This window comes from Acinetobacter sp. CY05, from assembly GCF_059515805.1.
This window is the reverse complement of record NZ_JCAKMW010000020.1, coordinates 1-47123: the sequence shown is the minus strand read 5'-3', so window position 1 is coordinate 47123 and position 47123 is coordinate 1. Positions and strand designations below refer to the sequence as shown.

The following is a 47123-nucleotide window of genomic DNA, read 5'->3' as shown; positions in this document are numbered from 1 at the left end:
AAGAACAACTTGTTGTGGATTCTTACCGGTCGCCAATCTTTCGTTAAGGAGGTGATCCAGCCGCAGGTTCCCCTACGGCTACCTTGTTACGACTTCACCCCAGTCATCGGCCACACCGTGGTAAGCGTCCTCCTTACGGTTAGACTACCTACTTCTGGTGCAACAAACTCCCATGGTGTGACGGGCGGTGTGTACAAGGCCCGGGAACGTATTCACCGCGGCATTCTGATCCGCGATTACTAGCGATTCCGACTTCATGGAGTCGAGTTGCAGACTCCAATCCGGACTACGATCGGCTTTTTGAGATTAGCATCCTCTCGCGAGGTAGCAACCCTTTGTACCGACCATTGTAGCACGTGTGTAGCCCTGGTCGTAAGGGCCATGATGACTTGACGTCGTCCCCGCCTTCCTCCAGTTTGTCACTGGCAGTATCCTTAAAGTTCCCACCCGAAGTGCTGGCAAATAAGGAAAAGGGTTGCGCTCGTTGCGGGACTTAACCCAACATCTCACGACACGAGCTGACGACAGCCATGCAGCACCTGTATCAGAGTTCCCGAAGGCACCAATCCATCTCTGGAAAGTTCTCTGTATGTCAAGACCAGGTAAGGTTCTTCGCGTTGCATCGAATTAAACCACATGCTCCACCGCTTGTGCGGGCCCCCGTCAATTCATTTGAGTTTTAGTCTTGCGACCGTACTCCCCAGGCGGTCTACTTATCGCGTTAGCTGCGCCACTAAAGCCTCAAAGGCCCCAACGGCTAGTAGACATCGTTTACGGCATGGACTACCAGGGTATCTAATCCTGTTTGCTCCCCATGCTTTCGTACCTCAGCGTCAGTATTAGGCCAGATGGCTGCCTTCGCCATCGGTATTCCTCCAGATCTCTACGCATTTCACCGCTACACCTGGAATTCTACCATCCTCTCCCATACTCTAGCTTCCCAGTATCGAATGCAATTCCTAAGTTAAGCTCAGGGATTTCACATCCGACTTAAAAAGCCGCCTACGCACGCTTTACGCCCAGTAAATCCGATTAACGCTCGCACCCTCTGTATTACCGCGGCTGCTGGCACAGAGTTAGCCGGTGCTTATTCTGCGAGTAACGTCCACTATCCTAGAGTATTAATCTAAGTAGCCTCCTCCTCGCTTAAAGTGCTTTACAACCAAAAGGCCTTCTTCACACACGCGGCATGGCTGGATCAGGCTTTCGCCCATTGTCCAATATTCCCCACTGCTGCCTCCCGTAGGAGTCTGGGCCGTGTCTCAGTCCCAGTGTGGCGGATCATCCTCTCAGACCCGCTACAGATCGTCGCCTTGGTAGGCCTTTACCCCACCAACTAGCTAATCCGACTTAGGCTCATCCATTAACGCAAGGTCCGAAGATCCCCTGCTTTCCCCCGTAGGGCGTATGCGGTATTAGCAGTCGTTTCCAACTGTTGTCCCCCATTAATGGGCAGATTCCTAAGCATTACTCACCCGTCCGCCGCTGAATCCAGTAGCAAGCTACCTTCATCCGCTCGACTTGCATGTGTTAAGCCTGCCGCCAGCGTTCAATCTGAGCCATGATCAAACTCTTCAGTTTAAAATCAATAGTGCCTATAGGGCACCAATCTTGGCTCATCAATTACTGACAAAAAATTTGCTCAAATAAACTTCGAGAAATTCTTACCAATTATCAATGAAAATATATTCGATTGATCAACCAGTAAAAATCCACACAAGTTGTTCTTCATAATCTCTTAATGATTTTCTTTATAGCTCGTCGCTAAAAAGTTAAAACACATTAAAAATCAACAACTTAACACTTCGTGCTAAATCTATTGCTCTTTACTGTGTCGGTATGTTGGCCATTATAGGTAGTTTTTTTTGCTTAGCAAGCGCTATTTATAAAATTATATTATGAATGTTTATTTTTTAACCTAAGAAATCAATAAAACCTATTTTAAAGCAGAAAAATCTGTTTTTTAGCTCAATTAACTGTGTTCTTTATTAAATGTCCCATCACTTCTAATAATATTTGTTGTTTACCCGCATAGTCTTCTGCCATAAACAACATCTTTGCGCGTTTAGGTAAACGTTCTTGAACTAAAGCAAATAATAAATAAAAAGCTGGGATATCTAATTGCTGAAAATGCCACATGACATCTTGATATTGATGCTGCTTTAACGCTGGATGTGTATAGTCAAATAAAAATGTAAGTATGCTTTGAATATGTTGGTCATGCCAATCTTGTGTTTGGTAGTACATAGTTGTGTCTTGATTATAATAATCACTTTATTATTCATATTTTTGCCATATATCAAATGACAGTTTTTAAATATTCACTATGTCGCAAATTAATGTATAGCTATAAATGATCATGCCATAAAAAAAGCGCTTTTCTTCACCTTTCGCTGCATAGTACATTTTTTCATCTTTGTTTAGACTCAAACTTATTTACACTATGTTTGACTCATGCCAACTCAACTTTTACCCCGTTTAGGCTTATTGCTAGGTGGCTTAATGCTGCTTGCCTTTGCAGTTGCCCTATCTATTCGTTCTAATCTAGGCACATCGCCAATTTCATCTTTGCCGTATGTATATAGTTTTATATTACCTTTTTCTGTAGGTACGCTGACTATTTTTATGCACGTCTTGATGATTGCGCTTCAAAAACTATTATTGAAGGATGATTTTCGCTGGACACGCTGGCTGCAATTACCTGTAGGCCTTATTTTTGGTCTAGGGATTGATCTTATGTTATGGCTAACACAAAGTTGGTCACCCATCACCTATCTACAACAACTTTTATATTGTTTGATGAGCTGCGCTATCACTGCTATTGGCGTATGTATGATCATCAAAGCCAATTTAATTTTTTTGGCTGGTGAAGGCTTATATCAAGCGTTTTCTTTGCGCTTTCATTGGAACTTTGGCTCATGCAAACTTTATGGAGATATCGTCTTGATTGTTATTGCAGTGATGAGTTCTTTATTGGTGTTGCATCAAGTCTTGGGTGTACGCGAAGGCACCATCATTGCTGCGGTGTTAGTCGGTATTTTAGTAAAGATGATTTTGCCACGTTTGGCCTTTATTGAATTTAAATAAAATTAATAACTAAATAGCACTTCAAACGCTTATTTTAGGCATAAAAAAAGAAAGAGATCTCTCCCAAAATCTCTCTCTCGGAGTTAGATCATCAAATGCGATCCAGTGTGTCTTATTATAATTATTTTCGTTAAATTCTTTACTCAAAATTAAGATATCTTCCTTGAATGATATTCCTAATTTACACCCTCTGGACTGTGTTCTACAGTCATAAGATGAAATCCATCCTAACGAGATTTTTTCTCAAACGCAAGCGATTGGAAAAAATTAAACCTTGTTTTTATAAGGTTTTTTTTGAATTTACTTATTAATAATACAAATATAAAACTTTAGTCACAAAAAAAGCAGACCAAAGTCTGCTTTTTTTCAATCACTTAAAACAATTTAAGCGTGAGTGATTAATCTACAAAAGTCACTTTAGCAATGGCTTTTTTGCTGGCTTGTACAATTAAAGTCGATTTTTCTTTGACCGAATAGCTAGTATCTACTGCTTGCCAATCCACTTTTACTGCACCACGGCCTAAAGCATCTTTGGCTTGTGCTGAATTTTTCACCAAACCTGCTTCACGTAAAATTGAAGTAATAAATAATTCACCACCAAATTCAGACAATGAAATCGTGATTTCTGGCGTACCTTCAGGTAATTCACCCTCAGTAATAATATTACCTGCACCTCTATGCGCATTGGCAGCCGCATCGCTTCCGTGGAAACGTTCAACCAATTCAAGCGCAAGAATCTTTTTCACTTCTTGTGGGTTACGACCTTCAGCCACTTCTTTAAGCAATTGTTGAATTTCTTCAACTGACTTAAAGCTTAAAAGATCAAAGTAACGCTCAATTAAGGCATCTGGCATAGAAAGTACTTTTTGGTACATCGCGCCCGGTGCATCAAACACAGCAATATAGTTGCCTAAAGATTTAGACATCTTATTCACGCCATCTAAACCTTCAAGAATTGGCACGGTAATACATACTTGTGCTTCTTGGTCATAACGACCTTGTAAGGTACGACCCATCAATAAGTTAAAGGTTTGGTCTGTACCACCAAGCTCAACGTCTGCTTCTAAAGCCACTGAGTCATAACCTTGTACCAATGGGTATAAGAATTCATGAATGGCAATTGGCTGATGGCTGTTATAACGCTTGGTAAAGTCATCACGCTCTAACATACGTGCCACAGTTTGCTGTGAAGCCAATTGAATTAAATCAGCTGCAGATTTTTGACCAAACCATTCTGAGTTAAATACAACCTTGGTTTTAGCAGGATCAAGAATCTTAAACACTTGTTCTTGATAGGTTTTGGCGTTTTCTAACACTTTTTCACGCGACAATGGCGGACGTGTAGCACTCTTACCTGTTGGGTCGCCAATCATGGCAGTATAATCACCAATCAAGAAATACACTTCATGACCAAGGTCTTGGAATACTTTTAATTTGTTAATTAAAACCGTGTGACCAAGGTGTAAGTCAGGTGCTGTCGGGTCAAAGCCCGCTTTAATTTTTAATGGACGATTCTGTTTTAATTTCTTTAGAAGATCTTCTTCAGAAATAATTTCGTGGGTGCCTCGTTGGATGAGGGCAAGTTGTTCTTCAGCCGGCAGGAAATTTGACATCACAAAATCCAAATAGATCAGTTATACAATTTGTGCGATATACTAACACTTTTTCAGCATCTTGCAGGCTTTAGAATAATCATGACAGCGATCTATATTGGGGTAATGACCGGCACAAGTATGGATGGTGTCGACATTGTTGCTGCTTCTTTTGATCCTCTGCAACTTCATGCCACCCTTACTTTGCCTTTTGATCCAGACCTTCGTGATGAACTGATGGCATTAACTTTACCAGATGACAACGAAATTGATCGTATGGGGAAAGCCGATGTTGCACTCGCGCAAATGATTGGACATGGTATCAATCAAATCATTGAAAACAATAATTTAGAGCGTAGTCAAATTAAAGCGATTGGTTCACATGGCCAAACCATCCGTCATCGTCCTGAACATGGCTTCACTTTACAAATTGGCGATCCGAATATCATTACCGAAATCACCCAAATTCCAGTGATTTCAGATTTTCGTCGTCGTGATATGGCAGCAGGTGGTCAAGGTGCCCCGCTTGTGCCCGCGTTTCATCAGGATATTTTTCAGCATGAATCCATTCATCGCGTGATTTTAAATTTAGGTGGCATTGCCAATGTGAGCATGTTACCTGCAGGTCAACCTGATCAGGTGTTTGGTTTTGATACAGGCCCTGCCAATATTTTAATGGACGCGTGGTGCCACCGTTATACGGGTCAACCCTACGATGAAAATGGCAATTGGGCTGCCTATGGCAATGCTATTCGCAGTTTGCTGGATCGCTTGCAAGCGCATGAGTTTTTCTCAAAAGAACCACCTAAAAGTACTGGCCGTGAAGACTTTAACCTAGAGTGGCTCGATGAACAAATTGCTGATTGGCGCAGCAGTTTAGAATATGACGAACTCGAAGACACGCCTGAAAATGTGCAAGCCACCTTAATGAAACTCACCACACGTGCCATTAAAAAAGCCATTTACCGTTCAAATATGGATACAGGCGAAGTTTATGTCTGTGGTGGTGGTGCCTATAACTCACATTTACTCGAACAGTTGCGTTGGCGTTTACGTAAACATCAATGGACGGTGCAAACCACAGCAGATTTAGGGCTTAGCCCAACATGGGTCGAAGCCACAGCCTTTGCTTGGTTAGCAATGCGTTTTGTAACTCAGTTGAGTGGAAATTTACCTGCTGTAACGGGTGCCAATGGCTACCGTGTTTTAGGTACGATGACTTACGTATAATTGATACAGACATAAAAAAAGCCCCAACTCTGGGGCTTTTTTATCACAATCTTTAGATTGAGAAAGAAGAACCACAACCACAAGTTGTTGTCGCATTTGGGTTTTGCACCACAAAGCGCGAACCTTCTAAACCTTCAATATAATCGACAACAGAGCCAACTAAATATTGGTAACTTAAAGAGTCAACCAACATTTTTACATCGCCATTTATAAACTCTGCATCATCTTCATTTTGGCTTTCAGCAAAGTTAAAGCCATAAGAGAAACCTGAACAACCACCACCTGTTACATAAACACGTAACATTAAATCTTGGTTGCCTTCGCTCTCACGCAATTGGCGAACTTTGTTCGCAGCACTATCCGTCAGCTCAAGCGCTTGATCAGTCATGGGGAGATTCCTCTAGTTAATCTGGTGGTCTTATGCGGCTAAGACAATTATGCAGTATAGCATAATCAATATATGGGGCACTTTTGAAGCTTTAAAGTGCTTAAAGTTGAGCTATTTTATCAAGTTTATTTTTCGAACAATATCAAAATTGCTTAGGTTTTGGCTTTTTTCTAATTTCCTTTAGAATGAGGCTACTTTTTCTCTGTTCGATAATTTCATGATTCAGTTAGAGCAACTTTCTTTACGTCGCGGTGGACGTGTTCTTTTTCAAAAAGCGTCTATGCAATTGCATCCCGGTTGGAAAATTGGTTTAACAGGGGTCAATGGCGCTGGTAAATCGACTTTATTTTCCGCGCTACTTGGTGGTATGGAATCCGACAGCGGTAGTTTAACTCGTCCATCGGTATGGACGGTTGCGCATATGGCACAGGAAATCAAAGCGCTGGATATGAAAGCGATTGATTTTGTCTTGTCGGGCGACGAAGAATATTGGGATATTCAACACAAACTGGCTCATCCTGAACAATTAAATAATGATGAAATGGCGCATCTATATGGTCGTTTTGATGAAATTAATGGTTATTCTGCGCCATCGAAAGCATCACAACTCATGGCAGGTTTAGGCTTCTTTGAACATCAGTCTGAGCTTGATGTTTCAAGTTTTTCGGGTGGTTGGCGTATGCGTTTGAATTTGGCGCGTACCTTAATGAGCCGTTCAGATCTACTGTTGCTTGATGAACCGACTAACCATTTAGATTTAGATGCGATTTTATGGCTTGAAGATTGGCTCAAAGCCTACGAAGGTACCTTAATCCTAATTTCGCATGACCGTGATTTCTTAGATGCGATTACCGATCATATTCTACATATCGAAAATCAAGAACTCGTACTATATACAGGTAACTATTCAACCTTTGAACGTACCCGTAGTGAACGCTTAGCACAGCAACAACAAGCTTTTGAAAAGCAACAAGAAACGCGTGCACACTTACAAAAGTTTATTGACCGTTTTAAAGCCAAAGCCACCAAAGCCAAACAAGCACAAAGCCGTATCAAGCAATTAGAACGTATGCAGGAACTTTCTGCTGCGCATGTAGATACGCCATTTACCTTTAGTTTCCGTGAACCAACCAAAATGAGTTCGCCGCTATTACAAATGGAAAGTGCAGATATTGGTTATGGCGACAAACTTATTGCCACCAATATTCATCTCCAAATTACCCCAAATAGCCGTATTGGTTTATTGGGTATGAATGGTGCAGGTAAATCTACCTTAATTAAATCCTTAGTAGGTGATCTACCGTTATTACGTGGCGAACGTAAAGCCTCTGAATTACTAAATATTGGCTACTTTGCTCAGCATCAAATGGATGCTTTAGACGGTACAGCCAGCCCAATGCTGCAACTAGCACGGATCGCCGATCCTAAAATTTCTGAAGCTAGCTTACGCTCGTTTTTAGGTAGTTTTGGTTTTAGCGGCGAGCGTATGGATACACCAAGTGAAAGCTTCTCAGGCGGTGAACGTGCACGTTTAGCACTGGCTTTAATTGTATGGCAACGTCCAAACGTATTGGTACTCGATGAACCGACCAACCATTTAGACTTAGATATGCGTCATGCCTTAACTATGGCATTGCAAGATTTTGAAGGTGCGGTGGTCTTGGTATCGCATGAACGTCAACTCATTGCTAGCGTCTGTGACGAATTGATTTTGGTCAATAATGGACGCTGTCGCGAGTTCGATGGTGACTTAGTTGCCTATGCCGAATGGTTACGTCAAGCACGTATTGAGATGATGAAAAACGCGCAGCAACCTGCTGTGCCTGTGACTTCACAGGTCTCGGATAAACCTGTGATATCTAAACTCGATAAAGAAGCACAGCGTAAGTTAGCTGCACAGCGCCGTGAGCAAACGCGCCCAATTCGCAAAAATATCGAGAAAAATGAAGCGCAAATTGCCAAGCTACAACCTCGTTTAGCCGAAATTGAAACATTGCTAGGTGATACTGCCCTGTATGAAGCCAACCGTAAAGATGAGCTACTTAAACTCATGAATGAGCAATCGGAACTTAAAGGCAAAGTCGAACAAGCTGAAGAACAAATGCTTGAGCTGATGATGGAACTTGAAGATCTCGAAGCTTCATTTGAAGATTAATTGAAGATATACACAGCTGCCTAAAAGTTATCCACAGCTTAGGCAAACAAACAGTGACTTATCCTCAGTAAAAGAGCACCTCTAGGGGTGCTTTCTTAGCTCTAAAGACTGAAATCTCTACAGGGGATAACTCAAAAGTTATCCACAGTTTTGGCAAACAATACTAACTTATCCGCACATCAGGTTTATTGTATTTATTTTAAAAAGCGTAGTTCGTTTATCTTCCATGCTTGATCATAAGCCCAAGTTTCTTGAATCTTACGTTGATCTGCTAGTGTAATCAGAACCTTACAGTGTTGATTATCAAAATCAAAATCAAAATCTTCAGCGATGACATCTAATTTTTGTGGTTTCCACACCCCATTTTGCACTGCATGTGCAATTAAATCGTAACGGGTATAATTGCTTTCGACACGACCTTCTTGTTCATATACCACTTTAAATTGCTCAGCTTCATATTGAGCTAACACATCATAATTGCCAGTAAAAAATGCCTCCATCCAAATATCACGGATGCCTTCTAATTGCGTCGTATCCATCTTATTCACCTCAATTGAGTCACGATCATTGACGACTTTTAATTTCAACATAGCATAAAAAAAGCGCCCCGAAAGGCGCTTTTTACAATTTAATACGATGGCTAATTAGGCATCGATATCCGCATTGAGGGCATTTTCTTCAATAAAGGCACGACGTGGTTCTACATCATCACCCATTAAGCAAGAGAACATACGATCAGCTTCAATCGCATCATCGATGGTTACTTGTAACATGTTACGGTTTTCAGGATCCATCGTGGTTTCCCAAAGTTGTTCCGCGTTCATTTCACCCAAACCTTTATAGCGTTGGATCATCATGCCACGACGAGAGTCTTGCAAAATTTGCTGCCAAACTTGGTGGAAAGTAGATACTTGAATTTTGCGCTCGCCTTTTTGTAAATAAGCACCTTCTTCAAGTAAGCTAAACCAGCTCTTCGAGTTCTTTAACAAACGTGCATATTCAGCTGATGCCAATAAAGTCTGATCTAGCAAATAAGCATGTGGCAAATTATGCACATACACAGTAATACGTGGGTAATACGCAATCACTGCATTGCCATCAGCATCTTGCTTTTCAAAACTCTCTAAAGACAATTCAGGACGTAGATTTTCTTGTTGCTTGGCAATTGCTAAACGTAATTGCTCACCCCAAGTTTCTACATAATCACGATCTGTAACTTGATCTAGTTTAAAGGCGTCTAGACCCAATAAACCATCAAGTAAGGTTGCAGGATAACGCTGCGTTAAACGCTGAATACTCTTTTGCGAGGTTTGATAATCTGCAATAACAGCTGCCAATGCTTCACCACGAATTGCCGGTGCTTCAGCGCTGATATGTAATTCTAGATCATCAATTGCGTTTGAAATTAAATACGTTTCTAATGCATCGTTATCTTTAATATATTGCTCTTGCTTGCCTTTTTTCAGTTTATACAACGGTGGCTGAGCAATATAAATATGACCACGTTCAACCAATTCTGGCATTTGACGGAAGAAGAACGTCAGCAACAAGGTACGGATGTGCGAACCATCCACGTCAGCATCGGTCATGATGATGATTTTGTGGTAACGCAATTTGTCTGGGTTATATTCTTCGCGACCAATACCACAGCCCAGTGCGGTAATTAAAGTACCTACTTCAGCTGAAGAAATCATACGGTCGAAGCGCGCACGTTCTACGTTTAAGATTTTACCTTTCAGTGGCAAAATGGCTTGCATCTTACGGTTACGACCTTGCTTTGCCGAACCACCCGCAGAGTCACCCTCGACGAGATAAAGTTCTGATAAAGCTGGATCTTTTTCTTGGCAATCGGCTAATTTACCTGGTAAACCTGCAATATCCAGCGCACTTTTACGACGCGTCATTTCACGCGCTTTACGTGCTGCATCACGCGCACGTGCTGCATCAATAATTTTACCAGCAATTGATTTAGCCGCTTGCGGGTTCTCTAATAGATACTCAGAGAACGACTTATTCATGGCTTGTTCGACCGCTGTTTTCACTTCACTCGACACCAATTTTTCTTTAGTTTGTGAAGAGAATTTTGGATCAGGTACTTTCACTGAAACAATGGCAGTTAAACCTTCACGCGCGTCATCACCAGATACTGCAACTTTCTCTTTTTTGAGTAAGTTTTCGTTTTCCATATAGTTGTTTAAACCACGCGTTAATGCCGCACGGAAACCAGCTAAATGTGTACCACCATCTTTTTGCGGAATGTTGTTGGTAAAACAACGTACGTTTTCTTGATATGAATCATTCCACTGTAAAGCAACTTCTACCCCAATGCCATTTTCAGCTTGTGTAGTGAAATGGAAGATTTCATTGAGATGAGTTTTACCTTGGTTAATATATCTAACAAACTCAGATAAACCACCAGCAAAATCAAATACATGTTCTACGTTAATACGTTCATCACGCAAAACAATACGTACACCGGCATTTAAGAATGAAAGTTCACGTAAACGACGCGCTAAAATATCGACGCTAAAAATGGTTTGGCTAAAGGTTTCAGCACTTGGCCAAAAGCGTACACGAGTACCCGTTTTTTCAGTCTCGCCAACCACTTTCAGTGGATATTGAGAATCACCATGACGATATTCTTGCTCATGAATTTTGCCCGCACGGTGAATGGTGAGTTCAAGTTTTTCTGACAAGGCGTTAACAACGGAAACACCTACACCGTGTAGACCACCAGAAACTTTATAGCTGTTATCATCAAACTTACCGCCTGCATGCAGAATCGTTAAAATCACTTCTGCGGCAGAAACACCTTCTTCAGGGTGAATGTCGGTTGGAATACCACGACCGTTATCAGCAACAGATACTGATTCATCTTCGTGAATAGTCACTAAAATTTCGTCACAGTGACCTGCTAAGGCTTCATCGATTGAGTTATCAACGACCTCAAACACCATGTGGTGTAAGCCTGTACCATCATCAGTATCACCAATATACATGCCGGGACGTTTACGAACCGCGTCGAGGCCACGTAATACCTTGATACTAGAGGAATCATAAGCCTTTTCAATGGTTTGTTCTGTAGTAGAGACAGATTGATCTTCTGAACTCATGGTTTCTCCCTAGTGAAAAAATAGGTCTATCCAAAGATGGGTAAATCATTGTGTGACAAGGCGAACCTCACCGTTTTCAACTTTGAATAATTGATAAGAAATAGACAAATCATGTAAGTGAGTTTGCACTGACTCATGGTCTAAAGTGGTAATAAAAACTTGACTACCAAGTTGGCTCAAGCGCCCAATTAAACGTTGTTGTGCGGTTAAATCTAATTCTGCCGTCAGATCATCTAATAATACCACAGTTTCCTTATTACAAGCATGTAGCATTGCAATCTGTGACAGTTTTAACGCAATGATTAACAGCTTTTTTTGACCGCGCGATAGCACAACGTCAGCATCACCCAGTGGGGTTTTCAAGCGCAAATCAGCACGATGCGGACCATATTCGGTATAACGTCTCTCAAGGTCTTTTTGATGATGAGTAGTCAGATCATGTAGTAAACCTTGTTCATGATGAAAGCCGGCTTGATACTCAAGTCTGATCTCTAAATCAGGTAATAAATGCTGTAGATCTTGAAGCAAATAGTGTTGCCATTGCTCAATAACACTCAAACGTTGCTGATGCAAAATTTCACCATATTGCGCCAATATTTGGTTCCATGGTTCTAAATCATTCAAGCTCAAGTGACGCTGACTTTTTAGTAAGCTGTTGCGCTGTTTTAAAGTACGCGAATAGAACTGCCAAGCTTGATAAAATTCAGGTTCCACGTGAAACATTAACCAATCAAGTAATTGTCGACGTGGCTTGGCGCCATGATCAATAATGTCAGTACTTAATGGGTCAACCCATTGCAAGGGTAATAGGCGTGCTAATTGACCCTGAGTCGCAATATGATCGCCATTGAGCTTAATAGTTTGCTCACCTGAAATCAGCTTTTGCATACCAATTTTATCGCTTGGCGATTGGGCAAATACAATGGCATCAGGTTTACCCTGCTGAATGTAGTTTTTAGGCATATGCGTTCGAAAAGAACGTCCGGTCGCCAGTAAATGAATCGCCTCTAAAACCGAAGTTTTACCCGAACCATTCGCCCCATAAAAGACGTTAAACGGCTGCAACTCTTGGAGTGCAACCGCTTCTAGATTTCGAACACGTTGGATATTTAAACGCGTAATATGCATAAAGCTAAACGCTTAAACACGCATTGGCATGACCACATAGGTCTGATCAGGATGAGCCGTATCTTGTACTAAGACTGAATGATTGGCTTCCGTCATGGTCATTGATACATCTTCGCCATCAAGGACGTTTAGTACTTCAAGTAAGTATTGTGAGTTAAATGACATCTCGAGTTCATCACTATTGTACTGAATAGCGAGTTCTTCGGTGGCTTCATCTTGCTCAGGGTTATTGGCACGTAGTTGCAAGGCATCTTGTTTAAAAATTAAGAATACGCCACGTAATTTTTCATTACTTAAAATCGAAACACGCTGTAAAGATTGCTTAAACACATCATGCCCAATCACTACTGTTTTATTGCCGCCACGTGGAATGACACGACGATAGTCAGGGAACTTACCATCAATCAACTTGGTGGTGAAACGTACGCTAATATCAGGCTGATCTTTATCACGGCTTGGCGTACTAATGGTGATATTAAGCAATTCACGACCAATTAATAAAGATAATGGTTCATCTTCAAGGCTCAATAAGCGTTGTAACTCTGCAACTGCTTTACGCGGCACAATCGCTTGGATTGGCTGAGTGGCATTAGAAGAAGCTAAAGTTTCACATAGCGCCAAACGGTGGCCATCTGTGGTCACAGCACGCAATTGATTCTCTTCGACTTCAAGCAATGTGCCTGTTAAGTAAAAACGTACGTCTTGTACAGCCATCGCAAACGCAGTTTTTTCAAATAGACGCTTAAGCTCACGCTGCGTTACGGTCACTTGTGTGCCGTGTGTACTTTCTGTGGTGAGTAATGGGTAATCTTCAGCAGGTAAAGTACCTAAAACAAAGCGGCTACGACCAGAGGTGAGCACACAACGTTGATCTTCAGAAACTTGCAAATCAACTACAGCACCATTAGGTAAAGATTTGCAAATATCGACTAACTTACGGGCAGGTACAGTGGTCTCACCGGCTTTTAAACATGCACCTTCAGCTAAAGCAGTACTGGCCACTAGCTCTACTTCTAAATCTGAGCCTGTTACGGTCAAAGCCGTATGCGTTACCTGCACTTTAACGTTAGATAAGATATTAAGAGTATGACGACGTTCTACCGCGCCCACGACGTGAGAGAGAACATTAAGTAAGCTTTCTTTCGCGATTTTTAAACGCACAATACATTCCTCTAACAGCTGAAGATGAAATTTTTCGATGAGTAATATGAGGTAGAACTTGCACTATTGCAAGGTCTAGCATTTGAATAAAACTTAATCAGCTTTGTAACAAACGCTGTAGGTTTTTATAGTCTTCGTTAAAGATAGGATCTTGTTCACGTAGGCTTTGCACTTTTTCACAGGCATGCATGACTGTACTATGATCACGCCCACCAAATGCCATACCAATTTCAGGAAAACTATCGCCAGTGAGTTCACGTGCCAATCCCATTGCCAATTGACGTGGTCGAGCGTAAATACGTGTGCGTTTAGGGCCCACCAATTCTTTTAATGGAATGCGGAAGTATTCGCTGACTACACGTTGAATATTTTCTGTACTAATGGTGCGCGCACGAATTGCGAGCACATCTTTTAACGATTCACGCACCACATCAAGATCAATAGATGTACCTTTAAAACGCGAAATTGCGACCACTTTATTCAGTGCACCTTCAAGTTCACGCACGTTTGCCACCACTTGCTGAGCAATAAAAAGCGCGCAATTACGTGGTAAATCTACCCCTGTGCTTTCCGCTTTTTTTAGCAGAATCTCAATACGCGTTTCAATGTCTGGTGGCTCAACTCCTACAGATAAGCCCCAAGAAAAGCGTGAAACTAAACGTGGATCAAGTTCAGTTAATTCTTTTGGATAACGATCTGAAGTTAAAATGATTTGTTTTGATTCATCTAACAGCGCGTTAAAGGTGTAGAAAAACTCCACCAAACTGGCTTCTTTACCCGCAAGTAAATGAATATCATCCACCAATAATAAATCTAAAGAACGACAGTTCTTTTTAAACTCTTCAACCTTACCTTGTTGTAGCGAGGTAACAAAATCTTGTACAAAGCTTTCTGCAGTCATATACATGACTCGAGCATTTGGTTTGGCTTGCAATAAGGCATTACCGACTGCTTGCATCAGATGCGTCTTACCTAAACCAGTAGGTCCATATAAAAATAATGGATTATGTTGCGGTTCACCTAGTTGGGTTAAAACCTTACGACAGGTTTCGGCTGCCATTTGGTTAGAACGACCTTCCACAAAAAGGGAAAACGTAAACAAAGGATTAAGCAGACGTTTGCGATTGGCTTTAGCTGCCTCATCTTTATCTTTTTTAGCTTTAGGCTGAATAGACTGAGGTACTGGGCTCAACGCAGCTGTGGTGGTTGCTGGCTGTTCACTTGGTGACAAAATTGCACCAGGACGTGAGTCTACTAGAATCTCAACCTTTTGGATGCGCCCCTCAGAGAGCTGCTCAGCCAAAATTGAAATCAACTCTAGGTGATGCTCTTGAATATAGCGCGTCCAATAAGGATTGGGCGCATACAAACGCAAACAGTCTTGAGTTTCTTCTGCAACTAACGGTCGAATCCACATTGTGAAGACATTTCCAGATAGCTCTTGTCGCAAGCGATCTAAGCAGTCTGTCCAAAGCATGTGAAACCCCTATATATCCGTTAACAGATTTGAAAATTACCGCGCCAAGCCAAAGCGGGTCGCCATTCTAACTAAGTTATCCACATCTGTCATGAGCAATCGCAGCGATTTAGTAAAAAAAGCGCAAATTTAAATTTAAATCACAATGTGGATAACTTTATCCATAAGCTGTGGATAAAATATAGCACAAAGTTATCCACAAATTATCCAAAAATTAAAAACATATTTATCCACATGTTAAATTAATGATTTTTATATTTAAAAGTGTGTTATCCATAGAAAAAAAGCTCCCTAATAATAATAATATTAAATTTATAAATTTAAATTTATTTATAAGCATCGAGTTTTCTGTGGATAAGTCTTAAAATCAAATAAATTTGGAATTAAAATTAAAGTTATAGACAAACTATGAATAAACTTGTGGATAAGTCTGTTAATATCATTGTTGATATTTATTTTATTTTTCTAAAACAATAGTTTAATGTTTGTAGACTAAGAAATATTTATCTTTTCACTGTTTACACGCTAAAAACTTAAACAGCAAAAATTACAATCTAATTGCGTTACATTTGCCATTTTGCATTGACAGCTCAAGCAATGAGCACTAAAATCGCGGACCTTTATAGAAAGATCATTTTTGGAGTTTCAATATGAAACGTACATTCCAACCATCTGAATTAAAGCGTAAGCGCGTTCATGGTTTCCGTGCTCGTATGGCTACTAAAGCTGGTCGTCAAGTATTAGCTCGCCGTCGTGCAAAAGGTCGTCATAGCTTAACTGTTTAATCAATAGTTAAGACTTGACGGTTTTGGGTGTGATGACAACACTTTGCGGCTATAGCACAGAGGTTCGTTTACGCTGTGCTGCCGATTACAAAGGTGTCTTTGATGGTGCGCTTTTTAAAGTGCATCAGCCCCATTTCTTATTTTTAGCAAAATATTCCGAACTGCCGAATAGCCGTTTGGGTTTAGTTGTTGCTAAGAAGAAAGTGCGCCGCGCACACGAAAGAAATAGAGTAAAACGACTTGCTCGCGAAAGCTTTCGCTTGCACCAACATCAATTAGGTTTATTAGATATTGTCGTGATGCCCAAAATGGGGATTGAAGCAGTGCCTAATGCCGAATTGTATCAGCAACTACAATTTGCTTGGCAGAAGTTACAACGCCTTGCTAAAAAGCATTCAAAAATAGCTCCCTCCCCAGAAAAATAGGGATGGCCAATGGTACGTCTACTGCATTGGTTCATTCGTCTCTATCAGATTGCGATTAGTCCATTACTTGGGCCGCGTTGTCGTTATATTCCAACTTGTTCTCAATATGCTTTGGAAGCAGTCCATACGCATGGTGCTGTCTGTGGTGTGTGGTTATCTACGAAACGTATTTGCCGGTGCCATCCTTGGGGAGGATCGGGTTATGATCCTGTTCCATTAAAAGCAATTCGTTTTATTTCCTTTCAGCAAATAGATTCTGATTCTCAAAAGCGTCTTGTTGCTGTACCCTTTCGTGATCGTTTATTGAACCAAAAACACTCTAACCACTTGGGGTAATAGATATGCAACAATGGGCCAGGATTGCAATTCTCGGTGCCATGTTTGTTGTCGCATATTTGCTCATTTTGGCTTGGCAAAAAGATTACGGTAATGCAGATAGTCAGCCGCAGCAGAAAGCTGCCGTGGTATCGCATGATGTATCTGCAGATTTGCCAAATGGTCAGACGGCAGTTGCCGCATCTGATCTGCCACAAGCAAATGTTACAGCACAACAGGCAACGGACACTACAGCACCTGTAAGTCAACAGCTTATTTCAGTACAAACTGACCTTTATCATCTTTGGATTAGTCCAAAAGGTGGTGATATTGTTCGTGTTGAATTACTCAATCATGACAAAAATAAAGATAGCGATGAACCATTCGTTATGCTTGAAAGCGATGACAAACGTACCTATGTCGCGCAGTCTGGTTTAATTGGTCTTAATGGCCCAGACTCAAGCCGTAATGGTCGTCCAAACTATGAAGTTGAAAAAACTTCATATAGCTTAGCTGACGCTAAAGCTGCCAAAGATAAAGATGGTCAGGCAATTAAAACTGTCACTGTACCAATGGTTTACAAAACCGCTGATGGTGTAGAAATCATTAAAACCTTTACCTTCACTGAAGGTGAATACCCAATTGTGGTTAATCACAAAGTGGTTAACCGCAGTAGCCAACCTTGGCAGGGTCAAATGTTTGGTCAAATCAAACGTGATAACTCTGACGATCCAGGTAAATCAGATCAAGGGATCTTTACCCTTGGTACTTTCCTTGGTGGTGCATGGGGTACACCAGATGAGCATTACAATAAGTTGAAGTTTGATAACTTCAATGAAGAAAAAGTAAGTGTTGACGCAACAGGCGGTTGGGTTGCTATGGTTCAGCATTACTTTGTAAGCGCTTGGGTGCCAGGTGAAATTAAGCTGACCCAAAATGGTGGTCAAGCTTATGCGGCTAAACTTGAATCGCGTAAATCAACCGATGATATGAATATTATTGGTTTTACTTCGCCAGCGATTAATGTACCTGCAGGTACTGTGGCAGAAGTGGATGCGACCTTCTATTCAGGTCCAAAAATTCAATCTGAGCTTAAAGATTTAGCTGTTGGTTTAAACCAAACTGTAGATTACGGTTGGTTATGGCCAATTGCCAAGTTATTGTTCGTGGGTCTGGAATTCTTCCATGGTTTAGTGGGTAACTGGGGCTGGGCAATTATCTTGCTTACCGTGCTTGTTAAACTGATCTTGTGGCCATTATCGTCTAAGAGCTATCGCTCAATGGCGAAAATGCGTGTGATTGCACCTGAAATGCAACGCATGAAAGAAGAGTTCGGTGAAGACCGTATGCGCTTCTCACAAGAAATGATGGCATTGTATAAGCGTGAACAAGTGAATCCACTTGCAGGTTGCTTACCGCTATTACTACAAATGCCTATTTTCTTGGCGTTGTATTGGGTGTTGATGGAATCTGTAGAGCTACGTCATGCGCCGTGGTTACTTTGGATTCAAGATTTATCTGCAATGGATCCATGGTTTATCTTGCCGCTGTTGATGGGCTTAACCATGTATATCCAACAGTCGTTAAATCCACAGCCGACTGATCCAATGCAAGCCAAAGTATTTAAAATTATGCCGGTGATTTTTACAGTATTCTTACTGTTCTTCCCTGCAGGTTTGGTACTTTACTGGATCGTCAACAACTTGATCACCATCTTACAGCAAGGTTTAATTAATAAATCTGTAGCGAAAGAACGTGAACAACGTGAAGGCTCAAGCCAGTAATACAACATTACTGACTAGCTGAATTAATCCGCTTAAGATGGTAATCTTAGGCGGATTTTTATTTGTGTTGTTAACAAAGATTTTTAGGTGAATTTTATGCAAACTCAAACCACTATTGCTGCGATTGCCACACCACCGGGGCGTGGTGGCGTTGGGGTAATTCGCCTATCTGGGCCCAAAGCTTATGCCATTGCACAAAGCCTAACCCAGCAGCCACTTGCTGGTGCACGTTATGCTGCATTTCGTAAATTTTATGATGCAGCGGGTGAGGTGATGGATGAAGGCTTAGCCATTTGCTTTCCTAATCCCCACTCGTTTACTGGTGAAGATGTGGTTGAGCTACAAGGTCATGGTGGGCCTATCATTCAAAATGCCCTACTGGCGCGTTTATTAGAGCTAGGTGCTACGGCAGCTAAAGCGGGTGAGTTTTCCATGCGTGCCTTTGAAAATGGCAAGCTCGATTTAGTCCAAGCAGAAGCGATTGCCGATTTAATTGATGCGACTTCGCAAGCTGCGGCACGTTCTGCAGTACGTTCATTGCAAGGTGCCTTCTCTACTAAAGTAAATGCAGTACTCGAGCAACTGATTCATTTACGCCTACACGTAGAAGCAGCAATTGATTTTCCTGAAGAAGAAATTGACTTTTTAGCGGATGGTAAAATTTTAAGCCTACTGGATGGTGTTGCAGGTGCAGTCACTCAAGTACAGCAATCAGCGCGTCAAGGACAGTTATTGCGTGAAGGCTTACAAGTAGTGATTGCAGGTAAACCAAATGCGGGTAAATCATCGCTATTAAATGCTTTAGCGGGTATTGAGCGTGCCATTGTGACTGATATTGCAGGTACAACCCGTGATGTGCTACATGAAAAAATTACTTTAAATGGTTTACCAATCACCTTAACCGACACCGCAGGTTTACGTGAAACTGGCGATATCGTAGAAAAAGAAGGCATCCGCCGTGCCATTAAAGAAATTGAGCAAGCGGATTTATTGTTACTGGTGTATGACTTAAGCCAAGGTGAAGACCCATTACAATTGGCGCAAGACTATTTTGCTGATCACATTGAACCAAAACGTCTCATGTTGATTGGAAATAAATGTGATTTAACTGATGTAGAAACCGCAATTTCTGATTTAAATGGCTTCCGTCATATTACTGTCTCTGCTAAGCAAGAAACTGGCGTCCAATCGCTCATAGATGCGATTACAGCGCATGCAGGTTTCCAACCAGAAGAAGATACCTTTATTGCACGTACTCGTCATTTAGATGCAATGAAGCGCACACAGTACTATTTAGCCGAAGCGCGTGAGCAACTGGTGGTGTATAACGCAGGTGAGCTGGTGGCTGAATCATTACGTTTAGCACAAAATGCATTAGGTGAAATTACTGGTGATTTCAGCGCTGATGATTTGCTTGGGAAAATCTTCGGTTCGTTCTGTATTGGAAAATAATACAACAGCCCTCTTATGAGGGCTTTTTTAATGGCTAAATCAAGCAATATGCTATAGATATCTGAGTATTTTTAGGCTAAATATGTGGATAACTTTGTACTTATCCACGACTTAAATTAAGTTGTGAGTAAATGATATGGCTTAAAGAGCAATAATATAGTCGAATTGTGGATAACTTGTAGAATCATGTGGATAAGTGAATACCTATGTATAAATTTAAAAAAAATTAAAAATCAATAGGTTATTTTTTATTTTATTTGTAGATTTATAATTTTAAGCTGAGGTTAAAATATTATTTTTTGTTTCACGTGAAACATTTAAGCTGTTGTGATTAAGTAATCAAAACTGTATCACTGTGGTCTATTTTGAGCATAACAGCGTAGAATTAAACAGCATATAAATCTAACACTTGAGTACCTCGGGTATGAAAAAAACCATATTGAGCATGTTACTGCTCAGCCTATCTAGCTTTACCCTCGCTGACCTCACTACTGCACAACAAAATCTTGTTAAAAATTATCCTAATTTGGCAGTAAAAAATATAGCCCATACCGAAATGCGTGGTATTTATAGTGCTGAAATTGATGGACAGGTGGTGTATTTAAATGATGATGCTGAACATTTGATTGCAGGCAATATGCTGCGTTTAAAAGATCAAAAAAGCCTGACTCAAGAATTGATTGTTAAAAATAACACGGTAAGCTGGGACAGTTTACCCCTGAAAAATGCGATTAAATCAGTACGGGGTAATGGTAAGCGCCAGCTTGCGATCTTTTCTGACCCAAATTGCCCATATTGTCAACAGCTTGAAGTAGAACTGAAAAAGCTAAACGATGTGACAATATATACCTTCATTTTGCCATTAAAAACACAATCAGTCGCAGTGTCTAAGCAAGTCTATTGTGAAGCTGATCCTGCTTTTGCATGGCAACAGTTAATTGGACAAGGAATTGCACCAAAATCTAAAAAGAGCTGTAGGAATCCAATTAATGCTAATATTGAACTGGCTAAAAAATTAGGGGTCTCGGGCACACCTGCCATTATTTTCTCAAATGGCTATCGTGTATTGGGCGCTTACCCTGCCACTGAAATTGAAACAATCTGGCGTGAACTAGGCTTATAAAAATAAAGCTTTAACCTAAAAAAGCCCTAAAATTTTAGGGCTTTTTTATAGGTGTTTTTAAGCTTTTTTACTCAGCATGTTGTAAATAAATAAAATCACAATCGCACCAATAATAGAGGCAATAAAACCTGCTGTTGAGTTCTCGCCGTATAAACCTAATAAACGTCCGGCATAAGTTGCCAGCAAGGAACCCGCAATCCCAAGTACAGTAGTCATTAAAAAACCAGCTTTATCTTCACCTGGATGCAGTGCTCTTGCGATTAAGCCGGCAACAAAACCCACGACAATTGCAACGATGAGTGACCACATAAGTTGTCTCCTCTAGAATTTTGATGGTTGTTTTCAGGGTTATTTATCTATTCTATGATTCAGGATTCACGCCGAGCACTAAAGCCAAATTACGCTAAAAAATGTTGCTTTTTTGTGCAGATGTCGATTTTAAAAAATAAAAAAAGTGGCCTACGGCCACTCTCTAAGCGATTTGATCTTAAAGACCAATTTCACCAATAAATGGAACATGTCGATATTTTTGATCGTAGTCTAAGCCATAACCTACGATAAATTTATCTTCAACTTCAAAACCTAAAAATTTTACTTCAAGTTCAATTTCACGGCGTGAAGGCTTACTCACTAAAGTACATAGCTCAATGGAGTTTGGCTCACGCGTTTGTAAAATTTCTAATACTTTACTTAAGGTATTACCTGAATCGATAATATCTTCAACAACCAGTACGTCTTTACCACGAATTTCGCCATCTAAATCTTTTAAGATTTTGACATCACGTGTTGAAACCGTACCGCCGCCATAACTTGATACAGTCATAAAATCGAGTTCATGAGGTTTAGTAATGGTACGGCAAAGGTCAGCCATAAAGATTACTGAACCGCGAAGCAAGCCAATCAGCACCAGTTCTTTGTCGCTATTTGCATAATGTGCATTAATTTTAGCGCCAAGTTCCTGAACTTTCGCTTGAATTTCTTCAGCAGAAATCATCACCTTCATTTCAACAGACATGGGTAGATACCTAAAAAGCAAAATCAAAAATAAAAAAGGTGTTGACCTGCAACACCCCTAAACATGTTTTAATTTTAAAGCATCTTCTCTACTGTTGCATCCGTTTTAGTGTTGAAAATGTAAACCAAGGCAACAGATTAAACGATGAGGCTTTAATTGTTGAAACTCTATGCGATAAATTACTGCTGATAAACACACTGACCAAAGACATAGGTGGCAGCAATATTACGATCATCGCCCATGGTGATCAGCGCAAATACAGCGTCTTCAATATTCTTAACACGGCTTTGACGTAAACGTTGCAGCGCAGTGGCATTTAAATCTAACACCACAAAATCTGCTTCTTTCCCTACATTAAAGTTGCCAAGTTTGTCGTCTAAGCTTAAAGCTTTGGCACTGCCTAAAGTGGCATGATATAGCGCCTCAAAAGCAGAGAGTTTATTGCCTTGCAGCTGCTGCACTTTATAGGCTTCATTTAAAGTTTGCAGCTGGTTAAATGAAGTGCCTGCACCTACATCCGTACCTAAGCCCACTTTGACCTGTTTTTGCCACGCTTTGTGCAGTGGGAATAAACCACTCCCTAAAAACAGGTTTGAGGTTGGACAAAAGGCAATCGCGGAATCAGTCTCATGCATACATTGCCACTCATCTTCTTCTAAATGGACACAATGCGCGAATACAGATTTTGAGCCTGTTAGACCATAGTGATGATAGACATCTAAATAGCCATTTTGAGCAGGAAATAATTCTTTGACCCACGCAATTTCATTTTTATTTTCACTTAAATGAGTATGTACATACACATCAGGATATTCGGCTTTCAGCTGCCCTGCTTTGCTAAGTTGAGCCTCCGTCGAGGTGGGTGCAAAGCGTGGTGTGATTGCATAGAGATTACGACCTTGACCATGCCATTTTTCAATTAAGGCTTTGGAATCTGTATAAGCAGTTTCGGCTGTATCACACAGATCTTCAGGCGCATGACGATCCATCAACACTTTACCGGCAATCACGCGCATATTTTGCGCGCTTGCAGCTTCAAATAAAGCATTGACTGATTCAGGATGCACTGTGGCAAAGACTAAAGCGGTTGTGGTGCCGTTTTTAAGTAATTCTTGAATAAAGAACTCGGCAATTTTTTGGGCGTATTCAGGCTCTTTAAATTGTAATTCGGTGGGGAAGGTATAGCTATTGAGCCACTCTAACAGTTGTTCACCATAAGCCCCAATCATTTCAGTTTGTGGGAAATGAATATGGCTATCAATAAAGCCGGGGACAATCAATTGTTCAGGATAATGCTGCACTTGAGTATTGGCATCGAGCAGATGTTGCCCTTCTTGCCACGAACCAAAATAATCAATATGACCATTTTTGCTAATCAGTAAACCATCTTCTACATATCGCACTTGGTCGTGAATTTCACGCGCTTGGGCAACCGTATTCTGAATATCGAGGAAGCGACCGCGGATCGCCGTCGTTGCAATTACAGAAGACATTTTTAACCTGCGAGTTTTATTTTTTCGATTGATTGTACCCAATATTGAGGGCTTAAACTGTATAACGTTTACTCAGTCCCCATTCTGCCAAAATACGGCGATATGTGGTGGATGAGCGGTCTGCTTCAAAATGTGCTTCCATCATTAAATCCAGCGGTAGTTCTTCTGGTTTTTGTGATTCGACCATTTCCTGATCTTCAGCAAAAATTTGCGCATTAAAAGCATAAACAGATTCTAAGTCGCCCGTTTGGTCGAAATTACGCGTCAGGGGTACAAATAAACGGGTTTTGTTGTGTGAAATAGGACAACAGGCATTTAAGATTTTGAGTACGCCATCATTCGGGAAATCTACAGTCAGAATTGCGCTAAAGGGTGGATAAACATCAAAGGTACGCTTCCATTCAAAACCTTCAGGGGCCAGATGTTGCAAGCCATGCGGATAGTTACTGACATCGCTGATATAGGTGGTTTTTAAACCATAATCTGTGCGTTCAGTTTGGTATTTAGGTACCACAGGATTGTCACGATTGGCAAAGGCCTGATCATGCACCCAAGCAAAATGTGCGACATCAATAAAGCCTTCAAGTTGACGACCACTTGAACCTGCAATATCTACAAATGGCGGTAGGATTGCTTGATGCTCAGGATGATCCCATGTCTCTAAGACAGGGAGATTAGCGCTATCGACATCGCGTGCAAAAATACTGGTCCAAATCAACCCATAGCGCTCGACCACAGGAAATTTAGTTAAACGAAAACGCTCAGAGATTTTTTTTAGATCAGGCTGAGCAGGAATTTTATTGCATTGACCATCAGCACCATAATGCAGCCCATGATAAGGACAGATAATATTTTCATCTTCGACCCAGCCCTTTGTCAGTGGGACACCGCGATGCGGGCAAATGTCCCGAACTAAATGAATTGCGCCACTTTGAGTTTGATACAGTGCCATATTCACGTCTAACAAGGTCACGCGTTGTGGTTGCATTGACACATCTTGCACACGCGCCACCGGATACCAGTGTTGGGCCAAAATTTGCCAATCACTTGCATCAAATTGACTGTTACAGGGTTGATCAAACAGCTGTAGTGTCGGAATAATGGCGTTCATGCTGTGCTCCTAAAATTTGATGGTGACCACAACTACAATGCAAATTCTTTGCCAAGATAAAAGGCGGTTTTTGCCCTTTATCTTTGTGCCTTAAATGCGTAAAGTGTGAAAATTAATCAATTTAGAGCCAAGATTTGTATGTATTTTTGGAATAGCAAAGCCCTTGCCCATGAGTTGTCTGCCAATACTTTAGAAAAAAAACATTATAAAAATTATTACCTAATGACAGCTTTACTGGTTTCTTTGGTGTACTACTATGGCATGTATTCACCTTACTTTAATTTGAATATTATTGCAGTTGAAGGCCTACTGACCTTGGCAATTATGGCGATTGGCATTCAATCTGCTTATCGTGCCAATGGCGGTGATGAGGGCGAGCATTTTATTAGCCGTATTACTGCCTTATCTTTTCCAATTTTGGTGCAAACTACCCTAGCAGGTGTGGTATTTGGGGGCATTTTATTGGGTTTATATTTTGCCTTGAATTTAGAAGGCACAGCCTTTGATGAATGGTACGAATGGACAATCTCTGCCTTTACCCTATTTTTACAAATTTTATTTTTTACTCGTTTAGTATTTTATATGCGCCGTGTAGCAGCGCATAGTATCTAAGTCATCATAGGATCTAAGCAATAAAAAGTGGCGAAAGCCACTTTTTTATTCGACAAAATAATGCGCAGCAAAATGAGCATCGTTACCAATGACCTCAAACACATCTTCACGTAAAGACATGCCATGACATTGATCACCGACCATCCATAAACCTAAGGTCGGCAGCATGCCATCATATAATGGTGTTTTAACCCATTGCTGCATCACATAGCCAGATTGATCATATTCATCAAAATGAAAACTGCCCGAGGCAGCACCATAATCTAAATTGTTTTGAACAATATGGATATTGGCGCCTTCACGTGACAATACTGGTTTACGTGCCCATTTGCCTTGATAGTTGTGCTGTGGGTCATAAATATGCGTTTCAGCCAGTAAAGGATGATGTGGATAGCGTTGCCATAGCTCAACTAAGAGGGCTTTATTGGATAACAGCATTTTCCAACAGGGTTCGATCCAATCTATATTAACTTCAGGTCGAATAAACTGGCTAAATTGTTCTTGCCATAACCATTCCCAAGGGTACAACTTAAAGAGATGCCGAATGGGTTGTTCGGCTAGATCAACAAAGTCGGTTTCATCCCAACCAATATTTTCCATAGACAATTCATGCACGTTTAGTCCTGCTTGGAACGCAGTATCCATGAGATATTCTAAGTTGCCCCAATCTTCACGCCCTGCTTCTTGGCAGGCAGCAAAATGTACATGTTGACCTGCGCTATAGGTGTGTTGCCAACGTGCAATGAGTGCTTCGTGAATACTATTAAATTGATCACGATTGGCAATATCTTGTACTTGCTCTAGCCAATGCCACTGCGCCACGGAGGCTTCTAATAAACCCGTTGGCGTGTCAGCATTGTATTCGAGCATTTTAATATTCTGACCATCATAGGCAAAGTCAAAACGCCCATAAAGCATTGGGCTTTGTTTGCGCCATGAATCTTCAATACAAGCAATTGCTGCATGCGGAAGATGAAAATAATCAGGATAATTGCCCCGCTTTACCATGTCTGCGACAAGGTCTAAGCACATCGCATGTAATTCATTGCTGGCATCTTCAAGCTGTTCAATTTGTTGCAGACTAAACTCATAGGCGACACCCTCTGACCAATACATTGAGCCGTCACGTGAAGCCAAATCAAAATAATCAAAGCCAATATCACGTTGCTGTTGTTGCCAATCTTGACGCGGTGGCAGTAACACTCGTTTCATATTTTAGCCTCCAAAAGATGTCCCACCTGTTGTACGGCCAAAACCACCACGGCGAATCGGTTTGGATTTAGCATCTTTAAAGACATGTTGTGACAGGACGGGTTGATTGATATGACGGGCGCCTTGAGCAGTTAAAGTACGACCTAGGTATTTGACTTTACGATTATTACTATAGTACTGCGGACCAATATAGAAAATTTGATAGTTGCTTGAGGCAGTGTGATAAGAGCTGGTGCTGTTATAAGGCTCACACAGATTTTGGTCCCAATCTTGGCTACAATAATATTGGCTGTTATAAATATCTTGTTGCAAGCGACCAGAATTACTACACGCAGCCAATAATACTGGAACTACGACCAAACTCAGTTTTTTGCTGCGCATGTATCAGACCTTTAAGGCTATTTCTTAATATAAAATGAACTTTAAGCATAGGCAGCTGATGAATTAAAGTACAGCATTTTTGCCACCAAAATATAGTAAATTTCCATAAAAAAAGCCCGACCGAAGTCGGGCTTAAATATGTTGTTTTATAGCATTTCTTGGCGTTTACTATGTCGAATAGATAACCATGCCGTAATACCTAACACCACGACAATAAAGCTCAGTGAAATCCAAATTGGCATATGGAACACATCCAGCATTAGCATCTTAAAGCCAATGAACAATAAGATAATACCTAAGCCATACGGTAAATAATGCATTTTAGATGCAGCGCCTGAAAGTAAAAAGAACATTGCACGCAGACCTAAAATTGCCATTAAGTTAGCGGTTAACACAATGAATGGATCAGAGGTGACTGCGAAGATGGCAGGAATAGAATCCACCGCAAAGATCACGTCAGATGCTTCAACTAAAATTAGCACTAAAAATAATGGCGTTGCCCATAACACGCCATTTTCACGGACAAAGAATTTATTGCCATGCATTTGCGGAGTGATGCGCATATGTTTACGTAAAAATTTTAAGATCGCCATATCTTCGATATTGGTTTCTTCTTCATCCTGACCTTTTAAGAATTTAAAGCCGGTATAGACTAAGAACGCACCGAAAATATACAGCACCCAAGAGAACTCTTGGACAAACCATGCACCAATAAAAATAAAGATGGTACGTAGAATAATCGCGCCTAATACACCGTAGAGTAATAATTGACGCTGTAAGGCAGGTGGGATTGCAAAAGCAGCAAAAATCATTAGCCAAACGAAGACGTTATCCACTGCCAAAGATTTTTCCAGTAAGTAACCGGCAAAGTATTCCATTACTTTGGCATTGGCAATATTCACGCCTACGGTTTGCTGTAAATACAGCCAAAGTCCACCACCAAATAAAGCTGCGACAGTGACCCACGCAATACTCCAATAGGCCGCAGTTTTAATTTTAACGTCTTGACCTTGGTTTTGGCGAAAACCTAAAAAGTCGATGACTAACATGACAGTCACTAGGCCAAAAAATGCCACGTACAGCCAAAGATTGCCAATAGTTTCCATGTGTATGCTCCACATCGAGCAACTGGCCATAAAAAAACCTTGACCAGTTGCTAGACACAATTTGTCTATAACAACATGATCAAGGTCTTGCCTACATAATTACAGTATTCATGTGTAACTATGCTCAGATACCGACTTTTTGCAAAGTGTAATGACGATAGTCTGACACCTAAATAGCAATGCTGATTAGGTTTGGAGGAGGCTACTCCCCTTGTTCAAAATAAATTTTGTTTTGAGCGAAGCTCAAATATGGCCTAAGCATGGCACAATTTAAGGCAAAGGGCAATTTTTACACTGTGTTAATTGGGTAAAAAATCACGGCGTTGTACTAAATAAAGCGCAATGAGCGCGCCAAATATGCCAATCATACCGCCAATAATTCCAATATATGCCAAACCAAGATGTTCAATCACTACACTGCCGAGAAGTGCACCTGCGCCAATTCCCACATTATACAAGCCTGAAAAAATCGCCATTGCCACATCGGTTGCATCGCTGGCTAAATGTAGGGTTTTAGATTGCTGTGCTAAACCAAAGCAAATAATGCCTATACCCCAAAACAAACTTAAAGCTGTGAGTCCAAAAAAACTTTTAGATAGAGGTAAAAGCAACAGTAACGACATGGACAACAATAAGCAGCTCAATGGAATGGCAACACGAGGCAATTTCAAGCCAAATTTTCCAAATAAATAAGAGCCTAGGAAACCTGCACCACCAAATACGAGGAGCAAGGTGGTGGTTTGATTGGAACTAAATTCTGCCACCACCAAAGTAAACGGCTCAATATAACTATAAGCGGTAAATTGCGCCGTGATCATCATGATGGTGACAACAAAAACCAGCAATAAACTTGGACGACGTATAAAAAGCTTTAAGCTTTGTGCTGAGCCAGAATTCACACTTGGCAACAGGGGTAAGGTCTTAGCTAAAATTAAACAAACGATTGTTGCACCTAGCGCAATTAAGGCAAAACTGTTGCGCCAGCCATAGGCCTCACCAATCATACGCCCGAGCGGGATACCCAGTACCATCGCAAGGGCTGTCCCTGTAGCGAGTAAACCAAGTGCTTGAAATGCTTTACCCTCAGGGGCAACGCGTACTGCCAATGATGCAGTAATCGACCAAAACAGTGCATGTGAAATGGCAATACCAATCCGACTGAGCATTAAAATGCCAAAACTCCATGCATAGTAAGAAAGAATATGACTGACAATAAAGATGATAAAGACCAAGATCAGCAGTAAGCGCCGTTCAACATTTTTGGTGGCTAGCATAATCGGTAGCGACAATAGCGCCACCACCCAAGCATAAATGGTCAGCATAATGCCCACGTTGGTCGCTGGCATATGAAAACTCCTGCCAATATCGCTCAGCAAAGCAACAGGAATAAATTCAGTGGTATTAAAAATAAAAGCAGCAAAGGCAAGACCAATGACACAAATCCATTGTCGCGTAGGGCTGGGAGTAGCAAGCTCAGACATAACTTAAATCGTCAGAAAATTTGTGCCGAGTGTAGGCTGATCTTTACGCCATGTTAAGCGACAATTTGCCAAAATAAACACAACATTGTAACTTTGATAATCTGCAATCCTTAAGCGATTAAAAACAAAAAATAGGGAATAAAAATGGATATTGAACACCTCAATAGCTCGACTAAAGGTGCATTTTTTATTTTTGAAAACGAGCAACGTTTAGCTGAGATGGAATATACATGGGCTGGCGATGATAAATTTATCATTGAACATACCATGGTCAGTGATGAGCTAAAAGGTCAAGGTGTAGGACGCAAATTACTGGATCGTGCTGTGGCTTTTGCACGAGACAAAAACATCAAGATTATGCCACTCTGCCCTTTTGCCAAGTCAGTATTTGATAAAGACCCGAGTATTCGCGACGTTTTGTATTAAGATATTTTTAACAAATAACAAGGAACAATGATGAATTTTGAACATCAAGACAATGGATCAAAAGGTGAGTTTTTTCTAAAAGATCAGCAAGGTCAGCGTATTGCTGAAATTAGCTATGTATGGAGCAATGACAGCACTATTATTGCTGACCATACATGGGTCGATGATTCTTTACGTGGTCAAGGCATGGCACGCAAACTCTTAGACCGTTTGGCTGAATTTGCCCGTGAAAAATCGCTCAAGATTATTGCAACCTGTTCTTATGTGGTGGTGATGTTTAAACGTGATCCACACGCATTTGGCGATGTTGCGGCTTAAAGCAAAAAGCCCGCTGTCGCGGGCTTTTTTTAGGCTAAATCAATAATGACTTTCATGGCATTTTCATCTGCAGCGTGTTTAAAAACCTCGTATGCTTTTTCCATGTCATCAAATTTAAAATGATGTGTAGCAAGTTTTTCTAGAGGTAATTTGCCTGAACAGCAACTTTTCAGCAGCATCCCTGTCGTATTGGCATTGACTAAGCCTGTGGTAATGGTGAGATTTTTAATCCATAGCTTGTTGAGCTCAAAATTAACCGATTTTCCATGCACGCCAACGTTAGCAATATGGCCACCCTCTTTGACAATATGCTGGCAAATATTCCATGTCGCCTCAATGCCAACTGCTTCCATGGCGCAATCCACCCCTCGTCCTTGGGTAATTTCTAGCACTTTGGCAATGGCATCTTCTTGACCAGAATTAATGATATGCGTGGCACCAAGTTCTTTGGCCATGGCTAAGCGGTTGTCATCCATATCAATCGCGATAATGGTGCTAGGTGAATAAAACTGTGCTGTCAGTAGACACCCCATACCAATCGGGCCTGTACCTACAATCGCAATACTGTCTCCAGGTTTTACATCGCCATATTGCACACCAATTTCATGTGCGGTGGGCAATACATCGGATAAAAATACCGCGACGTCTTCATTGAGGTTAGCTGGCAATGGGTATAAAGAGGTATCGGCAAATGGTGTACGTACATATTCAGCATGTGTGCCGTCAATCATATAGCCCATAATCCAACCGCCTTCATTACGGCAATGGGCATAGAGTTGTTTTTGACAATTTTCACAGGTACCACAGCGACTGACGCAGGATACGATGACTCGATCACCAGTTTTAAAATTTTTAACCGCACTGCCGACCTCTTCGACAATGCCAATCCCTTCATGACCTAAAATTCGCCCGTTAAAATGCCCCGTTTTGCTGATTGCTGTTTGCTCAATTTCGGGGTTTTTTCCTTTTAAAATACCGAGATCTGTGCCGCAAATGGTAATTTTAGTCAGTTTAATAATTGCATCTGTCGGTTGCAGAATTTTGGGTTTATCACGCTGTTCAAAACGGATATCGTTAGCGCCGTGATAGACCATAGCTCGCATTGTTGTCATTGTTATTGTCCTTTAGCAGATTTTAGCTGTAGTTGAATTTAGCAGAGCATTAAGCTAAAAAAATGACAATATGCAATTTTGCTACACAATCTCACCGATTGACTAAGGTAAAAAAAGCCCGCTGTCGCGGGCTTTTGGATTTTAAGTTTTTAAGCCTTTAAAGCCGCAATTAATTTTTGATGTAAACCACCAAAACCACCATTGGACATAATCACCACAGCATCGCCCTCGCCTGCTTGTTGGTTCACTTGAGTAATAATCTCATCTAAAGTACGGGCAATTTGCGCTGGGTTTGGCGCTGCATCAACCACAGGTTGTAAATCCCAATCTAAACCTTCAGGTTGGTACCAAATCACTTGATCGGCAAGACGTGCTGAATGCGCTAAGCCATCTTTATGGCTACCCATACGCATGGTATTAGAACGCGGTTCGATAATCGCCCATAATTTACGCTCACCTAAGCGCTTACGTGCACCTTCAAGTGTGGTATCAATGGCAGTTGGGTGATGGGCGAAGTCATCATAAACTTCAATACCACGTACTGTGCCTAAAAGTTCCATACGACGTTTTACACCGCCAAAATTGGATAATGCTTCACATGCCTTTGCAATCGAAACACCCACATGTTCAGCTGCGGCAATGGTGGCTAAAGCATTCGCAACGCTATGTTGCCCTGTCATTGTCCAATGCACTTCACCTTTGACTACGCCGTGTTGTAGCACTTTAAAATGTGAACCATCGACAGACAATTGTTCGGCATACAATTCAGATTTCTGATTGGCATCTAATGATGTACGTACTACTGGCGTCCAACAGCCTTGCTCTAACACTTCATCAATATTGCTTTCAGTGATTGGTGCAATAATGCGACCTTCCGATGGAATGGTACGCACTAAATGATGGAACTGTTTTTGGATTGCGGCTAAATCATCAAAAATATCAGCATGGTCAAATTCTAAGTTATTTAAAATGGCAGTTTTAGGATGGTAATGCACAAACTTAGAACGTTTATCAAAGAAAGCTGAATCGTATTCATCGGCTTCGACACAGAAATATTTGCCGCCACCTAAACGCGCGCTCTCAGAAAAGCCAAGCGGTACGCCACCAATTAAAAACCCCGGCTCTAAGCCAGCTTGATCGAGTACCCAAGCCAACATGGTGGTGGTCGTAGTTTTACCATGTGTCCCTGCAACCCCTAATACATGCTTACCTTGTAACACATGGTCGGCTAAAAACTGCGGCCCTGAAATATAGGGCAAACCTTCATTTAGCATATATTCAATCGCATCAATACCACGCTTCATGGCATTACCGACAATGACTAAATCAGGATGCGGTTGTAAATGGCTACGCTCATAGCCTTGCATTAAGGTAATGCCTGCATTTTCAAGTTGGGTTGACATCGGTGGATAGACATTTTGATCCGAACCTGTAACCGTATGTCCAAGATCGCGTGCTAACAATGCCAATGAGCCCATAAAGGTGCCACAAATACCCAAAATATGCAGATGCATACGCTTAACTCCACTGCGTTTTATACACAAGCTTAGTGCTGTGTTGAATAATAGAATGAGTCAAACGATAGCAAGGCTATCTATGAAAAGATAGTTTTTCTTGGTATAGATCAGGCAAAAAACTCATACAGCGATTTCGTATTTTCATCAAAAAAATTACACTATTGCTTCTGCAAAAAATTAAGACATAGTCATGCTATTTCCATTGTTGTTATTGATCGTTGCCAATTGTTTTATGACATTGGCATGGTATGGACATTTAAAATTTTTACCGCATGATGCACCTATGTGGCAGGCGATTTTATTCAGCTGGATCATTGCATTATTTGAATACAGTTTAATGATTCCTGCGACTAAACTATTAGCGCAGCAAGGTTGGGCAGTCGGTCAAATGAAGATCACCCAAGAAGTAGTGACCTTACTGGTTTTTGTGCCCTTTATGATTTTTCTATTTAAACAACCATTTAAATTGGATTACATTTGGGCGGCTTTATGTTTATGTGGTTGCGTGTATTTTGTATTTCGTGGTCAATAATGTGAATAATCAATTAATTCTTAAGATAAAATGTAAGTTTAAAGAAAAAAACAATAAAAATCGTGCCTTGCTTTGACCGTTAAATTTTCGTCGCGGCATTTTTATGTCTATAATGACCACTGATTCATGAGAGCTTGGACGCTCGTCCGAGGTCTATCTTTCCTTACTTCAGTTGGAATATTTGCAATGAATGCGGCTGCTACACAAGATGCTCCTTTAGTTGGAATTATCATGGGTTCTCAATCAGATTGGGCAACTTTAGAACACACTGCCAATATGCTTAAGCAGCTTGGTGTACCTTTCGAAGCCGAAGTCGTTTCTGCACACCGTACCCCAGACCGTTTATTTGAATACGCAGAAACAGCGCGTGACCGTGGTATTCAAGTGATTATTGCTGGCGCAGGTGGCGCAGCACATCTACCAGGTATGTGTGCCGCAAAAACTGATTTACCTGTACTCGGTGTACCTGTGAAATCTTCAATCTTAAATGGTGTAGATTCATTACTTTCTATTGTACAAATGCCAGCAGGTATTGCGGTAGGTACTTTAGCGATTGGCCCTGCAGGTGCAGCCAATGCCGCCATTATGGCAGCACAAATTTTAGGCTTAACACGTCCTGAAATTGCCAAAAATGTAGCAGATTTCCGTGCTCAACAAACTGAAAAAGTGGCAAGTAAAAATATTCCGGGTCAGGCATAAAACGGGACATAGGTTATGAAAAAAACCATCGGTATTTTTGGTGGCGGTCAGCTCGGTCGTATGATGGCGCAAGCGGCATTACCTCTAAATATTCAATGTACCTTCTTTGAAGCAAGTACGGATTGTCCCTCTGCCGCTTTAGGTCAAGTGTTTTCAACTCAAGCCGAAAACGGTTTACAGGACTTTATTCATAGTGCTGACGTGTTTAGTCTAGAATTTGAAAATACACCTTTGACGGATGTTGATGTTTTAACACAGCAAAAAGATTTGCATCCACCGCGTCAAGCTTTAGCCATTGCTCAGCATCGCTTATCTGAAAAAGCTTTGTTTGATGAGCTGGCGATTCCAGTTGCGCCATATAAGGCAGTAACTTCAGTTGAAGGCTTAACTGCTGCCGTAGCTGAACTTGGTTTACCAATTGTACTCAAAACCTCGCGTGGCGGTTATGATGGTAAAGGTCAGTTTGTGTTGCGTCATGCAGATCAAATTGAGCAAGCGTGGGCAGAACTTGGCCCTGCGGGGGAACTCATTGCAGAAAGTTTTGTCACTTTCTCACGTGAAGTATCGATTATTGCAGTACGTGGCAAAAATGGTGAAGTAAAAACTTGGCCATTGGCGGAAAACCATCATCATCATGGAATTTTGTCGCATTCAATTGTACCTGCGCCTAACAGTAGCGATTTGCAACCTGTCGCTGAAGACTACATTACGCGTTTGTTAAATCATCTCAATTATGTAGGTGTATTAACGCTTGAATTGTTTGTGACAGACAAAGGTTTATATGCCAACGAGATGGCACCACGTGTGCATAACTCAGGGCATTGGTCGATTGAAGGCGCAATATGCTCGCAATTTGAAAACCATGTTCGCGCTGTTGCAGGTTTGCCATTGGGTTCAACTGAAATTGTTCGTCCAAGTGTTTTGGTCAATATCATTGGTCAATATCCAAAAACTGAAGATGTTTTGGCTTTAGAAGGTGCACATTTACACCTTTATAATAAGTCAGAGCGTGAAGGTCGTAAGATTGGTCATATCACCTTAGTACCAAATGATTCAGCACAGTTGGTGACTTTATGCCGCCAATTAGCAAAAATTTTACCTAATCCGTTGGCACTCAGCGAAGATATGAACATCTAAGCCTTGAATTGCCCAATAAAAAAGCGATCACCCTGTGGATCGCTTTTTTTATGCATTCAGTTCAGGCAGAATGCGCGTCTTTCGCATTCGCATGCATATTGGTTTTGATCGTGAATCACAATATTCTCCCATATTTGTGATGTTGACCGGTCTCAACCAATACTTAAAACTCTAAAAAATTTGAATTCAAAACAATGTTACATGCTCTGTGCGGTTTCTTATTTGCATATTTTATTCACAATCTCAACTTATCCACTTAATAATCCATAGACTTATCAACAGAAATATCCACTTTGGCGATGCTTTAAATTTAAAAGTTTAGGTTTAAATTTAGAAAAACTGTTGAGATATCAATAATATTTAATTGTAGTGTTATGTTTTGAATTTAAAACTATATCTAGACTAGGTATTTTTAAATTTAAATTGCTTAAATGAATTTAAATTTACCTAATATGGCTTTAATTTTTAGTACAGAATGCTAAGGTAAATAAAATTTAAATTTAAAAAAAGGGACGTTATGCAGCGCATTGCTTTGCTTTTAGGGTCGTTTACGTTGGCAATGACGGCTCAGGCTGAGTTGCTGATTAATGGTAAGCCGGTTTCAGTTACGCCAGCAGCTACTTCGTCAGCCCAATATACGCCAAATAATAATTTTCAAAGTTGCTTAAACAACTTACGCGGTCAGGCAATCGCTAGAGGCGTCTCAGGTATGAGCTACGACCGTTATACGCAAAATTTAGCACCTGATTATTCTGTGATTGAAAGACTCAATTATCAGCCTGAGTTTTCAACTCCTATTTGGGATTATTTATCTGGCTTAGTCGATGAAGAGCGAGTGCAACTCGGCCGACAAAAATTAGCAGAACATCGTTCGGTGTTAAGCCGTGTAGAAACAGCTTATGGCGTACCTGCCAATGTTGTAGTTGCAGTATGGGGTGTAGAAAGTAATTTTGGCGATATTTCAGGAAAATATCCATTGTTACAAGCTTTAGGTACCTTAAGTTGTGAAGGTCGTCGCCAAAGTTATTTCCGAGGCGAATTTTTTGCTGCGATGCGTATTTTACAGCGTGGTGATGTAAGCCAAGATCAACTTAAAGGTTCATGGGCTGGGGCATTTGGTCATACTCAATTTATGCCAAGTACCTATGAAGAGCTAGCAGTTGATTTTGATGGTGATGGGCGTCGTAATTTAGTTTCAAGCACTTCTGATGCTTTAGCGTCGACTGCGAATTTCTTAAAAAAACGTGGTTGGCAAACAGGGCAGCCATGGGGTTTTGAAGTTAAAGTCCCTGCCGGTATGTCACTAGCTAATGAGGGACGTCGTAACAAGAAATCTCTACAGCATTGGATTGATCGTGGTGTGATGCGGGCTGATGGTACACCTTTAGTACAAGGTAACTTAAGCTACGCTTCGCAAGCAGGGCTGATGGCACCCGCGGGTGCTCATGGACCTGTATTCTTAGTCTTTAAAAACTTCGATGCCATTTATGCTTACAATGCGGCTGAGAGCTATGCTTTAGCGATTGCACATTTATCAGATCGTATTCGTGGACAAGGGCCATTTATGCAGTCTTGGCCAACTGATGATGCAGGCACTTCACGCGCTGAACGTCGTGAAATTCAGACAATTTTGTTAGCACGTGGCTATGATATTGGTGCAGCGGATGGTTTAATTGGGGATAAAACCCGTAAAGCCATTATGAGTGAGCAAGCACGTTTAGGTTTAGCACAAACTGGTCGGGCAGGTCAGAAAATTCTGCAAGCTTTACGTCAAGATCGAGCACGTAACGTGATGCGCTAAAATAACACTAAAAAAGGTCTGTATTTACAGACCTTTTTTTATAGTTCATATTAATCACACAGTTTGACGGCGTCTAACAGATCAAAAATAATAGTCGTCACATCTTGGCTTAAATTGCGATTATTAAAAATCTCATACGCGCTAATAGTGACATCGGTATCGCTTGGTAATTGACGTTGTTCTTCTTCAATAAGATCTTTGATAGGCAATAAAGTTTGTTTTACTTGTAAATGCAAAACATCTTCAAAGTGAATATTGTCATCTTCAAGCTCAATGATTTGTTCATTAAAATAGGGCAATAAAATTGAATGTAAGTAGGGACCAATTTCAACAATATCAAAGATTTCAATATCGCGAGTTTCTTCAACAGTGCTGATATGATCATTGGCTTCAATCAGAATATGGTAGTAACTCACATGCCTCTCCAAAGATGTATTATTTTCATTGAAGCTTCACAATAACATGAAAAAATTGAATTTGTTGTAGATTCAAGAAAATACGCCTAGAAAAAGTAAGGGATTCTTACACTGTAACCTAAACGGCCATTATTTTTTCAGCAAAAGTTGTAAGTCAGCAGGGCTTAACTGAAAATTGTGTGCATTTTGCTGTTGTAAAATAGGATGCATTAAACCATAAGGATCATCATGATGCCCAAGCCCTAAAGCATGACCAAATTCATGTGCTAAAGTTAAGCGTAAATCATCTTTCGAACTAAACTCATAAATCATAATTTGTTTGCCATTAAACACACCTTTATCAAATTTTTTGCCAGAAAAACGTGCATTAAAACCTGAAACCTCTTGTGATAACTCTGCATTTAAAGCATTTAACTGTATGACTTCTTGATTTAAAACATGAATCTTTTGATTATGTTGATGAATCTGCTCGCCTAATCTTTGCTGTTGTTGCTGCAAATATAATTTCTGATCTTCTAAAGTAAAACGTTGGGTGGCTGTGGCACCGCCTTGTGCATTGATCTGTTGCACTTGCTGATTATACAAATGTGTCGCTTGATTAAGATCATTACGCTTTTGACTCAGTTGCTGCTGTAAATCTTTTATCTGCTGCTTGAGTTGCTGAGCTTGCACATGGCGTTGTTGCCAAAGCGCCTGTTTCGATTCAATCTCACTCAATTTTTGTTGTCTAAAATGACTTTCTGATTGGCGTTCATCATAAATAAAATGAATACTCAGTTTAGCCTTTGGATCATAGACGAAGTAGTTTTTCCCATCTGCCTGCTGCCAAATTTGTGTCGCTTCGAATGCTAATTGCTTTACTTCGGCTGAACTAATATCAAAGCGTGGATCAATTTCAGCAATTCGGTAACGGATCCGATGATCAAAAGGAGCCAAAATTCGGTCACTAATGGGATGATGCCTTAAATGTGGATATTGCAGATTTTGATAAACCAGCAAAACACTGAATCCAAATAGGAATAAAATTGCTAAGCGCAGCATAAGCCTCATCTTGATATTTTTTGATTAATTTAGCTTAAATGCAGCACAGAACACACGGTTTTATTTGAGTAATATTTTATGTGTACATTTAAAAGAGGGCACATTATTCAAGTTTAGGTGGGTGGAGCATGTAGACAAAAATTACTTTTAAGCTCAATCGGCAGTCTAATTAGGCATAAAAAAACCGCGCTTACGCGCGGTTCTTTTTAAAGAGACAAATTATTTTTTGTCGTCTTTTACTTCTTTGAATTCAGCATCTACAACGCCATCATCCGCTTTTTGTTGTTGACCTGCATCACCACCAAATGCGTTCGGGTCAAAACCTTGTGCGCCACCAGCTTGTTGAGCTGCTTCATACGCACGTTGTGTGATTGGCATAATGATGTTTTGAAGCGCTTCAGTTTTCGCTTTAATTTCTTCAACATCATTTTCTTTAGTCGCAGCTTCTAATTCAGAAACAGCAGTTTCAACCGCAGTTTTTTCGTCAGCTGTTACTTGTTCGCCAAGATCTTTCACTGCTTTTTGAGAAGAAGCAACTAAGGCATCTGCTTCGTTACGTGCTTTTGCAAGCTCTTCAAATTTACGGTCTTCTTCAGCATTCGCTTCAGCATCACGGATCATCGCTTCGATTTCAGCATCAGATAAACCTGAGTTGGCTTTAATCTGAATCGATTGCTCTTTACCTGTGCTCTTGTCTTTCGCAGATACTTTCAAGATACCATCAGCGTTGATGTCGAAAGAGACTTCAATTTGTGGCACACCACGTGGCGCAGGTGGGATATCGCCCAATTGGAAATTACCTAACAATTTGTTTTGCTGCGCCATTTTACGTTCACCTTGGTAAACCGAAATGTCTACAGCAGGCTGGTTGTCAGCAGCAGTTGAGAACACTTGAGATTTCTTCGCAGGAATCGTGGTGTTTTTCTCAATAATTGGCGTTAACACGCCGCCCATGGTTTCAATACCAAGTGTAAGTGGCGTTACGTCAAGAAGAAGTACGTCAGTTTTGTCACCTGAAAGTACAGCACCTTGAATCGCAGCACCCATTGCAACCGCTTCGTCAGGGTTCACGTCTTTACGTGGTTCACGACCGAAGAATTCTTGTACTTTTTGTTGTACAAGTGGCATACGAGACTGACCACCAACTAAGATAACGTCAGAGATATCAGAAGTTGAAAGACCCGCATCTTTAAGCGCAATACGGCAAGGTTCGATAGTACGAGCAACTAAGTCAGCAACTAAACCTTCAAGTTTTGCACGTGTTACGTTGATCACTAAGTGTTTAGGACCAGTCGCATCAGCAGTGATGTATGGAAGGTTGATTTCAGTTGCGTTAGAAGAAGAAAGTTCAATCTTCGCTTTTTCAGCCGCTTCTTTTAAACGTTGAAGAGCAAGTGGATCTTGTTTCAAGTTTACGTTTTGCTCTTTCTTGAATTCTTCAACAAGGAATTCAATTAACGCGTTATCGAAGTCTTCACCACCTAAGAATGTATCACCATTTGTAGAAAGCACTTCAATTTGTTGGTCGCCATCAAGGTCAGCGATTTCAATGATTGATACGTCAAATGTACCACCACCTAAGTCGTAAACAGCAACTTTACGATCGCCTTCTTTTTTGTCCATACCGAACGCTAACGCCGCAGCAGTTGGTTCATTGATGATACGTTTAACTTCTAAACCTGCAATTTTACCTGCATCTTTTGTTGCTTGACGTTGAGCATCGTTGAAGTAAGCAGGAACAGTAATCACTGCTTCAGTTACTGTTTCACCTAAGTAATCTTCAGCTGTTTTTTTCATCTTTTTCAAGATTTCAGCAGAGATTTGTTGTGGCGCAAGTTTTTTGTCGTTTACATCAACCCAAGCATCGCCATTGTCTGCTTTAATGATTTTGTATGGGACAAGACCGATGTCTTTTTGCACTGCTTGGTCTTGGTACTTACGACCGATCAAACGTTTGATCGCGAACAGTGTGTTTTTAGGGTTAGTTACTGCTTGACGTTTCGCAGATTGACCTACAAGGATTTCGCCATCTTTATAGGCAATAATAGATGGAGTTGTACGCGCGCCTTCAGCGTTTTCGATAACTTTAACGTTGTCGCCTTCAAGTACTGCTACGCAAGAGTTTGTAGTACCTAAGTCAATACCAATGATTTTAGCCATTAGATGGATTCCTCAAAAATTCTGTTGTGATGTTTCACTTGTTATTCGATATGAGAGCCGTTGAAGATTTTTCAAGTAAATTTTTTGAAAATATTTTCTAAGCTCTCGAATTTTTTAGCTTTAAGCGCCAACCATAACCATAGCAGGGCGTAATAAACGACCGTTTAGGCTATAGCCTTTTTGCAACACTGTGCCAATTTCGTTGGCTTTCGCATCAGGTGCAATACCTACAGCTTGATGCAAGTCTGCATTAAAGCCATTTTCTGTATCGACCGCGACAATACCAAATTTCTCTAAAGTAGAGAGCAATGATTTCAGGGTAAGTTCTACACCTTCAGACAAAGGCGTTTTTTCTTCGCCTGCAGCAGCAATTGCACGTTCTAAGTTATCAACGGTGTCTAATAACTGCTTCGCGAATTTTTCCAAAACAGCGTCTTTATGTTTGTCTGACTCGCGTTGAATGCGCTCTACACTTTTTTGCGCTTCATAGACTGCATTGGCAGTACGTGCTTTTTCTAGCTTAAGGTCGCCTTCGAGTTGGGCAATTTGCGCTTGTAAAGATTCAACGGTAACTTCAGCCTGCTCAGTTTCGGCTTGAGTTTGCGCTGTTGTTGGTTCCGCTTGCTCTAAGTCTTGAGCTTGCTCATTTTGCTCAGTCGCCATTGCTTTACTCCGTTTGAATGGGTTCTTAAACATGTACAGTCCTTTGGCATCAGCTCTAACTCTGTTAACTCTGAACTGCCATGAGTTTGATAAATTTCATGATTGCTAATAGAAATCGGGGCGGGGATTGGAAATTCAAGCACCACTTGCATTAAATCTATAAATAATCTGCGATTGGCTCATTTGCATAGAAGATCAACCGAATCATCAGGCGCAGCAGAAAAAATTTAAATCACGATAAATTGAACATGATAATAGCGCATATTATTGATCATTAGATTGGTGTTATTTTTTTATAATTTTATTAAATATCAGTTATTTAATATTAAATTTTTATTTTCATATATTTGATTAATATTTAAAAGCGATCAATATTTGACTAAATAAGTATTTCTCAATAGCTTGGTTTTTGCATATTATTTATTCAGATTCTATGGCTGTAGTTTCTTTTCGGTATTTTAGAAATACATTTTTCAAGACTTATCCAACCTCTGGATAGGTCTTTTTTTTTGCTTAAAAAAAGAAGCGCTTTTGGCGCTTCTAGTACAAGATTAACGTTGGCGTTGTTCTTCAAAATATTTAATTGCCTTTTGACGCTTATCTTCATTGATGCGACGCTGTTCTGCAGCACGTCTTTGTTGATCAACTTGACGTTCTCTTTTTAGCTGTTCCTGACGCTGTTTGTTGGCTTGTTGTTCGCGCTGGCGTTGCTGTAACTGCTGTTCACGTTTGCGCTGTTGTTCAACTTGCTCACGACGTTTACGATCTAAATCTTGATTACGATCACGTTGTTGCTGTAATTGTTGTTGACGACGTTTTTGTTCTAACTGTTGACGTTCGCGTTGTTGTTGTAGACGCTGTCGTTCTAACTCAGTTTTTTGTCGATCTAGTTGTAACTGACGGCTACGATTTTGCTCAGCTAAACGACGACGTTCTAGTTCTAAACGTTGCCGTTGTTGCGTGTCATAACGGTTATCATAATTACGGTCATAGTTGCGGTCGTAGCCACGATCATAACGTCCATCGTAATAACCATCGTCTGGAAAAGCCACACAACCCACAGCTAAAAATGTGGTTGCCACCGACAATAATAAAAGTTTTTTAGCCATGTTGTTGATCCTTGTGCCAAAATCTAAACTGTAAATAGCATAACGGATATATGGATTTGGCTGTGTTATAGATTAGATGATTTATATAACAATATAGTGGCAAAGTCGTTTGATCATGTAGAAATTATGAAGATTTTAAGCAAATTTAAGGAATAATCATCAATGATAAAAATAAAAAAAATATTGCAGTATAGCCAAGTTCCAGCTGCACGGCTTATTGATCATTTACCCCCATTTAGTCAAAAGGCTTTGCTGAAGCTGTTGGGCTATCCTTATGATTACCCGCAACTTGATCCATTTACTGCTTGCCTAATGGCTATTAAGTATAAGCAAAGGCAAATAGGATTTTTAGCCCAAGATGTAGAGCGTACACGTCATCGTTATGAACAACAAATGCGATTATTATCTGCTCGCCAAACTAAAGTTGCTCAAATTCAAGATTTACGTTTGCCATTGGCAAGCGCTACTTTAAAAGCTCGTCATTATCATCCAAAGCCCAATAAAAAATTAGCCATGTTGGTTTTTTATCATGGCGGTGGTTTTGTCGCAGGTGGTTTAGAAACTCACGATGAAATCTGTCGTTTACTGGCGCACACGATGCAGGTGCAAGTTTTAAGTGTGCAATATCCTTTAGCACCTGAGGCTGGCCCACAACAGGTTATTGATGCGAGTCAACAGGCTTTGCAATGGGTATATGAGAACCGTCGCCAATTAAATATTTATAAAGCGCGTATTGCCATTGCAGGTGACAGTGCAGGCGGCAATATTTGTGCAGTCGTGGCACAGCGTAGTATTAATTATAGCTATGCACCACAAGCTCAGTTACTCCTTTATCCTGCGATTGACTTTAATTTTAATTATCCTTCGCTACAGATGTTTGGATATGGTTTAGCATTAACTGCAGCTGATGTGAGGCAGGTGAAACAACTATATGCGCATCAACATGCTATCGCGCTTGATGATCCGATTATTTCACCTATATATGCCAAGCCCAATGTCTCTTTAGCTGCGACCTTTATTGTGACAGCAGGCCATGACGTATTACATGATGAAGCGGAGTTGTATGCAGAAAAATTAGCTGCACATGGTTGTAGGGTGCAATATCAAAATTACTTAGAACAGGCGCATGGCTTTATACATTTAACACCTATTTCCAAACAGGCGAAAAAACATTGCTTAGAAATCGCCAAGCAATTTAAAAAATTTTGGTGGGCCCATGTTTAAAGTGTTTCACGTGAAACATGTTTAACCAAATGGACTTTTGCTTCAGGTAAGATTAATTGCACTTCAGGCATATAAAAGCTATCGATATAACGTGCTTGATTAAAATTTGGAAATAACCCATCAGTGTTATGCCATTGCACTGACTTTAATTTACATAACTTACCGCGAAATTGAGGGGTGAAGATATAACGCTGTCCTTGCCAGTGTTGTTGTACATTTAAAATATGGTCTGGTAATTGGTGACTATTAATATAAAAACTAGAATTATTCTTCGCATGATTTAATTGAATCATCATACTTTGCTGCTGAGTCTTAATTTCACAATACATGCCAGTAGTAGTTTTAGTCCAATTAAATTGCGCAAGCTCCTTAGGTAAACCCCAAAAGGTTTGGCCATGCAGGATAGATTCCCGACTAGAAACTAGTATTTTGACAATAGAAGAATAACGTTGTCTTTGTTGCACAGGATGATCGACAATGAACAAAGCATCATAACTGCCAATCGGAGTATGCTGATAACGTAATAAAACCACATGCAACATATGACCGCTACGAGAAGCCCGTAAATTAAATGTTTTAGCATGTTGTAAGAATTGTGGACTGGCCCAATAATTTAAAATATAGGCTTCGCCATGACATTGCCACGGTGGATAGTGTTTTAACTCAGGTAGTATTTGTTGTTGAGTCATATTAATTCCTTTTCGATGCTCAGGACTGTTTTATTTATACTGAACGACTAATATCAAGAAATTAAAGTAGAAACGATTTGGATTGGTAAACAAATGTTAAAAAAAATCTTAGTAGCAAGTGTAATGGCTGGAACGAGTTTAAGTAGCTACGCTTCAAATACAGTAGTTGAAATGAAAACCACGATGGGCAGCATTGAAATTGAACTATTTAATGCACAAGCACCTATAACTATAAAAAACTTTGAAAATTATGTGAAAAAGAAATTTTATAATGGCACCATTTTTCATCGCGTTATTCCAGGGTTTATGATGCAGGGTGGTGGTATGACTATTAATATGCAGGAAAAGCCAACAGCTAAGGCGATCATGAATGAAGCCAGTAATGGTATTAAAAATACTCGTGGTACTGTTGCGATGGCACGTAGCAATGATCCTAATTCGGCTAAAAGCCAGTTCTTTATTAATGTGGCGGATAATTACTTTTTAGACCAAACGCCAGAAAAGCCAGGTTATGCTGTATTCGGACAAGTCATTAAAGGTATGGAAATCGTAGATCAAATAGTTAAATTGCCGACTACACGTTATGGTGTACATGCAAATGTGCCAAGAAATCCAGTCAAAATTTTAAGCATACAAATTAAGACCACAAAACTAAAAAATAAATAATTCTTTATAAAAATATTTAAAATTATAAACTTATGCACTATTTTGGTGATAATGAAGCTGCAATTGCGCACAAAAAACAAACACTCGTTGGTGTTTTGTTTGCAAAATACTTGCTAAGCAAAAAAAACCACCTATAATGGCCAGCATACCAACGCAGTAAAGCGCAATAGATTTAGCACGAAGTGTTAAGTTGTTGAGTTTTAATGTGTTTTAACTTTTTTAGCGACGAGCTATAAAGTTAATCATTAAGAGATTATGAAGAACAACTTGTGTGGATTTTTACTGGTTGATCAATCGAATATATTTTCATTGATAATTGGTAAGAATTTCTCGAAGTTTATTTGAGCAAATTTTTTGTCAGTAATTGATGAGCCAAGATTGGTGCCCTATAGGCACTATTGATTTTAAACTGAAGAGTTTGATCATGGCTCAGATTGAACGCTGGCGGCAGGCTTAACACATGCAAGTCGAGCGGATGAAGGTAGCTTGCTACTGGATTCAGCGGCGGACGGGTGAGTAATGCTTAGGAATCTGCCCATTAATGGGGGACAACAGTTGGAAACGACTGCTAATACCGCATACGCCCTACGGGGGAAAGCAGGGGATCTTCGGACCTTGCGTTAATGGATGAGCCTAAGTCGGATTAGCTAGTTGGTGGGGTAAAGGCCTACCAAGGCGACGATCTGTAGCGGGTCTGAGAGGATGATCCGCCACACTGGGACTGAGACACGGCCCAGACTCCTACGGGAGGCAGCAGTGGGGAATATTGGACAATGGGCGAAAGCCTGATCCAGCCATGCCGCGTGTGTGAAGAAGGCCTTTTGGTTGTAAAGCACTTTAAGCGAGGAGGAGGCTACTTAGATTAATACTCTAGGATAGTGGACGTTACTCGCAGAATAAGCACCGGCTAACTCTGTGCCAGCAGCCGCGGTAATACAGAGGGTGCGAGCGTTAATCGGATTTACTGGGCGTAAAGCGTGCGTAGGCGGCTTTTTAAGTCGGATGTGAAATCCCTGAGCTTAACTTAGGAATTGCATTCGATACTGGGAAGCTAGAGTATGGGAGAGGATGGTAGAATTCCAGGTGTAGCGGTGAAATGCGTAGAGATCTGGAGGAATACCGATGGCGAAGGCAGCCATCTGGCCTAATACTGACGCTGAGGTACGAAAGCATGGGGAGCAAACAGGATTAGATACCCTGGTAGTCCATGCCGTAAACGATGTCTACTAGCCGTTGGGGCCTTTGAGGCTTTAGTGGCGCAGCTAACGCGATAAGTAGACCGCCTGGGGAGTACGGTCGCAAGACTAAAACTCAAATGAATTGACGGGGGCCCGCACAAGCGGTGGAGCATGTGGTTTAATTCGATGCAACGCGAAGAACCTTACCTGGTCTTGACATACAGAGAACTTTCCAGAGATGGATTGGTGCCTTCGGGAACTCTGATACAGGTGCTGCATGGCTGTCGTCAGCTCGTGTCGTGAGATGTTGGGTTAAGTCCCGCAACGAGCGCAACCCTTTTCCTTATTTGCCAGCACTTCGGGTGGGAACTTTAAGGATACTGCCAGTGACAAACTGGAGGAAGGCGGGGACGACGTCAAGTCATCATGGCCCTTACGACCAGGGCTACACACGTGCTACAATGGTCGGTACAAAGGGTTGCTACCTCGCGAGAGGATGCTAATCTCAAAAAGCCGATCGTAGTCCGGATTGGAGTCTGCAACTCGACTCCATGAAGTCGGAATCGCTAGTAATCGCGGATCAGAATGCCGCGGTGAATACGTTCCCGGGCCTTGTACACACCGCCCGTCACACCATGGGAGTTTGTTGCACCAGAAGTAGGTAGTCTAACCGTAAGGAGGACGCTTACCACGGTGTGGCCGATGACTGGGGTGAAGTCGTAACAAGGTAGCCGTAGGGGAACCTGCGGCTGGATCACCTCCTTAACGAAAGATTGGCGACCGGTAAGAATCCACAACAAGTTGTTCTT

At 40.8% G+C, this 47123-nt stretch carries 41 protein-coding genes, 2 rRNA genes and 1 pseudogene; 19 read left to right on the top strand and 25 right to left on the bottom strand.

Features of this window, described 5'->3' with window-relative positions; genetic code table 11:
* Positions 1-44: 44 nt before the first annotated feature.
* Together AC5YCD_RS12885 and AC5YCD_RS12880 are read right to left on the bottom strand one after the other, a co-directional pair.
* Positions 45-1581: ribosomal RNA gene (locus tag AC5YCD_RS12885) — 16S ribosomal RNA — on the bottom strand.
* A 387-nt stretch (positions 1582-1968) separates the two neighbouring features.
* Positions 1969-2247 (bottom strand): hypothetical protein, encoded by a 279-nt coding sequence (locus AC5YCD_RS12880; protein ID WP_496130409.1) that lies wholly within the window; start codon positions 2245-2247, stop codon positions 1969-1971.
* A 207-nt stretch (positions 2248-2454) separates the two neighbouring features.
* Between AC5YCD_RS12880 and AC5YCD_RS12875 the strand changes: the two genes are divergently transcribed.
* Positions 2455-3087, top strand: a complete 633-nt coding sequence (locus AC5YCD_RS12875) for a YczE/YyaS/YitT family protein (RefSeq protein ID WP_496130408.1) — start codon at positions 2455-2457, stop codon at positions 3085-3087.
* 398 nt (positions 3088-3485) lie between these two features.
* Here the strand turns inward: AC5YCD_RS12875 and tyrS are convergent, their stop codons facing one another.
* Entirely contained in the window at positions 3486-4718 is a 1233-nt protein-coding gene (gene tyrS / locus AC5YCD_RS12870; RefSeq protein WP_496130414.1) for a tyrosine--tRNA ligase, read from the bottom strand.
* 63 nt (positions 4719-4781) lie between these two features.
* Between tyrS and AC5YCD_RS12865 the strand changes: the two genes are divergently transcribed.
* Entirely contained in the window at positions 4782-5909 is a 1128-nt protein-coding gene (locus AC5YCD_RS12865; RefSeq protein WP_496130407.1) for an anhydro-N-acetylmuramic acid kinase, read from the top strand.
* 52 nt (positions 5910-5961) lie between these two features.
* Here AC5YCD_RS12865 and erpA read toward each other — a convergent pair whose 3' ends face one another.
* Complete coding sequence (erpA, locus tag AC5YCD_RS12860; RefSeq protein ID WP_496130406.1) at positions 5962-6297, bottom strand: iron-sulfur cluster insertion protein ErpA; 336 nt, start codon at positions 6295-6297, stop codon at positions 5962-5964.
* A gap of 217 nt (positions 6298-6514) precedes the next feature.
* Between erpA and AC5YCD_RS12855 the strand changes: the two genes are divergently transcribed.
* Positions 6515-8452, top strand: a complete 1938-nt coding sequence (locus tag AC5YCD_RS12855; RefSeq protein WP_496130405.1) for an ATP-binding cassette domain-containing protein — start codon at positions 6515-6517, stop codon at positions 8450-8452.
* Positions 8453-8646: 194 nt separating this feature from the next.
* Here the strand turns inward: AC5YCD_RS12855 and AC5YCD_RS12850 are convergent, their stop codons facing one another.
* From AC5YCD_RS12850 to dnaA, 5 genes are all read right to left on the bottom strand, one after another.
* Complete coding sequence (locus AC5YCD_RS12850; protein WP_496130413.1) at positions 8647-8991, bottom strand: hypothetical protein; 345 nt, start codon at positions 8989-8991, stop codon at positions 8647-8649.
* 105 nt (positions 8992-9096) lie between these two features.
* A complete protein-coding gene (gene gyrB, locus AC5YCD_RS12845; protein ID WP_496130404.1) occupies positions 9097-11565 on the bottom strand; it encodes a DNA topoisomerase (ATP-hydrolyzing) subunit B in 2469 nt (822 codons plus the stop codon).
* Between the two features lie 45 nt (positions 11566-11610).
* On the bottom strand, positions 11611-12693 hold the full coding sequence (recF, locus tag AC5YCD_RS12840) for a DNA replication/repair protein RecF (RefSeq protein WP_496130403.1): 1083 nt from the start codon (positions 12691-12693) through the stop codon (positions 11611-11613).
* A 12-nt stretch (positions 12694-12705) separates the two neighbouring features.
* Positions 12706-13854, bottom strand: coding sequence for a DNA polymerase III subunit beta (gene dnaN / locus AC5YCD_RS12835; RefSeq protein ID WP_496130402.1), 1149 nt, complete (start codon positions 13852-13854; stop codon positions 12706-12708).
* Between the two features lie 97 nt (positions 13855-13951).
* On the bottom strand, positions 13952-15331 hold the full coding sequence (gene dnaA / locus AC5YCD_RS12830) for a chromosomal replication initiator protein DnaA (RefSeq protein ID WP_496130401.1): 1380 nt from the start codon (positions 15329-15331) through the stop codon (positions 13952-13954).
* Positions 15332-15981: 650 nt separating this feature from the next.
* Here dnaA and rpmH point away from each other — a divergent pair.
* The 6 genes from rpmH (at position 15982) to AC5YCD_RS12800 (ending at position 21215) form a co-directional block, all read left to right on the top strand.
* Entirely contained in the window at positions 15982-16116 is a 135-nt protein-coding gene (gene rpmH, locus AC5YCD_RS12825) for a 50S ribosomal protein L34 (RefSeq protein WP_000831329.1), read from the top strand.
* 32 nt (positions 16117-16148) lie between these two features.
* Positions 16149-16541, top strand: coding sequence for a ribonuclease P protein component (rnpA, locus tag AC5YCD_RS12820; protein ID WP_496130412.1), 393 nt, complete (start codon positions 16149-16151; stop codon positions 16539-16541).
* A 9-nt stretch (positions 16542-16550) separates the two neighbouring features.
* Complete coding sequence (gene yidD, locus AC5YCD_RS12815) at positions 16551-16877, top strand: membrane protein insertion efficiency factor YidD (protein ID WP_496130400.1); 327 nt, start codon at positions 16551-16553, stop codon at positions 16875-16877.
* A 5-nt stretch (positions 16878-16882) separates the two neighbouring features.
* Positions 16883-18640: a membrane protein insertase YidC gene (gene yidC, locus AC5YCD_RS12810; RefSeq protein WP_496130399.1), complete on the top strand. Its 1758-nt coding sequence runs from the start codon at positions 16883-16885 to the stop codon at positions 18638-18640.
* 96 nt (positions 18641-18736) lie between these two features.
* Positions 18737-20092, top strand: a complete 1356-nt coding sequence (mnmE, locus tag AC5YCD_RS12805) for a tRNA uridine-5-carboxymethylaminomethyl(34) synthesis GTPase MnmE (RefSeq protein WP_496130398.1) — start codon at positions 18737-18739, stop codon at positions 20090-20092.
* A gap of 424 nt (positions 20093-20516) precedes the next feature.
* Positions 20517-21215, top strand: a complete 699-nt coding sequence (locus tag AC5YCD_RS12800) for a DsbC family protein (RefSeq protein WP_496130397.1) — start codon at positions 20517-20519, stop codon at positions 21213-21215.
* A gap of 57 nt (positions 21216-21272) precedes the next feature.
* Here AC5YCD_RS12800 and AC5YCD_RS12795 read toward each other — a convergent pair whose 3' ends face one another.
* The 4 genes from AC5YCD_RS12795 to AC5YCD_RS12780 form a co-directional block, all read right to left on the bottom strand.
* Positions 21273-21524, bottom strand: coding sequence for a GlsB/YeaQ/YmgE family stress response membrane protein (locus AC5YCD_RS12795; RefSeq protein ID WP_496130396.1), 252 nt, complete (start codon positions 21522-21524; stop codon positions 21273-21275).
* Between the two features lie 178 nt (positions 21525-21702).
* Complete coding sequence (gene hpt, locus AC5YCD_RS12790) at positions 21703-22230, bottom strand: hypoxanthine phosphoribosyltransferase (RefSeq protein WP_496130395.1); 528 nt, start codon at positions 22228-22230, stop codon at positions 21703-21705.
* 179 nt (positions 22231-22409) lie between these two features.
* The gene (guaD, locus tag AC5YCD_RS12785) at positions 22410-23723 is read right to left on the bottom strand and encodes a guanine deaminase (protein WP_496130394.1); all 1314 of its coding nucleotides are present in this window, start codon (positions 23721-23723) and stop codon (positions 22410-22412) included.
* A 52-nt stretch (positions 23724-23775) separates the two neighbouring features.
* Entirely contained in the window at positions 23776-24834 is a 1059-nt protein-coding gene (locus AC5YCD_RS12780) for a Rieske 2Fe-2S domain-containing protein (protein WP_496130393.1), read from the bottom strand.
* Positions 24835-24972: 138 nt separating this feature from the next.
* Between AC5YCD_RS12780 and AC5YCD_RS12775 the strand changes: the two genes are divergently transcribed.
* Complete coding sequence (locus tag AC5YCD_RS12775; RefSeq protein WP_496130411.1) at positions 24973-25446, top strand: hypothetical protein; 474 nt, start codon at positions 24973-24975, stop codon at positions 25444-25446.
* A gap of 45 nt (positions 25447-25491) precedes the next feature.
* Here the strand turns inward: AC5YCD_RS12775 and AC5YCD_RS12770 are convergent, their stop codons facing one another.
* From AC5YCD_RS12770 to AC5YCD_RS12755, 4 genes are all read right to left on the bottom strand, one after another.
* On the bottom strand, positions 25492-26658 hold the full coding sequence (locus AC5YCD_RS12770; RefSeq protein ID WP_496130392.1) for a glutathionylspermidine synthase family protein: 1167 nt from the start codon (positions 26656-26658) through the stop codon (positions 25492-25494).
* 3 nt (positions 26659-26661) lie between these two features.
* The gene (locus AC5YCD_RS12765) at positions 26662-27039 is read right to left on the bottom strand and encodes a hypothetical protein (RefSeq protein WP_496130391.1); all 378 of its coding nucleotides are present in this window, start codon (positions 27037-27039) and stop codon (positions 26662-26664) included.
* A gap of 146 nt (positions 27040-27185) precedes the next feature.
* Positions 27186-28145, bottom strand: coding sequence for a TerC family protein (locus tag AC5YCD_RS12760; protein ID WP_496130390.1), 960 nt, complete (start codon positions 28143-28145; stop codon positions 27186-27188).
* Between the two features lie 299 nt (positions 28146-28444).
* Positions 28445-29626: a sugar transporter gene (locus AC5YCD_RS12755; protein ID WP_496130389.1), complete on the bottom strand. Its 1182-nt coding sequence runs from the start codon at positions 29624-29626 to the stop codon at positions 28445-28447.
* Positions 29627-29770: 144 nt separating this feature from the next.
* On the opposite strand from AC5YCD_RS12755, the gene AC5YCD_RS12750 reads away from it, so the two are divergent.
* Together AC5YCD_RS12750 and AC5YCD_RS12745 are read left to right on the top strand one after the other, a co-directional pair.
* Positions 29771-30052 (top strand): GNAT family N-acetyltransferase, encoded by a 282-nt coding sequence (locus AC5YCD_RS12750; RefSeq protein WP_496130388.1) that lies wholly within the window; start codon positions 29771-29773, stop codon positions 30050-30052.
* A gap of 30 nt (positions 30053-30082) precedes the next feature.
* Positions 30083-30370: a GNAT family N-acetyltransferase gene (locus AC5YCD_RS12745; RefSeq protein WP_496130387.1), complete on the top strand. Its 288-nt coding sequence runs from the start codon at positions 30083-30085 to the stop codon at positions 30368-30370.
* Between the two features lie 29 nt (positions 30371-30399).
* On the opposite strand, the gene AC5YCD_RS12740 is transcribed toward AC5YCD_RS12745, so the two are convergent.
* Together AC5YCD_RS12740 and mpl are read right to left on the bottom strand one after the other, a co-directional pair.
* Positions 30400-31482, bottom strand: coding sequence for a zinc-dependent alcohol dehydrogenase family protein (locus AC5YCD_RS12740; protein WP_496130386.1), 1083 nt, complete (start codon positions 31480-31482; stop codon positions 30400-30402).
* Positions 31483-31631: 149 nt separating this feature from the next.
* Positions 31632-32996 carry a UDP-N-acetylmuramate:L-alanyl-gamma-D-glutamyl-meso-diaminopimelate ligase gene (gene mpl, locus AC5YCD_RS12735; protein WP_496130385.1) on the bottom strand — a complete coding sequence of 455 codons (1365 nt, stop codon included), beginning with the start codon at positions 32994-32996 and terminating at the stop codon, positions 31632-31634.
* Positions 32997-33189: 193 nt separating this feature from the next.
* Between mpl and AC5YCD_RS12730 the strand changes: the two genes are divergently transcribed.
* From AC5YCD_RS12730 to AC5YCD_RS12715, 4 genes are all read left to right on the top strand, one after another.
* Positions 33190-33531 (top strand): DMT family protein, encoded by a 342-nt coding sequence (locus AC5YCD_RS12730; RefSeq protein ID WP_496130384.1) that lies wholly within the window; start codon positions 33190-33192, stop codon positions 33529-33531.
* A 186-nt stretch (positions 33532-33717) separates the two neighbouring features.
* The gene (gene purE / locus AC5YCD_RS12725; protein WP_496130383.1) at positions 33718-34230 is read left to right on the top strand and encodes a 5-(carboxyamino)imidazole ribonucleotide mutase; all 513 of its coding nucleotides are present in this window, start codon (positions 33718-33720) and stop codon (positions 34228-34230) included.
* 15 nt (positions 34231-34245) lie between these two features.
* Positions 34246-35367, top strand: a complete 1122-nt coding sequence (locus AC5YCD_RS12720; protein ID WP_496130382.1) for a 5-(carboxyamino)imidazole ribonucleotide synthase — start codon at positions 34246-34248, stop codon at positions 35365-35367.
* Positions 35368-35884: 517 nt separating this feature from the next.
* Positions 35885-37168, top strand: coding sequence for a lytic murein transglycosylase (locus AC5YCD_RS12715; protein ID WP_496130381.1), 1284 nt, complete (start codon positions 35885-35887; stop codon positions 37166-37168).
* A 50-nt stretch (positions 37169-37218) separates the two neighbouring features.
* Here AC5YCD_RS12715 and AC5YCD_RS12710 read toward each other — a convergent pair whose 3' ends face one another.
* The 5 genes and pseudogenes from AC5YCD_RS12710 to AC5YCD_RS12690 all read right to left on the bottom strand — a co-directional run.
* Positions 37219-37596, bottom strand: coding sequence for a hypothetical protein (locus AC5YCD_RS12710; RefSeq protein ID WP_496130380.1), 378 nt, complete (start codon positions 37594-37596; stop codon positions 37219-37221).
* A 117-nt stretch (positions 37597-37713) separates the two neighbouring features.
* On the bottom strand, positions 37714-38625 hold the full coding sequence (locus AC5YCD_RS12705; protein ID WP_496130379.1) for a matrixin family metalloprotease: 912 nt from the start codon (positions 38623-38625) through the stop codon (positions 37714-37716).
* A gap of 219 nt (positions 38626-38844) precedes the next feature.
* Positions 38845-40785 (bottom strand): molecular chaperone DnaK, encoded by a 1941-nt coding sequence (gene dnaK / locus AC5YCD_RS12700; protein ID WP_496130378.1) that lies wholly within the window; start codon positions 40783-40785, stop codon positions 38845-38847.
* Positions 40786-40905: 120 nt separating this feature from the next.
* On the bottom strand, positions 40906-41448 hold the full coding sequence (grpE, locus tag AC5YCD_RS12695; RefSeq protein ID WP_496130410.1) for a nucleotide exchange factor GrpE: 543 nt from the start codon (positions 41446-41448) through the stop codon (positions 40906-40908).
* 755 nt (positions 41449-42203) lie between these two features.
* Positions 42204-42557 (bottom strand): annotated as a pseudogene (locus AC5YCD_RS12690) (hypothetical protein); the annotation flags it as partial.
* A 162-nt stretch (positions 42558-42719) separates the two neighbouring features.
* Here AC5YCD_RS12690 and AC5YCD_RS12685 point away from each other — a divergent pair.
* Positions 42720-43781, top strand: coding sequence for an alpha/beta hydrolase (locus tag AC5YCD_RS12685; RefSeq protein ID WP_496130377.1), 1062 nt, complete (start codon positions 42720-42722; stop codon positions 43779-43781).
* On the opposite strand, the gene AC5YCD_RS12680 is transcribed toward AC5YCD_RS12685, so the two are convergent.
* Positions 43778-44470, bottom strand: a complete 693-nt coding sequence (locus tag AC5YCD_RS12680; RefSeq protein WP_496130376.1) for a hypothetical protein — start codon at positions 44468-44470, stop codon at positions 43778-43780. The two genes, AC5YCD_RS12685 and AC5YCD_RS12680, sit on opposite strands and share 4 nt — an antisense overlap.
* Positions 44471-44563: 93 nt before the next feature.
* Here AC5YCD_RS12680 and AC5YCD_RS12675 point away from each other — a divergent pair, with 93 nt between their 5' ends.
* Both AC5YCD_RS12675 and AC5YCD_RS12670 read left to right on the top strand, forming a co-directional pair.
* The gene (locus tag AC5YCD_RS12675) at positions 44564-45136 is read left to right on the top strand and encodes a peptidylprolyl isomerase (protein ID WP_496130375.1); all 573 of its coding nucleotides are present in this window, start codon (positions 44564-44566) and stop codon (positions 45134-45136) included.
* 406 nt (positions 45137-45542) lie between these two features.
* Positions 45543-47079, top strand: a 16S ribosomal RNA gene (locus AC5YCD_RS12670).
* The last annotated feature ends 44 nt before the right edge of the window (positions 47080-47123 follow it).

Bases quoted from the DNA above. Each gene is read 5' to 3' on its own strand.
- mpl (WP_496130385.1), bottom strand. From the start codon at position 32,996: ATGCATCTGCATATTTTGGGTATTTGTGGCACCTTTATGGGCTCATTG.
- AC5YCD_RS12715 (WP_496130381.1), top strand. From the start codon at position 35,885: ATGCAGCGCATTGCTTTGCTTTTAGGGTCGTTTACGTTGGCAATGACG.
- AC5YCD_RS12880 (WP_496130409.1), bottom strand. From the start codon at position 2,247: ATGTACTACCAAACACAAGATTGGCATGACCAACATATTCAAAGCATA.
- erpA (WP_496130406.1), bottom strand. From the start codon at position 6,297: ATGACTGATCAAGCGCTTGAGCTGACGGATAGTGCTGCGAACAAAGTT.
- AC5YCD_RS12740 (WP_496130386.1), bottom strand. From the start codon at position 31,482: ATGACAACAATGCGAGCTATGGTCTATCACGGCGCTAACGATATCCGT.
- purE (WP_496130383.1), top strand. From the start codon at position 33,718: ATGAATGCGGCTGCTACACAAGATGCTCCTTTAGTTGGAATTATCATG.
- AC5YCD_RS12750 (WP_496130388.1), top strand. From the start codon at position 29,771: ATGGATATTGAACACCTCAATAGCTCGACTAAAGGTGCATTTTTTATT.
- AC5YCD_RS12730 (WP_496130384.1), top strand. From the start codon at position 33,190: ATGCTATTTCCATTGTTGTTATTGATCGTTGCCAATTGTTTTATGACA.
- yidD (WP_496130400.1), top strand. From the start codon at position 16,551: ATGGTACGTCTACTGCATTGGTTCATTCGTCTCTATCAGATTGCGATT.
- recF (WP_496130403.1), bottom strand. From the start codon at position 12,693: ATGCATATTACGCGTTTAAATATCCAACGTGTTCGAAATCTAGAAGCG.
- AC5YCD_RS12685 (WP_496130377.1), top strand. From the start codon at position 42,720: ATGATAAAAATAAAAAAAATATTGCAGTATAGCCAAGTTCCAGCTGCA.
- AC5YCD_RS12800 (WP_496130397.1), top strand. From the start codon at position 20,517: ATGAAAAAAACCATATTGAGCATGTTACTGCTCAGCCTATCTAGCTTT.
- AC5YCD_RS12680 (WP_496130376.1), bottom strand. From the start codon at position 44,470: ATGACTCAACAACAAATACTACCTGAGTTAAAACACTATCCACCGTGG.
- AC5YCD_RS12855 (WP_496130405.1), top strand. From the start codon at position 6,515: ATGATTCAGTTAGAGCAACTTTCTTTACGTCGCGGTGGACGTGTTCTT.
- dnaA (WP_496130401.1), bottom strand. From the start codon at position 15,331: ATGCTTTGGACAGACTGCTTAGATCGCTTGCGACAAGAGCTATCTGGA.
- AC5YCD_RS12875 (WP_496130408.1), top strand. From the start codon at position 2,455: ATGCCAACTCAACTTTTACCCCGTTTAGGCTTATTGCTAGGTGGCTTA.
- AC5YCD_RS12760 (WP_496130390.1), bottom strand. From the start codon at position 28,145: ATGGAAACTATTGGCAATCTTTGGCTGTACGTGGCATTTTTTGGCCTA.
- AC5YCD_RS12780 (WP_496130393.1), bottom strand. From the start codon at position 24,834: ATGAACGCCATTATTCCGACACTACAGCTGTTTGATCAACCCTGTAAC.
- gyrB (WP_496130404.1), bottom strand. From the start codon at position 11,565: ATGAGTTCAGAAGATCAATCTGTCTCTACTACAGAACAAACCATTGAA.
- AC5YCD_RS12775 (WP_496130411.1), top strand. From the start codon at position 24,973: ATGTATTTTTGGAATAGCAAAGCCCTTGCCCATGAGTTGTCTGCCAAT.
- AC5YCD_RS12755 (WP_496130389.1), bottom strand. From the start codon at position 29,626: ATGTCTGAGCTTGCTACTCCCAGCCCTACGCGACAATGGATTTGTGTC.
- rpmH (WP_000831329.1), top strand. From the start codon at position 15,982: ATGAAACGTACATTCCAACCATCTGAATTAAAGCGTAAGCGCGTTCAT.
- mnmE (WP_496130398.1), top strand. From the start codon at position 18,737: ATGCAAACTCAAACCACTATTGCTGCGATTGCCACACCACCGGGGCGT.
- dnaK (WP_496130378.1), bottom strand. From the start codon at position 40,785: ATGGCTAAAATCATTGGTATTGACTTAGGTACTACAAACTCTTGCGTA.
- AC5YCD_RS12770 (WP_496130392.1), bottom strand. From the start codon at position 26,658: ATGAAACGAGTGTTACTGCCACCGCGTCAAGATTGGCAACAACAGCAA.
- grpE (WP_496130410.1), bottom strand. From the start codon at position 41,448: ATGGCGACTGAGCAAAATGAGCAAGCTCAAGACTTAGAGCAAGCGGAA.
- yidC (WP_496130399.1), top strand. From the start codon at position 16,883: ATGCAACAATGGGCCAGGATTGCAATTCTCGGTGCCATGTTTGTTGTC.
- guaD (WP_496130394.1), bottom strand. From the start codon at position 23,723: ATGTCTTCTGTAATTGCAACGACGGCGATCCGCGGTCGCTTCCTCGAT.
- AC5YCD_RS12765 (WP_496130391.1), bottom strand. From the start codon at position 27,039: ATGCGCAGCAAAAAACTGAGTTTGGTCGTAGTTCCAGTATTATTGGCT.
- AC5YCD_RS12705 (WP_496130379.1), bottom strand. From the start codon at position 38,625: ATGCTGCGCTTAGCAATTTTATTCCTATTTGGATTCAGTGTTTTGCTG.
- rnpA (WP_496130412.1), top strand. From the start codon at position 16,149: ATGACAACACTTTGCGGCTATAGCACAGAGGTTCGTTTACGCTGTGCT.
- AC5YCD_RS12850 (WP_496130413.1), bottom strand. From the start codon at position 8,991: ATGGATACGACGCAATTAGAAGGCATCCGTGATATTTGGATGGAGGCA.
- AC5YCD_RS12745 (WP_496130387.1), top strand. From the start codon at position 30,083: ATGAATTTTGAACATCAAGACAATGGATCAAAAGGTGAGTTTTTTCTA.
- AC5YCD_RS12865 (WP_496130407.1), top strand. From the start codon at position 4,782: ATGACAGCGATCTATATTGGGGTAATGACCGGCACAAGTATGGATGGT.
- hpt (WP_496130395.1), bottom strand. From the start codon at position 22,230: ATGTCTGTTGAAATGAAGGTGATGATTTCTGCTGAAGAAATTCAAGCG.
- AC5YCD_RS12720 (WP_496130382.1), top strand. From the start codon at position 34,246: ATGAAAAAAACCATCGGTATTTTTGGTGGCGGTCAGCTCGGTCGTATG.
- AC5YCD_RS12795 (WP_496130396.1), bottom strand. From the start codon at position 21,524: ATGTGGTCACTCATCGTTGCAATTGTCGTGGGTTTTGTTGCCGGCTTA.
- AC5YCD_RS12675 (WP_496130375.1), top strand. From the start codon at position 44,564: ATGTTAAAAAAAATCTTAGTAGCAAGTGTAATGGCTGGAACGAGTTTA.